Origin of the sequence: Starkeya nomas (assembly GCF_902703545.1) — a bacterium.
Taxonomy (GTDB): Bacteria; Pseudomonadota; Alphaproteobacteria; order Rhizobiales; family Xanthobacteraceae; genus Ancylobacter; species Ancylobacter moscoviensis.
In genome coordinates, this window is sequence record NZ_CACSAS010000001.1 from 1,993,681 (window position 1) to 2,044,637 (window position 50,957).

At 68.6% G+C, this 50,957-nt stretch carries 65 protein-coding genes and 1 tRNA gene (1 of these 66 running past the window's edge); 36 read left to right on the plus strand and 30 right to left on the minus strand.

Annotated elements, in window-relative coordinates; translation table 11 throughout:
- The first annotated feature begins 27 nt into the window (after nt 1-27).
- The gene (gene hemF, locus STARVERO_RS09575; protein ID WP_144342247.1) at nt 28-921 is read left to right on the plus strand and encodes an oxygen-dependent coproporphyrinogen oxidase; all 894 of its coding nucleotides are present in this window, start codon (nt 28-30) and stop codon (nt 919-921) included.
- A 30-nt stretch (nt 922-951) separates the two neighbouring features.
- Here the strand turns inward: hemF and STARVERO_RS09580 are convergent, their stop codons facing one another.
- Genes STARVERO_RS09580 through STARVERO_RS09595 form a run of 4 tightly spaced genes read right to left on the minus strand, consistent with a single transcriptional unit; the run spans nt 952 to nt 3,669 of the window.
- On the minus strand, nt 952-2,163 hold the full coding sequence (locus tag STARVERO_RS09580; RefSeq protein WP_159598670.1) for a CCA tRNA nucleotidyltransferase: 1,212 nt from the start codon (nt 2,161-2,163) through the stop codon (nt 952-954).
- Nucleotides 2,160-2,420 carry a DUF6111 family protein gene (locus tag STARVERO_RS09585; protein WP_144342245.1) on the minus strand — a complete coding sequence of 87 codons (261 nt, stop codon included), beginning with the start codon at nt 2,418-2,420 and terminating at the stop codon, nt 2,160-2,162. The genes STARVERO_RS09580 and STARVERO_RS09585 overlap by 4 nt, the downstream gene beginning before the upstream one ends.
- Nucleotides 2,420-3,085, minus strand: a complete 666-nt coding sequence (locus tag STARVERO_RS09590; RefSeq protein WP_159598671.1) for a CoA pyrophosphatase — start codon at nt 3,083-3,085, stop codon at nt 2,420-2,422. The genes STARVERO_RS09585 and STARVERO_RS09590 overlap by 1 nt, the downstream gene beginning before the upstream one ends.
- Nucleotides 3,082-3,669 carry a DUF1285 domain-containing protein gene (locus STARVERO_RS09595; RefSeq protein WP_159598672.1) on the minus strand — a complete coding sequence of 196 codons (588 nt, stop codon included), beginning with the start codon at nt 3,667-3,669 and terminating at the stop codon, nt 3,082-3,084. The genes STARVERO_RS09590 and STARVERO_RS09595 overlap by 4 nt, the downstream gene beginning before the upstream one ends.
- Before the next feature lie 255 nt (nt 3,670-3,924).
- On the opposite strand from STARVERO_RS09595, the gene STARVERO_RS09600 reads away from it, so the two are divergent.
- The 4 genes from STARVERO_RS09600 (at nt 3,925) to STARVERO_RS09615 (ending at nt 10,940) form a co-directional block, all read left to right on the plus strand.
- Nucleotides 3,925-4,935, plus strand: coding sequence for an AAA family ATPase (locus STARVERO_RS09600; protein ID WP_144342242.1), 1,011 nt, complete (start codon nt 3,925-3,927; stop codon nt 4,933-4,935).
- A gap of 109 nt (nt 4,936-5,044) precedes the next feature.
- Entirely contained in the window at nt 5,045-5,992 is a 948-nt protein-coding gene (locus STARVERO_RS09605) for a DUF58 domain-containing protein (protein WP_144342241.1), read from the plus strand.
- Nucleotides 5,989-8,871, plus strand: coding sequence for a DUF4159 domain-containing protein (locus STARVERO_RS09610; RefSeq protein WP_144342240.1), 2,883 nt, complete (start codon nt 5,989-5,991; stop codon nt 8,869-8,871). Before STARVERO_RS09605 ends, STARVERO_RS09610 begins: the two co-directional genes overlap by 4 nt.
- Nucleotides 8,868-10,940 (plus strand): hypothetical protein, encoded by a 2,073-nt coding sequence (locus STARVERO_RS09615; protein ID WP_159598673.1) that lies wholly within the window; start codon nt 8,868-8,870, stop codon nt 10,938-10,940. Before STARVERO_RS09610 ends, STARVERO_RS09615 begins: the two co-directional genes overlap by 4 nt.
- A 41-nt stretch (nt 10,941-10,981) precedes the next feature.
- Here STARVERO_RS09615 and STARVERO_RS09620 read toward each other — a convergent pair whose 3' ends face one another.
- Complete coding sequence (locus tag STARVERO_RS09620) at nt 10,982-11,653, minus strand: GntR family transcriptional regulator (protein ID WP_144342238.1); 672 nt, start codon at nt 11,651-11,653, stop codon at nt 10,982-10,984.
- Nucleotides 11,654-11,789: 136 nt separating this feature from the next.
- On the opposite strand from STARVERO_RS09620, the gene STARVERO_RS09625 reads away from it, so the two are divergent.
- The 8 genes from STARVERO_RS09625 to STARVERO_RS09660 all read left to right on the plus strand — a co-directional run bounded on the left by STARVERO_RS09625 (nt 11,790) and on the right by STARVERO_RS09660 (nt 19,788).
- Nucleotides 11,790-12,197: a cobalamin B12-binding domain-containing protein gene (locus tag STARVERO_RS09625; protein ID WP_159598674.1), complete on the plus strand. Its 408-nt coding sequence runs from the start codon at nt 11,790-11,792 to the stop codon at nt 12,195-12,197.
- A gap of 15 nt (nt 12,198-12,212) precedes the next feature.
- Entirely contained in the window at nt 12,213-13,643 is a 1,431-nt protein-coding gene (locus STARVERO_RS09630; RefSeq protein WP_159598675.1) for a phenylacetate--CoA ligase family protein, read from the plus strand.
- On the plus strand, nt 13,640-14,662 hold the full coding sequence (gene meaB / locus STARVERO_RS09635; protein WP_159598676.1) for a methylmalonyl Co-A mutase-associated GTPase MeaB: 1,023 nt from the start codon (nt 13,640-13,642) through the stop codon (nt 14,660-14,662). The genes STARVERO_RS09630 and meaB overlap by 4 nt, the downstream gene beginning before the upstream one ends.
- Nucleotides 14,613-16,319, plus strand: a complete 1,707-nt coding sequence (locus tag STARVERO_RS09640) for a methylmalonyl-CoA mutase family protein (protein WP_200837755.1) — start codon at nt 14,613-14,615, stop codon at nt 16,317-16,319. The genes meaB and STARVERO_RS09640 overlap by 50 nt, the downstream gene beginning before the upstream one ends.
- Before the next feature lie 8 nt (nt 16,320-16,327).
- Nucleotides 16,328-17,434: a gamma carbonic anhydrase family protein gene (locus tag STARVERO_RS09645; protein ID WP_159598677.1), complete on the plus strand. Its 1,107-nt coding sequence runs from the start codon at nt 16,328-16,330 to the stop codon at nt 17,432-17,434.
- A complete protein-coding gene (locus STARVERO_RS09650; protein ID WP_159598678.1) occupies nt 17,394-18,008 on the plus strand; it encodes a cob(I)yrinic acid a,c-diamide adenosyltransferase in 615 nt (204 codons plus the stop codon). Before STARVERO_RS09645 ends, STARVERO_RS09650 begins: the two co-directional genes overlap by 41 nt.
- A gap of 195 nt (nt 18,009-18,203) precedes the next feature.
- Nucleotides 18,204-19,202 (plus strand): alpha/beta fold hydrolase, encoded by a 999-nt coding sequence (locus STARVERO_RS09655; protein ID WP_159598679.1) that lies wholly within the window; start codon nt 18,204-18,206, stop codon nt 19,200-19,202.
- 61 nt (nt 19,203-19,263) lie between these two features.
- Nucleotides 19,264-19,788 carry a dihydrofolate reductase family protein gene (locus tag STARVERO_RS09660; RefSeq protein WP_159598680.1) on the plus strand — a complete coding sequence of 175 codons (525 nt, stop codon included), beginning with the start codon at nt 19,264-19,266 and terminating at the stop codon, nt 19,786-19,788.
- A gap of 17 nt (nt 19,789-19,805) precedes the next feature.
- On the opposite strand, the gene STARVERO_RS09665 is transcribed toward STARVERO_RS09660, so the two are convergent.
- Nucleotides 19,806-20,342, minus strand: a complete 537-nt coding sequence (locus tag STARVERO_RS09665) for a GNAT family N-acetyltransferase (protein WP_144342230.1) — start codon at nt 20,340-20,342, stop codon at nt 19,806-19,808.
- Between the two features lie 297 nt (nt 20,343-20,639).
- Here STARVERO_RS09665 and STARVERO_RS09670 point away from each other — a divergent pair, with 297 nt between their 5' ends.
- From STARVERO_RS09670 to STARVERO_RS09685, 4 genes are all read left to right on the plus strand, one after another.
- The gene (locus tag STARVERO_RS09670; RefSeq protein WP_159598681.1) at nt 20,640-21,176 is read left to right on the plus strand and encodes a GNAT family N-acetyltransferase; all 537 of its coding nucleotides are present in this window, start codon (nt 20,640-20,642) and stop codon (nt 21,174-21,176) included.
- Nucleotides 21,177-21,303: 127 nt separating this feature from the next.
- Nucleotides 21,304-22,320 (plus strand): glutathione S-transferase family protein, encoded by a 1,017-nt coding sequence (locus STARVERO_RS09675; protein ID WP_159598682.1) that lies wholly within the window; start codon nt 21,304-21,306, stop codon nt 22,318-22,320.
- Between the two features lie 5 nt (nt 22,321-22,325).
- Nucleotides 22,326-23,420, plus strand: a complete 1,095-nt coding sequence (locus STARVERO_RS09680) for a DUF262 domain-containing protein (RefSeq protein WP_159598683.1) — start codon at nt 22,326-22,328, stop codon at nt 23,418-23,420.
- A complete protein-coding gene (locus STARVERO_RS09685; RefSeq protein WP_159598684.1) occupies nt 23,417-24,055 on the plus strand; it encodes an MAE_28990/MAE_18760 family HEPN-like nuclease in 639 nt (212 codons plus the stop codon). Before STARVERO_RS09680 ends, STARVERO_RS09685 begins: the two co-directional genes overlap by 4 nt.
- Before the next feature lie 3 nt (nt 24,056-24,058).
- Here STARVERO_RS09685 and STARVERO_RS09690 read toward each other — a convergent pair whose 3' ends face one another.
- Nucleotides 24,059-24,742 carry a class I SAM-dependent methyltransferase gene (locus tag STARVERO_RS09690; RefSeq protein WP_159598685.1) on the minus strand — a complete coding sequence of 228 codons (684 nt, stop codon included), beginning with the start codon at nt 24,740-24,742 and terminating at the stop codon, nt 24,059-24,061.
- A 58-nt stretch (nt 24,743-24,800) separates the two neighbouring features.
- A complete protein-coding gene (gene mnmA / locus STARVERO_RS09695; protein WP_159598686.1) occupies nt 24,801-25,988 on the minus strand; it encodes a tRNA 2-thiouridine(34) synthase MnmA in 1,188 nt (395 codons plus the stop codon).
- A gap of 334 nt (nt 25,989-26,322) precedes the next feature.
- Here mnmA and sciP point away from each other — a divergent pair, with 334 nt between their 5' ends.
- Nucleotides 26,323-26,598, plus strand: a complete 276-nt coding sequence (gene sciP / locus STARVERO_RS09700; protein WP_144342224.1) for a CtrA inhibitor SciP — start codon at nt 26,323-26,325, stop codon at nt 26,596-26,598.
- Between the two features lie 80 nt (nt 26,599-26,678).
- Here sciP and phnN read toward each other — a convergent pair whose 3' ends face one another.
- The 10 genes from phnN to phnG all read right to left on the minus strand — a co-directional run bounded on the left by phnN (nt 26,679) and on the right by phnG (nt 33,954).
- Nucleotides 26,679-27,251, minus strand: coding sequence for a phosphonate metabolism protein/1,5-bisphosphokinase (PRPP-forming) PhnN (phnN, locus tag STARVERO_RS09705; RefSeq protein ID WP_244616706.1), 573 nt, complete (start codon nt 27,249-27,251; stop codon nt 26,679-26,681).
- The gene (locus tag STARVERO_RS09710; protein WP_159598687.1) at nt 27,248-28,387 is read right to left on the minus strand and encodes an alpha-D-ribose 1-methylphosphonate 5-triphosphate diphosphatase; all 1,140 of its coding nucleotides are present in this window, start codon (nt 28,385-28,387) and stop codon (nt 27,248-27,250) included. Before STARVERO_RS09710 ends, phnN begins: the two co-directional genes overlap by 4 nt.
- A 146-nt stretch (nt 28,388-28,533) precedes the next feature.
- Nucleotides 28,534-29,247: a phosphonate C-P lyase system protein PhnL gene (gene phnL, locus STARVERO_RS09715; RefSeq protein ID WP_159598688.1), complete on the minus strand. Its 714-nt coding sequence runs from the start codon at nt 29,245-29,247 to the stop codon at nt 28,534-28,536.
- 20 nt (nt 29,248-29,267) lie between these two features.
- Nucleotides 29,268-29,423, minus strand: a complete 156-nt coding sequence (locus tag STARVERO_RS09720) for a hypothetical protein (protein ID WP_159598689.1) — start codon at nt 29,421-29,423, stop codon at nt 29,268-29,270.
- A gap of 11 nt (nt 29,424-29,434) precedes the next feature.
- On the minus strand, nt 29,435-30,229 hold the full coding sequence (gene phnK / locus STARVERO_RS09725) for a phosphonate C-P lyase system protein PhnK (protein ID WP_159598690.1): 795 nt from the start codon (nt 30,227-30,229) through the stop codon (nt 29,435-29,437).
- Nucleotides 30,226-30,756: a GNAT family N-acetyltransferase gene (locus STARVERO_RS09730; protein ID WP_159598691.1), complete on the minus strand. Its 531-nt coding sequence runs from the start codon at nt 30,754-30,756 to the stop codon at nt 30,226-30,228. The genes phnK and STARVERO_RS09730 overlap by 4 nt, the downstream gene beginning before the upstream one ends.
- Nucleotides 30,753-31,742 carry an alpha-D-ribose 1-methylphosphonate 5-phosphate C-P-lyase PhnJ gene (locus tag STARVERO_RS09735; protein ID WP_244616889.1) on the minus strand — a complete coding sequence of 330 codons (990 nt, stop codon included), beginning with the start codon at nt 31,740-31,742 and terminating at the stop codon, nt 30,753-30,755. Before STARVERO_RS09735 ends, STARVERO_RS09730 begins: the two co-directional genes overlap by 4 nt.
- Nucleotides 31,743-31,747: 5 nt before the next feature.
- Nucleotides 31,748-32,866, minus strand: a complete 1,119-nt coding sequence (locus tag STARVERO_RS09740; protein WP_159598692.1) for a carbon-phosphorus lyase complex subunit — start codon at nt 32,864-32,866, stop codon at nt 31,748-31,750.
- A gap of 4 nt (nt 32,867-32,870) precedes the next feature.
- Nucleotides 32,871-33,476: a phosphonate C-P lyase system protein PhnH gene (phnH, locus tag STARVERO_RS09745; protein ID WP_159598693.1), complete on the minus strand. Its 606-nt coding sequence runs from the start codon at nt 33,474-33,476 to the stop codon at nt 32,871-32,873.
- A gap of 1 nt (nt 33,477) precedes the next feature.
- A complete protein-coding gene (phnG, locus tag STARVERO_RS09750; protein ID WP_159598694.1) occupies nt 33,478-33,954 on the minus strand; it encodes a phosphonate C-P lyase system protein PhnG in 477 nt (158 codons plus the stop codon).
- 105 nt (nt 33,955-34,059) lie between these two features.
- On the opposite strand from phnG, the gene phnF reads away from it, so the two are divergent.
- Nucleotides 34,060-34,854, plus strand: a complete 795-nt coding sequence (gene phnF / locus STARVERO_RS09755; protein ID WP_159598695.1) for a phosphonate metabolism transcriptional regulator PhnF — start codon at nt 34,060-34,062, stop codon at nt 34,852-34,854.
- An 11-nt stretch (nt 34,855-34,865) separates the two neighbouring features.
- Nucleotides 34,866-35,474 (plus strand): pyridoxamine 5'-phosphate oxidase family protein, encoded by a 609-nt coding sequence (locus STARVERO_RS09760; protein WP_159598696.1) that lies wholly within the window; start codon nt 34,866-34,868, stop codon nt 35,472-35,474.
- A 227-nt stretch (nt 35,475-35,701) separates the two neighbouring features.
- Here STARVERO_RS09760 and STARVERO_RS09765 read toward each other — a convergent pair whose 3' ends face one another.
- A complete protein-coding gene (locus STARVERO_RS09765; RefSeq protein WP_186291876.1) occupies nt 35,702-35,995 on the minus strand; it encodes a hypothetical protein in 294 nt (97 codons plus the stop codon).
- A 145-nt stretch (nt 35,996-36,140) separates the two neighbouring features.
- On the minus strand, nt 36,141-37,235 hold the full coding sequence (locus STARVERO_RS09770; protein ID WP_159598697.1) for an alpha-hydroxy acid oxidase: 1,095 nt from the start codon (nt 37,233-37,235) through the stop codon (nt 36,141-36,143).
- Between the two features lie 178 nt (nt 37,236-37,413).
- On the opposite strand from STARVERO_RS09770, the gene STARVERO_RS09775 reads away from it, so the two are divergent.
- Nucleotides 37,414-38,016 carry a hypothetical protein gene (locus STARVERO_RS09775; RefSeq protein WP_159598698.1) on the plus strand — a complete coding sequence of 201 codons (603 nt, stop codon included), beginning with the start codon at nt 37,414-37,416 and terminating at the stop codon, nt 38,014-38,016.
- Between the two features lie 25 nt (nt 38,017-38,041).
- Here the strand turns inward: STARVERO_RS09775 and STARVERO_RS09780 are convergent, their stop codons facing one another.
- Complete coding sequence (locus STARVERO_RS09780) at nt 38,042-38,971, minus strand: metallophosphoesterase family protein (protein ID WP_144342212.1); 930 nt, start codon at nt 38,969-38,971, stop codon at nt 38,042-38,044.
- 30 nt (nt 38,972-39,001) lie between these two features.
- Here STARVERO_RS09780 and STARVERO_RS09785 point away from each other — a divergent pair, with 30 nt between their 5' ends.
- Both STARVERO_RS09785 and STARVERO_RS09790 read left to right on the plus strand, forming a co-directional pair.
- A complete protein-coding gene (locus tag STARVERO_RS09785; RefSeq protein WP_244616708.1) occupies nt 39,002-39,508 on the plus strand; it encodes an NUDIX domain-containing protein in 507 nt (168 codons plus the stop codon).
- Nucleotides 39,509-39,618: 110 nt separating this feature from the next.
- Nucleotides 39,619-39,695 (plus strand) — tRNA-Met (locus STARVERO_RS09790).
- Nucleotides 39,696-39,858: 163 nt separating this feature from the next.
- On the opposite strand, the gene STARVERO_RS09795 is transcribed toward STARVERO_RS09790, so the two are convergent.
- Genes STARVERO_RS09795 through STARVERO_RS09830 form a run of 8 tightly spaced genes read right to left on the minus strand, consistent with a single transcriptional unit; the run spans nt 39,859 to nt 43,629 of the window.
- On the minus strand, nt 39,859-41,250 hold the full coding sequence (locus tag STARVERO_RS09795; RefSeq protein ID WP_159598699.1) for a site-specific integrase: 1,392 nt from the start codon (nt 41,248-41,250) through the stop codon (nt 39,859-39,861).
- Nucleotides 41,250-41,486 carry a hypothetical protein gene (locus tag STARVERO_RS09800; protein ID WP_159598700.1) on the minus strand — a complete coding sequence of 79 codons (237 nt, stop codon included), beginning with the start codon at nt 41,484-41,486 and terminating at the stop codon, nt 41,250-41,252. Before STARVERO_RS09800 ends, STARVERO_RS09795 begins: the two co-directional genes overlap by 1 nt.
- Nucleotides 41,483-41,941, minus strand: a complete 459-nt coding sequence (locus tag STARVERO_RS09805) for a hypothetical protein (RefSeq protein ID WP_159598701.1) — start codon at nt 41,939-41,941, stop codon at nt 41,483-41,485. The genes STARVERO_RS09800 and STARVERO_RS09805 overlap by 4 nt, the downstream gene beginning before the upstream one ends.
- Entirely contained in the window at nt 41,938-42,240 is a 303-nt protein-coding gene (locus STARVERO_RS09810; RefSeq protein ID WP_159598702.1) for a hypothetical protein, read from the minus strand. Before STARVERO_RS09810 ends, STARVERO_RS09805 begins: the two co-directional genes overlap by 4 nt.
- Nucleotides 42,237-42,473 (minus strand): ribbon-helix-helix domain-containing protein, encoded by a 237-nt coding sequence (locus STARVERO_RS09815; protein ID WP_159598703.1) that lies wholly within the window; start codon nt 42,471-42,473, stop codon nt 42,237-42,239. Before STARVERO_RS09815 ends, STARVERO_RS09810 begins: the two co-directional genes overlap by 4 nt.
- Nucleotides 42,470-42,898, minus strand: a complete 429-nt coding sequence (locus STARVERO_RS09820; protein ID WP_159598704.1) for a helix-turn-helix domain-containing protein — start codon at nt 42,896-42,898, stop codon at nt 42,470-42,472. Before STARVERO_RS09820 ends, STARVERO_RS09815 begins: the two co-directional genes overlap by 4 nt.
- Complete coding sequence (locus STARVERO_RS09825) at nt 42,891-43,196, minus strand: hypothetical protein (RefSeq protein ID WP_159598705.1); 306 nt, start codon at nt 43,194-43,196, stop codon at nt 42,891-42,893. Before STARVERO_RS09825 ends, STARVERO_RS09820 begins: the two co-directional genes overlap by 8 nt.
- The gene (locus tag STARVERO_RS09830; protein ID WP_159598706.1) at nt 43,189-43,629 is read right to left on the minus strand and encodes a hypothetical protein; all 441 of its coding nucleotides are present in this window, start codon (nt 43,627-43,629) and stop codon (nt 43,189-43,191) included. Before STARVERO_RS09830 ends, STARVERO_RS09825 begins: the two co-directional genes overlap by 8 nt.
- A 185-nt stretch (nt 43,630-43,814) precedes the next feature.
- Between STARVERO_RS09830 and STARVERO_RS09835 the strand changes: the two genes are divergently transcribed.
- On the plus strand, nt 43,815-44,177 hold the full coding sequence (locus STARVERO_RS09835; protein ID WP_159598707.1) for a hypothetical protein: 363 nt from the start codon (nt 43,815-43,817) through the stop codon (nt 44,175-44,177).
- A 3-nt stretch (nt 44,178-44,180) separates the two neighbouring features.
- On the opposite strand, the gene STARVERO_RS09840 is transcribed toward STARVERO_RS09835, so the two are convergent.
- On the minus strand, nt 44,181-44,726 hold the full coding sequence (locus STARVERO_RS09840) for a LexA family transcriptional regulator (protein ID WP_159598708.1): 546 nt from the start codon (nt 44,724-44,726) through the stop codon (nt 44,181-44,183).
- A 236-nt stretch (nt 44,727-44,962) separates the two neighbouring features.
- Between STARVERO_RS09840 and STARVERO_RS09845 the strand changes: the two genes are divergently transcribed.
- The 12 genes from STARVERO_RS09845 to STARVERO_RS09900 form a co-directional block, all read left to right on the plus strand.
- Nucleotides 44,963-45,205, plus strand: a complete 243-nt coding sequence (locus tag STARVERO_RS09845; protein WP_159598709.1) for a hypothetical protein — start codon at nt 44,963-44,965, stop codon at nt 45,203-45,205.
- Nucleotides 45,202-45,786 (plus strand): hypothetical protein, encoded by a 585-nt coding sequence (locus tag STARVERO_RS09850; protein ID WP_159598710.1) that lies wholly within the window; start codon nt 45,202-45,204, stop codon nt 45,784-45,786. The genes STARVERO_RS09845 and STARVERO_RS09850 overlap by 4 nt, the downstream gene beginning before the upstream one ends.
- Nucleotides 45,783-46,067, plus strand: coding sequence for a hypothetical protein (locus tag STARVERO_RS09855; protein WP_159598711.1), 285 nt, complete (start codon nt 45,783-45,785; stop codon nt 46,065-46,067). Before STARVERO_RS09850 ends, STARVERO_RS09855 begins: the two co-directional genes overlap by 4 nt.
- On the plus strand, nt 46,060-46,503 hold the full coding sequence (locus tag STARVERO_RS09860) for a hypothetical protein (RefSeq protein ID WP_159598712.1): 444 nt from the start codon (nt 46,060-46,062) through the stop codon (nt 46,501-46,503). The genes STARVERO_RS09855 and STARVERO_RS09860 overlap by 8 nt, the downstream gene beginning before the upstream one ends.
- Before the next feature lie 14 nt (nt 46,504-46,517).
- On the plus strand, nt 46,518-46,796 hold the full coding sequence (locus tag STARVERO_RS09865; RefSeq protein ID WP_159598713.1) for a DUF2312 domain-containing protein: 279 nt from the start codon (nt 46,518-46,520) through the stop codon (nt 46,794-46,796).
- Between the two features lie 4 nt (nt 46,797-46,800).
- On the plus strand, nt 46,801-47,583 hold the full coding sequence (locus tag STARVERO_RS09870) for a ParB/RepB/Spo0J family partition protein (RefSeq protein ID WP_159598714.1): 783 nt from the start codon (nt 46,801-46,803) through the stop codon (nt 47,581-47,583).
- A 77-nt stretch (nt 47,584-47,660) separates the two neighbouring features.
- Nucleotides 47,661-47,993, plus strand: coding sequence for a hypothetical protein (locus STARVERO_RS09875; RefSeq protein ID WP_159598715.1), 333 nt, complete (start codon nt 47,661-47,663; stop codon nt 47,991-47,993).
- A complete protein-coding gene (locus tag STARVERO_RS09880; protein ID WP_159598716.1) occupies nt 47,990-48,292 on the plus strand; it encodes a hypothetical protein in 303 nt (100 codons plus the stop codon). The genes STARVERO_RS09875 and STARVERO_RS09880 overlap by 4 nt, the downstream gene beginning before the upstream one ends.
- Nucleotides 48,289-48,702, plus strand: a complete 414-nt coding sequence (locus STARVERO_RS09885; RefSeq protein WP_200837757.1) for a hypothetical protein — start codon at nt 48,289-48,291, stop codon at nt 48,700-48,702. Before STARVERO_RS09880 ends, STARVERO_RS09885 begins: the two co-directional genes overlap by 4 nt.
- Nucleotides 48,699-48,866: a hypothetical protein gene (locus STARVERO_RS09890; RefSeq protein WP_159598717.1), complete on the plus strand. Its 168-nt coding sequence runs from the start codon at nt 48,699-48,701 to the stop codon at nt 48,864-48,866. The genes STARVERO_RS09885 and STARVERO_RS09890 overlap by 4 nt, the downstream gene beginning before the upstream one ends.
- Entirely contained in the window at nt 48,863-50,002 is a 1,140-nt protein-coding gene (locus STARVERO_RS09895) for a DUF7146 domain-containing protein (RefSeq protein WP_159598718.1), read from the plus strand. Before STARVERO_RS09890 ends, STARVERO_RS09895 begins: the two co-directional genes overlap by 4 nt.
- Before the next feature lie 2 nt (nt 50,003-50,004).
- Nucleotides 50,005-50,957, plus strand: partial view of a hypothetical protein gene (locus STARVERO_RS09900; RefSeq protein ID WP_159598719.1) — the 5' portion only. 16 nt of this gene lie beyond the right edge of the window; the window shows 953 of its 969 coding nt (coding positions 1-953); its start codon is at nt 50,005-50,007; the stop codon falls past the right edge of the window.

Here is a 50,957-nt window from a genome sequence, read left to right on the forward strand (position 1 = left end):
TCGGCAACGCAGGATCGAGAACCCGCCATGACGACCGCTCTCCCCGCCGACATCGAAGCCCGCAAGGCCGCCGCGCGCGGCTGGTTCGAGGAACTGCGCGACCGCATCTGCGCCGCGTTCGAGGCGCTGGAGCGCGAGGCGCCGGCGTCTCTCTATCCCGGCGAGCCCGGCCGTTTCGTGCGCACGCCGTGGCAGCGCACCGACCACACCGGCGGCCCGGGCGGCGGCGGCATCATGTCGATCATGCACGGGAGGCTGTTCGAGAAGGTCGGCGTCCACTGCTCGACGGTCCATGGCGAGTTCGCCCCGGAATTCCGCAAGCAGATTCCCGGCGCCGAGGAAGACCCGCGCTTCCATGCCACCGGCATCTCGCTCATCGCCCACATGACCAACCCGCATGTGCCGGCCGTGCACATGAACACGCGCTTCGTCGTCACCACCAAGGCCTGGTTCGGCGGCGGCGCGGACCTGACCCCGGTGCTGGAAGCCCGCCGCACGCAGGACGACCCCGACGCCGTCGCCTTCCACGCCGCCATGCGCGGCGCCTGCGAAGGCCGCCTTCAGGTCGACTATGCCCGCTACAAGGCGTGGTGCGACGAGTATTTCTACCTTCCCCACCGCAAGGAACCGCGCGGCATCGGCGGCATCTTCTACGACTGGCTGGATTCGGGCGACCGCGACGCCGACTTCCACTTCACGAAGGCAGTCGGCCTCGCCTTCCTCGACATCTATCCGCGCCTCGTGCGCGCCAATCTCGACAAGCCCTGGACCGACGCCGAGCGTGAGGAACAGCTCATCCGCCGCGGCCGTTATGTCGAGTTCAACCTGCTCTACGACCGCGGCACCCTGTTCGGGCTGAAGACGGGAGGGAACGTCGATTCCATCCTCTCCTCCATGCCGCCCGTGGTGAAGTGGCCGTAGAGGAGGCCGCGCATCCGACGGCGGCAGGCGCTAGCCCATGGCCTCGCCGATGATGGCCTGCAACGCGCCGGGCTCCATCGGAAACCCCGCGTCGATCCACGCTTCCTCGGCCCGCTTCAGGGCGGCGCCGAGCGCGGGGCCCGGCGTCCGCCCGCGCGCGATGAAATCCGCCGCCTTCAGCGGGAAGACCGGCAGCGGCCAACCGGCGGCAAGGATGGCGAGGTCGCGCCAGCCCGCATCGTCGAGCGCGGCGCCGGAGCGGGCGAAGGCGATCAGCGCGCGGTCCTGAAACGCCTCGCGCCCCATGCGGTAGAGAAACGCCTTCTGCCCCTTCTCGCACATGGCCGGCGCCGGCGCGGGGCCGGCCAGCGCGGCAAGCCGCTCCGCCTCGGCATTGGACAGCCGCAGCCCCTCGCGCAGCGCGTCGGCGTCCTCCTCGCCGCGCACCGCCAGCGCGCCGAGCCGGCGCACCGCGTCCGGCGCCATGCCGAGCGCCGTCTCGACCTCGGTGAGACGGGAGAAGGTCGCCACGTCCCCCGGCCGCCCGAGCACCGGCGCGAGCAGGCCGGCGGCGTCCATCTGCGCCAGCGTCTCCGCCGCGCGCGGGGCGACGATGAGCTTCATCATTTCCGCCCGCACCCGCTCGCGCGAGAGCCGGCCGAGCCCGTCCCGGTTGCGCACCGCTGCCGCCAGCGCCGCCGCGTCGAGCGGCCCCTGGCCGTAGGCGGCATGGAAGCGGAACAGCCGCAGGATGCGCAGATAATCCTCGCGGATGCGCACGTCGGGATCGCCGATGAAGCGCACCCGCCCCGCCTTGGCGTCGGCCGCCCCGTCCACGAGGTCGACAAGCTCGCCGGCGCGGGTGAGGTAGAGCGCGTTCATGGTGAAGTCGCGCCGCCCGGCGTCGTGCGCCCAGCTCCGGCCGAAGACCACGCGCGCCCGGCGCCCGTCGGTCTCCACATCCTCGCGCAGCGTCGTCACCTCGTAGGGTTCGCCCTCCGCGATCACCGTCACCGTGCCGTGCTCGATGCCGGTCGGCACCGGCTTCAGCCCCGCCGCCACGGCCCGGCGCGTCACCTCTTCCGGCAGAGCGGTGGTGGCGATGTCGACGTCGGAGCGCACCCCGCGCCCGGTCAGCCAGTCGCGCACCGCGCCACCGACGATCCGCGCCTCCTCGCCGTCGTGGTCGAGCGCGTCGAGCACGCGGGCGAGCCCCGGCCGCCCCTCCAGAAGCGGGTTCATTCGATATGCCCCGGCACCAGCACCCCGTCCTGCCAGCTCGGCGGCACATAGCGGCCGGTGGTCGGCCCGCGCCCCGTCGCCTCGATGAAATAGAGGCTCGCCGCCACCAGCAGCACCGCCACTACGGCGCAACCGATCAGCGCCCGCAGCGACCAGCCGGCGAGGAAGGAATCCACCTTGCGGCCATAGCGCAGATACAGCGCGAAGGCGGCGAAGGGCAGCAGGAACAGCGCGATCTCGGCGAGGATGCGGGCCATCAGGCGTACACCCGCTCATAGAGGCTGCGCAGGATGCCGGCGGTGATGCCCCAGATACGGCGCTTCTCATAGGTCATGGCGTGGAAGGTGCGCATCAGCCCCAGCCATTCCCGGCTCTCCTGCCGGTGGTTATCCGGGCTCATGAGGAAGTCGAGCGGCACCTCGAAGGCCTCGTCCACCTCGCCGGGATTGAGGGTGAGGCCGAATTCCGGCTTCACGATGCCGACGACCGGCACGATGCGGTAGCCGGTGCGCGAGAGATAGGCGTCGAGATAGCCGACGGGCGAGACCAGCTCGCGCGCCAGCCCCACCTCCTCCTCCGCCTCGCGCAGCGCCGCGTCCAGCGGGCCGGCATCGGTCGGATCGATCTTGCCGCCGGGAAAGGCGATCTGCCCCGCATGGCTCGGCAGATGCGGGGAGCGCAGCGTGAGCAGCACGCTCGGCCGCTCGCGCGCCACCACCGGCACCAGCACCGCCGCGCCGCGCACCGGCATCGCGTCGACCATCGCGCGGAATTCCGGCGTCAGCTCATGGTCGCCGCGCGGCGCCTCACCGGTCAGGTCCGGCTCGTGAAGCAGCCGGGTTCGCGCCCGGGCGAGGAAATCGTCGAGCGTGAGAGGCATGGCCGATTCGGGAGAAGGGGCGGGTTGCGGCACGGCGGTCATCGGCTCTCTTTCACGGTCTCGGCGGCGGCGAGCGGAAAGAATGCCCCGCCCGAAGCGACGCCGAACACGGCGCGCCCCTCGACCTCCCTTTCCTCGGCCCGCTCGGCGAGGTCGAGGAATACCGCGCGGGTCAGCCGCGCCCACAGGCCGCGACGCACATATATATAGGGACGCGGCTCGCCGTCCGCCCGCGTCTCGATGCGCAGCGGATGCTCGGCGTCCAGCGGCACGAGATCGTCGAGATTGGTGCGGAAGACAAGGCGCGGCCCACCCTCCCCCTCCTCCGCCGCCATGTCGACGGCGAGGAAAGGCGCATCCTCCACTCGGATGCCCAGCTTCTCCACCGGCGTGACCAGCACGTAGCGCTCGCCCTCGCGCGTGAGCACCGAGGCGAACAGGCGCACCAGCGCCGGCCGGGGGATCGGGCGGCCCTCGTGGTGCCACACGCCCTCGCGGTCGATGGCGATGTCGATTTCGCCACAATCGGGCGGATTCCAGCGCTCGATCGGCGGCAGCGCCCGTTTCACACCGTTTCCGACCGCGCGCATCAATTCGTCAAATCGGCCGGAAGTCTCTGAATTCATGACAAAATCCGTGTCACACATACGCAATCGCGCAGTCGTGATCCCCCGCCCGATAGTCGACGCGGTTCCAAGATAGCGTAAGCTCGCCCTTACGAAAGCCTGCGTCGGCCCTCCCGGTCCAGCCTCAGACGGTACGGGAGTGCGTGCATTGCAACGATCGATATCGCAGCGCACCATAGCCGGCAGGGATCACGACGACGGGGCGTTGAATACGGGTCGCCCGCCTACGGAACTCGGGGATTGCAGGAGAACGGCATGACGTCTGCCACCGGCGAGAATTTCGAATCCCTCGACGACATGATCATCCGCTCGGCGGAATCGACCGCGGCCAATGTGCGTGCCGCCCGCGCCGGCATCGGCGCGGTGATCTTCGGCCAGGAGGCCGTGGTCGAGCGCACCCTGATCACCATCCTCTCTGGCGGCCATGGCCTGCTGGTCGGCGTGCCCGGCCTCGCCAAGACCAAGCTGGTGGAAACGCTCGGCGTGGTGCTCGGCCTCGACGCCCGCCGCGTGCAGTTCACCCCGGACCTGATGCCCTCCGACATCCTCGGCGCCGAGGTGCTGGAGGAGAGCGCGGGTGGGCGCCGTTCCTTCCGCTTCATTCCCGGCCCGGTCTTCGCCCAGCTTCTCATGGCGGACGAGATCAACCGCGCCTCCCCGCGCACCCAGTCGGCGCTGCTGCAATCCATGCAGGAAGGCCATGTGACAGTCGCCGGCGTGCGCCACGACCTGCCCAAGCCCTTCCATGTGCTGGCCACACAGAACCCACTGGAACAGGAAGGCACCTATCCGCTGCCCGAAGCCCAGCTCGACCGCTTCATCATGGAAATCGACGTCGACTATCCCGACCGCGACGCCGAGCGGAAGATCCTGTTCGACACCACCAGCGCCGAGGAGACCAAGCCTCGCGCGGTGATGACCGCCGAGGAGCTCACCGCCGCCCAGCGGCTGGTGCGCCGCCTTCCCGTCGGCGAATCCGTGGTCGAGGCCATCCTCAACCTCGTGCGCTCGGCCCGTCCGGGCCCGGACGCCGGCGAACTCGGCAAGTTCATCGCCTGGGGTCCCGGCCCGCGCGCCTCGCAGTCCCTGATGCTCGCCGTGCGTGCCCGCGCGCTGCTCGACGGACGCTATGCGCCCTCGATCGACGACGTGGTGGCGCTGGCCGAGCCGATCCTCAAGCACCGCATGGCGCTCACCTTCGCGGCCCGCGCGGATGGCGAGACCGTGCCCGGCATCATCGCCAAGCTGGCCAAGCGTATCGGCTGATCCCATATCAGCCCGGCCTTCATTCCAGCCGTGTGGCTGGAGGATTGCATTGCCTTCTGGGACGGCCCGGAGCCGGCACAGCGGGACGACGTGACGAGGACCTGATCGGGTGGAGTTCGACGCCGATACAGCCGTGCGAAGCGCAGCGCAGGACGCGGCGGGCCTGGTGGCCGCCATGCCCCGTCTCGTGCTGGAGGCGCGCCGGATCGCGGCCAGCGTCTATCACGGCCTGCACGGGCGCCGCCGCGCCGGCACCGGCGAGAACTTCTGGCAGTACCGGCGCTTCATGGACGGCGAGCCTTCCGCCCGCGTCGACTGGCGCCGCTCGGCCCGCGACGACCATCTCTATGTGCGCGAGCGGGAATGGGAAGCCGCCCACACGGTGTGGATCTGGCCGGACCTGTCCTCCTCCATGGTCTTCGCCTCGCCGCTCGTCTGGGAAACCAAGCGTGACCGCGCCCTCATCGTCGCCTTCGCCCTCGCGGAGCTGCTGGTGCGCGGCGGCGAGCGCGTCGGCATTCCCGGGGTCATGCGCCCGTCCGCCTCGCGCCGCATCGTCGAGAAGATGGCCGAGGCGCTGGTCCACGCGCCCAGCCTGCCGTCGAGCCTGCCCCCGGCCTTCTCGCCCTCGCCCCTCGCCGAGGTGGTGCTGCTGAGCGATCTGTGGAGCCCGACGCGCGAGATCGTCGCCAGCCTCGCCGGCCTTTCCGCCTCCGGCGCGCACGGCCATGTCGTGCAGATCTGCGATCCGGCGGAGGAGACCTTCCCCTTCTCCGGTCGCGTCGAATTCCGCGAGCCCGAGAGCGGCACCACGCTGACCATCGGCCGCGCCGAGACGGTGCGCGAGGAATACGTCGCCCGCGTCGCCACCCACCGCGCCACCATCCGCCGCGAGGCCGAGCGCCGTACCTGGAGCTTCCTCATCCACCGCACCGACCGTCCCGCCAGTGAGCTGCTGCTGGCCCTGCATGCCCGCATGAGCGGCGGCCACGGCGCCGTGCCGCCGAACGAGGGCACGCACGAGACGGGACGCGATGAATCGGGGCACGCCGCATGACGGGTTTCCTCGGCCTGCCCCTCGCCTTCACCACGCCGCTGCTGCTGGCCGCCCTCGCCGGCCTGCCGCTGCTGTGGTTCCTGCTGCGGCTGGTGCCGCCGCGCCCGCGCCGCGTCTCCTTCGCCCCCACGCGCCTCCTCCTCGACATCCCGCCCAAGGAGGAGACCCCGGCGCGCACGCCCTGGTGGCTCACCGCGCTGCGCCTGCTGCTCGCCGCGATCATCATCTTCGCCGCCGCCGGCCCGATCTGGAACCCGCCGGTCGCCGGCCCGGCCTCCTCCGGCCCGGTCGTGCTGCTCATCGATTCCGGCTGGCCGGCCGCCGCCACCTGGTCGGCCCGCCGTGCCAGCGCCGAGGGCGTGGTGGCCGATGCCGATCTCGAAGGGCGCGGCATCATCCTCGTTCCCACCGGCGAGCCGCCGCTGGAGCCGCGCGTGATGGCGCCGAACGAGGCGCGCGAGCGCCTGCGCACCCTCGCGCCGGTGCCGCACATGCCGGACCGGGCCCCGGCACTCGCCAGCCTGCGCAAGGCGCTGGCCGCCGCACCGGAAGCCTCCGTCGTCTATCTCTCGGACGGCGTGGCCTTGGAGGGCGTCGCCGGCGTGCCAGCCGACATCGCGAGCGCGGTCGGCGACCGTCCGCTCACCACATTGGTCTCCGGCGTCGCCGAACCGCTGGCGCTCACCGCCGCCGACAACGCCGTCGATGCGCTCACGGTGAAGGTGGTGCGGGCCGACCGCGACACGCTCGCCCGCTCCGGCACGGTGCGCGCGCTCGACCTGCGCGGCCTGCCTCTCGGCGATGCGCCCTTCGGCTTCGAGCCCGGCGCGAAGGAGACCGAAGCCCGCTTCGACCTGCCGGTGGAGATCCGCAACGAGGTCGCCCGCCTCGAAATCGTCGACGAGGAATCCGCCGGCGCCGTCCAGCTGCTCGACAAGCGCTGGCGCCGGCGCACGGTCGGCGTCGTCTCCGGCGCCACGGCGGACCAGCGCCAGCCGCTGCTCGCCCCGTCCTATTATCTCACCCGCGCGCTCGGCCCCTTCGCCGACATCCGCACCGCGGACGGTGCCGGCACCAGCGAGGCGGTGGACCGCTTCATCGAGCAGAAGCTCCCCGTCATCATCCTCTCCGACATCGGCACGCTGCCGCCGGAGACGCATGAACGCCTCACCCGCTGGATCGAGGGCGGCGGCGTTCTCATCCGCTTCGCCGGCCCGCGCCTCGCCAATGGTTCGGACGACCTCGTGCCGGTCACGCTGCGACGGGGCGGGCGCGTGCTCGGCGGTTCGCTCTCCTGGGAGCAGCCGCAGTCGCTGGGCGGCTTCTCGGCCGAAGGGCCGTTCCGCGACGTGGCCGTGCCGAACGACGTCACCGTCGAGCGGCAGGTCCTCGCCGAGCCGGACGGCCTACTCGCCTCGCGCACCTGGGCGACGCTGTCGGACGGCACGCCCCTCGTCACCGGGGAGCGGCGCGGCGCCGGCACGCTGGTGCTGTTCCACGTCACCGCCGACACCTCCTGGTCGAACCTGCCGATCTCCGGCGCCTTCGTCGACATGCTGCGCCGGGTGGTGGCGCTCGGCGGCGCCAGCGCGGCCGAGATCGCCGCCGACCAGAGCGGCGCGAACGCGACCACCGGCGAGACCGTCGCCCCGAGCCGCCTGCTGGACGGCTTCGGCGCCTTCCGCCCCACCATGCCCACCGCCAAGGCGATCCCGGTCGGCTTCAACGGCCGGGCCAGCGCCGACCATCCGCCGGGCTTCTACGGCCCGCCGGAAGGGCTGGTGGCGGTCAACGCCCTGTTGCCGCGCGACCGGCTCGCCGCGCTCGACTTGTCCGGCCTCGGCCGCGTCGAGCCCTATCGCGACGTCACGCCGCGCGACCTGCGCGCCCCGCTGCTGCTGGCGCTGCTCGCCCTGCTGCTCGTCGATGCCATGATCGTGTTCCTGCTCGCCGGCGGCTTCTCCCGCCTCACCGCCCGCCGCGCCGCGAGCGCGTCCGCCCTGCTGCTGGCCGTCGGCCTCGCCGCGGCGCTGCCGCTCGACCGGGCCGGCGCGCAGACGGCGGCCCCGGCCACGCCACCCGCGAGCGCCGCCGCCCCGGCCGACAAGCCGATGACGCAGGCGCAGACCGACTTTGCCATCCAGGCCACCAACGCCACCCGCCTCGCCTATGTCGTCACCGGCGACGCCGAGACCGACGCCGTCAGCCGCGCCGGGCTGAAGGGGCTGACCTCCTTCCTCGGCGAACGCACCGCGCTGGAGGCCGGCGAGCCGATGGGCGTCGACATCGCCCGCGACGAGCTCTCCTTCTTCCCGCTCATCTACTGGCCCATCGTGCCCGGCGCCGCCCGGCCGAGCCAGGAGACGCTGGCGCGCATCGATGCCTTCATGAAGCAGGGCGGCACCATCATCTTCGACACGCGCGACGCTGAGACCACGATGCCCGGCTCGAACGGCGCCGGCACGCCCGCCAACGACACGCTGCGCACCATCCTCTCCGGCCTCGACGTCCCCGAGCTGGAGCCGGTGCCGCGCGATCACGTGCTCACCAAGGCGTTCTACCTGCTGCGCGACTTCCCCGGCCGCTTCAACGGCGGAACCACCTGGGTGGAGGCCCTGCCGGCCGCCGCGGAGGGCGAGGAGCGCCCGGCCCGCGCCGGCGACGGCGTCTCGCCCGTGGTCATCACCTCCAACGACCTCGCCGGCGCCTGGGCACTCGACGATGACGGCCAGCCCATGCTGCCCGTCTCCGGCGGCGGCCAGCGCCAGCGCGAGCTCGCTTTCCGCGCCGGCGCCAATCTCGTGATGTACGTCCTCACCGGCAACTACAAGGCCGATCAGGTGCACGTGCCCGCGCTGCTCGAGAGGCTCGGACAATGAATCTCGGCTTGGCCTTCGATCCGCTCATCCCGCTGCCCTGGCTCATCGCCGCCGCCGTTCTGGCCGGTGCCGTGGCGCTGCTCGTCCTCGTCTCGCGCACCCGCGGCTCGCTGCTGCGCGCGCTCGCCATCGCGCTCGCCGTGCTGGCGCTCGCCAATCCCTCGCTGACGCAGGAAGAGCGCGAACCGCTCTCCACGGTCGTCGCCGTCGTCGTCGACCGGAGCGCCAGCCAGGAATTCGGCGACCGCACGCAGATGACCGAAGCCGCCCGCGCCGAGCTGGAGACCCGCCTCGCCCGCCTGAAGGAGCAGGGCGCCGAAATCCGCTTCATCGATGCCGGCGGCGGTGCCGGCGAGGTGGACGGCACGCGCCTGTTCACCGCGCTCTCGGCGGGTCTCGCGGATGTGCCGCCCGAGCGCGTGGCCGGCGCCATCTTCCTCACCGACGGGCGCGTGCACGACATTCCCGCCACCATCGCCGCGCTCGGCTTCCGCGCGCCGGTGCACGCCATCGTCTCCGGCCATGAGGGCGAGCGCGACCGCCGCGTGGCGCTCACCTCCACGCCGCGCTTCGGCATCGTCGGCCAGCGCCAGACGGTCGGCTACCGCGTCGAGGACGAGGGCGCCCCGGCCGGCGCGCGCGTCTCCGTCACCGTGCGGCGCGACGGTGAGGTCGTGGCGAGCCCCATCGTCACCGCCGGCCAGCCGGCCACCGTCGAGGTCGAGATCACCCATGCGGGGGCCAACATCGTCGAGATCGAGGCCGCCGGCCTCGACGGCGAGCTGACCCCGGTCAACAACCGCGCCGCGGTCTCCATCGACGGCGTGCGCGACAAGCTGCGCGTGCTGCTGGTCTCCGGCGAGCCGCATGTGGGCGAGCGCACCTGGCGCAACCTGCTGAAGTCCGACGCCAATGTGGACCTCGTGCATTTCACCATCCTGCGCCCGCCGGAGAAGCAGGACGGCACGCCGATCAACGAGCTGTCGCTCATCGCCTTCCCGACGCGCGAGCTGTTTCAGCAGAAGATCAAGGACTTCGACCTGATCATCTTCGACCGCTACGCCCAGCAGGGCGTGCTGCCGATGATCTATTTCGACAACATCGTGCGCTACGTCGAGGAAGGCGGCGCGCTGCTGGTCGCCGCCGGCACCGACTACATCTCCGACGGCTCGGTCTATTACACGCCGCTCGATTCCATCCTGCCGGCCGCGCCCACCGGCCAGATGACGGAGACGCCCTACCGAGCGCATCTCACCGAGGCCGGCCAACGCCATCCCGTCACCCGCGCCCTCCCCGGCTCGCAGAGCGATCCCCCGGCCTGGTCGCGCTTCTTCCGCGTCATCGACACCCAGAACCCGCGCGGCACCAGCGTGATGGACGGGCCGGACGGCAAGCCCGTGGTGCTGCTCGACCGCGTCGGCGAGGGCCGCGTCGCGCTGCTGCTGTCCGATCATTTCTGGCTCTGGGCGCGCGGCTTCGAAGGTGGCGGCCCGCATATCGACCTGCTGCGCCGCCTGTCGCACTGGCTGATGAAGGAGCCCGACCTCGAGGAGGAACGCCTGCGCATGAGCGCCCATGGCGGCGACCTCGTGGTCGAGCGCCAGACCATGGGCGATTCCGCCCCGCCCGTGACCGTCACCACCCCCACCGGCGCCACCCGTCAGGTGACGCTGGAATCGGCCGCGCCCGGCCTGTTCCGCGCCACCTTCCCGGCCGACACGCTCGGCCTCTGGCGCGCCACCGACGGCACCCATACGGCTCTCGTCAATGTCGGCCCGCTCAATCCGCGCGAATTCTCCGAGGTCACGTCGACCACGCAGGCGCTGCGCCCGACGGTCGAGGCGACGGGCGGCGGCGTCTGGCGCATGGCGGACCTTTCCGGCGGTGTCCCGCGCGTCGTCGCGGTGCGCTCGGGCGAACGCTTCGCCGGCGATGACTGGATGGGCCTTGCCATGCGCGACGTCTCGGTGGTGCGCGGCCTCGGCCTGTTCCCCCTCTTCGCGGGGCTGTCGGGCCTGCTTATCCTGCTCGCCGGCGTCGCCGCCGCCTGGGCACGCGAAGGCCGGTAGGCCGCCGCGCCGGCACAGGGAAGACCACGGGCCCTCCCCTTTCACTCGGTGGAAGCGCTCGGGGTCTCGGCCGGCTTTTCAACCCGCTCATAGGCCTCGATCAGGTGCCGGCGCATCAGCTCGGCCGCGCCTTCGGCATCGCCGCGGATCATGGCTTCCAAGATCCGCCCGTGCTCCTGCCAGACGCTGATCGACATTCCCGGATAGCGCAGCACCTGCCCCATGGCCCGGCGCAGATGGCGCCAGTGCAGGCGCATCGTCTCGCCGACGATGGGATTGCCGGACAGGTCGTAGATGAAGGAATGGAAGTCCATGTCGGCCTGCAGGCCGGCGCGGGCATCCCCGGCCACGACCATGTTGCGGCCATGCTCGATCAGTGAGCGGCCGCGCAGGATCGCCTGCTTGGTCAGCCGTGGCGTCGCCAGCCGGACGGCGAGAGGCTCCACGGCCGAGCGAAACTGATAGATCGCCTCGAAGAACGCAGCGTCGACTGGCGTCACGATCAGGCCGCGCCGGCCCGACTGGGCGAGGAACCCCTGCGCCTTGAGCACGACCAGCGCATGCGTCACCGGCTGCCGGGAGACCTTCAGGCGCGCCGCGATGTCTTCCTGCGTCAGCCGCTCGCCGGGCTTGAACGTCCCGTCGCTGAGGGCGTCGAGGATCACCTCATAGGCTTGATCGACCAGGCTTTTCGGCGCTTCCAGGGACTCCAAGCCCGCATCCTCCGCAAGAATCGTGTTGCCACGCAGCAATATGGCGACCGCTTGACAGGGCCACAAGCCATCTGCACTCTGCGTTCGGAGTTCTGAATTCAGAGTTCGATAAGAAACTCGACAAGGGAGGACTGAGGTGACGCAGCCCATCCGTGTGCTTCTCGCGAAGGTTGGCCTCGATGGCCATGATCGCGGCGTGAAGGTGGTGGCCCGAACCCTGCGCGACGCGGGCATGGACGTCATCTATTCCGGCCTGCACCGCACGCCCGAGGAGGTCGTGACCGCCGCGATCCAGGAAGATGTGGACGTGCTCGGCGTAAGCCTGCTCTCCGGCGTCCAGCTCACCGTCTTCCCGAAGATCTTCCAGCTGCTCGCCAGCAAGGGCGCCGAGGACATGATCGTCGTCGCCGGCGGCGTGATGCCGGACGAGGATGTCGTCGAGATCAAGAGGATGGGAGTGCGGGAGGTCCTGCTGCAGGACACGCCGCCGGACGAGATCGTGCAGACGCTGACCCGTCTCGTCGCCGAGCGCGGCGAGCGGTGAGAGGGAGGGCACGCCATGGAATCCTGGTCCTTCCCGCCCTCCTACGACGCCTCCTATCTCCCCCCGGCCGACAGCCGCTACTGGTTCCGGCAGCGCGAGACCATGCCGCCCGGTGATCGCGAGAAGGCGATACTGGAGCGGCTGCGCATCGTCTGCCGCTATGCCTATGACCACTCGCCCTTCTACCGCCGCCGCTGGAACGAGGCCGGTTTCCATCCCGACCAGCTGCGCTCGCTGGAGGATTTCGAGGACCGGGTCCCGGTCGTCACCAAGAAGGAGCTGAGGGAATCGCAGGCGATGTCGCCGCCCTTCGGCGACTATCTCTGCATCCCCGACGCCGAGGTCTTCCACATCCACGGGACCAGCGGCACCACCGGACGCCCCACCGCCTTCGCCATCGGCCGCAACGATTGGATCGCCATCGCCAATGCCCATGCCCGCATCATGTGGGCGATGGGCATGCGGCCGGGCGACATGATCTGCATCGCCGCGATCCTCAGCCTCTACATGGGAAGCTGGGGCGCTCTGTCGGGCGCCGAACGCCTCGGGGCCAAGGCGTTCCCGTTCGGCGCCGGCGCTCCGGGAATGACCATACGCTGCGCGCAATGGCTCGACACCATGAAGCCGGCGGGCTTCTACGGCACGCCCACCTACGCGCTGCATCTCGCCCAGGCCGCCCGCGACGAGGGCCTCAACCCGCGGGAGTTCGGCCTCAAATACATGTTCTTCTCCGGCGAGCCGGGGGCATCCATCCCCGGCGTGCGCGACCGCATCGCCGATCTCTTCGGCGCCAGGGTGTTCGACTGCGGCTCGATGGCCGAAATGACCCCGTGGATGAACGTCGCCGGCTCGGCCGAGACCGAGGGCATGCTCTGCTGGCAGGACATCGTCTACACCGAGGTCTGCGATCCCGCGACGATGCGGCGCGTCCCCTACGGTCAGCGCGGCACGCCCGTCTACACCCATCTGGAGCGGACCTCGCAGCCGATGATCCGCCTCGCCTCCGGCGACCTGACGCTCTGGCAGGACGGGCCGAACCCATGCGGGCGCACCTATCCGCGCCTCCCGCACGGGATCTTCGGCCGGATCGACGACATGTTCACTATCCGCGGCGAGAACGTCTATCCCAGCGAGATCGACGCCGCACTCAACCAGACGCCCGGCTATGGCGGCGAGCACCAGATCGTCATCACCCGCGAAGCCGCGATGGACGAGCTGCTGCTGCGGGTCGAGGCGGATGAGGGCACCTTCGCCAGCGGCGAGCTGGAGCGCTTCCGCGCCGACGTCAGCCACCGCATCCAGAAGCTGCTTGGGCTTCGCACAAGGGCCGAGATCGTCGCCAAGGGCACCCTGCCGCGCACCGATTTCAAGGCGCGCCGCGTCACCGACGACCGCTCCGTCTTCCGCGAGATGTACGCCCAGATCGAGGCGGAGAGCGGCGCATGAGCCGCTATGTCCCCTCGAGCGAGCTGGTGGAGCGCGCCGCGCGCGGCGAGGTGCCGGCCATCGGCCGCCTGATATCGCGCGCCGAAGCCGGCATGCCGGAAGCGCGGGGGGCGCTGGCCACGATCTACCGGCGCGCCGGCCGCGCTCATGTCATCGGCCTGACCGGCGTTCCCGGCAGTGGCAAGTCCACCCTCGTCGCTGCGCTCACCGCGCGCCTGCGCACGCAGGGCCTGAAGGTCGGCATCGTCGCGGTCGACCCGTCGAGCCCCTATTCGGGCGGCGCCATCCTCGGCGACCGCATCCGCATGTCGGACCTCGTCAACGACCCCGGCGTCTACATCCGCAGCATGGCGACGCGCGGGGCGATGGGCGGGCTGGCGCGGGCGACGCTCGACGCCGTCGACATCCTCGATCTCGGCGGCTTCGACACCATCATCATCGAGACCGTCGGCGTTGGCCAGGACGAGGTCGAGATCGCCAAGGCGTCCCACACCACCGTCGTCGTCTCGGCGCCGGGGCTGGGCGACGAGATCCAGGCCATCAAGGCCGGCATGCTGGAAATCGCCGACATCCACGTCGTGTCGAAATGCGACCGCAGCGACGCCAACCGTACGCTGGTCGACATCAAGCAGATGCTGACGCTCGGCGCGGCGACGTCGGCGAAGCCGGAATGGCAGACGCCGGTCGTCGGCGTCAGCTCCTATACGGGCGACGGCTTCGACGCACTCACCCGCGCCATCGACAGGCACCGGGACGTGGCGTTCGGCACGGCGAGCGGCAGCCGGCGGCAATTGGCGATCGCCCGCTTCCGGCTGGAGAAGACGGCGGAAAACCTGCTCGTCGAGCGCTTCGCCAGGGCCGCCGTGACCCGCGCACCGGCGCTGGCGGAACGCCTCCGGCGCCGCGACGCCGACCCCTACTCGCTAGCCAATGAACTGCTTGCCGCGTCGTTTGAACGAGGATCGGCCCATGAACGAGACCATCACCGCCCGCCCCATTTCGCAGAAGACCATTGGTGAGCTTCGCGCCGAGGAACGGGACTGGGAGGCGAACGAGGTCGCGCAGTTCCTGCGCAAGCAGGCGGAGCGTCGGAGCGACTTCTTCACGCTCGGCGACATCCCGGTCAAGCGCGCCTATACCGCCGCCGACCTCGCCGATACGCCGGTCGAGGATATCGGCCTGCCCGGCCGCTACCCGTTCACCCGTGGCCCCTATCCCACCATGTACCGCTCGCGGACCTGGACCATGCGCCAGATCGCCGGCTTCGGCACCGGCGAGGACACCAACAAGCGCTTCAAATACCTGATCGCGCAGGGCCAGACGGGCATCTCGACCGATTTCGATATGCCGACCCTGATGGGCTACGATTCCGACCATCCGATGAGCGAGGGCGAGGTCGGCCGCGAAGGCGTGGCGATCGACACGCTGGCCGACATGGAGGCGCTGTTCGACGGCATCGATCTGGAGAAGATCTCCGTCTCCATGACGATCAATCCGTCGGCCTGGATCCTGCTCGCCATGTACATCGTGCTCGCCGAGAAGCGCGGCTACGACCTCAACAAGCTCTCGGGGACGATCCAGGCCGATATCCTCAAGGAGTACATGGCGCAGAAGGAATACGTCTTCCCCATCGCGCCGTCGGTGCGGATCGTCCGCGACTGCATCACCTACTGCGCCCGGAACATGAAGCGGTACAACCCGATCAACATCTCGGGCTACCACATCTCGGAGGCCGGCTCCTCGCCGCTGCACGAGGCCGCCTTCACCCTCGCCAACCTGATCGTCTACGTCGAGGAAGTGCTCAAGACCGGCATGCAGGTGGATGAGTTCGCCCCCCGGCTCGCCTTCTTCTTCGTCTGCCAGGCGGACTTCTTCGAGGAGATCGCCAAGTTCCGCGCCCTGCGGCGCTGCTACGCCAAGATCATGAAGGAGCGTTTCGGGGCGCAGAACCCGGAATCCATGCGCCTGCGCTTCCATTGCCAGACCGCGGCGGCCTCGCTGACCAAGCCGCAATACATGGTCAATGTCGTGCGCACCGCCATGCAGGCGCTCGCCGCCGCGCTGGGCGGCACCCAGTCGCTGCACACCAACGGCTATGACGAGGCCTTCGCGATCCCCACCGAGGACGCGATGCGCATGGCGCTGCGCACCCAGCAGGTGATCGCCGAGGAGACCAACGTCACGCAGGTCGTCGATCCGCTGGGCGGCTCCTATTACGTGGAGTCGCTGACCACCGAATATGAGAAGCGGATCTTCGACATTCTCGATGAGGTCGAGGAGCGCGGCGGCACGCTCAAGCTCATCCAGGAGGGCTGGTTCCAGCGCCACATCGCCGACTTCGCCTATGAGACCGCCCTGCGCAAGCAGTCCGGCGAGAAGCCCGTCATCGGCGTCAACTGCTTCGTCGACGACACGCCCGATCCCGTCATTCACACTCATCCCTACGACCAGACGACGGCGACCCGCCAGATCGCCCGGACACAGCGCGTGCGCAGCGAGCGCGATCCGGTGAAGTTCGACCTGCTGCTGCAGCAGCTCGTCGAGACGGCCCGGGACCCGTCGCAGAACATCATGCCGATCACGATCGAGCTGGTCCGCGCCGGGGCGACGATGGGAGACATCATCGAGACGCTGAAGGGCGTGTGGGGCACCTATCGCGAAACGCCGGTGTTCTGAGCGGCACCATGGCGAGCGAACTCCTCCTGCGGGCCGCCCCCTTCATCCTTCCCTTCGGGGAAATCTGGCCGCGCTTCGCCGCTGAGCCCCGCCTGTGCGGTGCTGACGCGAGCGTTCTCGGCCGGGTGACTCTCGGCGCGCGGGCCATGCTCGGCGCCGGGACGGTCATTCGCGCCGACGGGCATTTCGTGCGGATCGGCGACGATTTTCACCTCGGGAAGGTGTCGACCGTCCATATCGCCCACGAGGTCTATCCCGCGATCATCGGCGACAGGGTGGCCGTGGGGCGCGATGCCGTCATCCACGCCTGCACGGTCGGCAATGACTGCGTGATCGAGGACAAGGTGGTGGTTCTCGACGGCTCCGTGGTGGAGGACGGCGTCCTCATCGAGGCCGGCTCCATCGTCTTCCCGCGCTCGACGCTGAAGAGCGGCTTCGCCTATGCCGGAAGCCCGGCCAAGCCGGTCCGCGAACTGGCGCCGGGCGAGCTGGAACAGCGGGCGCGGCTCCTTCGCGAAGCCGCGGCCGCCTCTCCGTTCACGGCCGCGGCCGGAGAAGCAGGCGAGGCCGGAAACCTCCATCCCCACGCCTTCGTCGCGCAGACGGCCCGCCTCGCCGGCGCGGTCGAACTCGGCGCCGGTTCCGGCGTCTTCTTCGGCTGCCGGCTCGATGCCGCCGGGACGGCGATCTCCATCGGCGCCAACACCAACGTTCAGGACAACACCCGCATCGACGCCGCCGAAGGCACCGTCGTCATCGGCCCGGACACCACCATCGGCCATAACGTCAACATTCGGGCGGGCCGCATCGGCGCGCGCGCCCTGATCGGCATCGGCGCTGATCTCGCGGCCGGTACCGTCGTCGACGACGACGTGCTGCTGGCCGCCGGCTCTGCGACCACCCCGCAACAGCAGCTCGAAGGCGGCTGGCTCTGGGGCGGGCACCCGGCGCGTCCGCTCTCGCGGCTCGACGATACGAGGCGCGCCGCCATGCAGGACATCGTCCATCAATACCGCGCCTATGGGGCGGCCTATCGCGCCGCGCAGGATCGCCCGACACAACAGGGAGGGTCGAATGGGACATCGCCTATCGCGGATCGTCACCCGCACCGGTGATCAGGGCCAGACCGGCCTCGGTTCCGGCTTGAGGGTCGACAAGGACAGCCCGCCGATCGAGACGCTGGGCGCCATCGACGAGCTGAACAGCTGGATCGGCGTCCTGGTCGCGCTGTCGAGCTCGCCGGCCACGCGGGAGGTCTTCACGCTGGTGCAGCACGATCTCTTCGATCTCGGCGCGCAGATCAGCGTGCCCGGTACCCCGCTCCTGTCGCGCGCGCACCTCTCGCGCATCGAGGCGGCCTTCGAACAGGCGAATGCCGGACTGGGCATGCTGGAGGAATTCATACTCCCCGGCGGGGCGCCTTCATCCGCCTTCGCCCATGTTGCCCGCACCGTATGCCGGCGGGCCGAGCGGCGGCTGTTCAGCCTCGCGCAGATCGAGCACAGCGTGCCGGAACTGTACGAGGCCGGCGGCGCGGCGTCGCCGCCCGAGAATTTCGGCCTGTCCTATCTCAATCGGCTGTCCGACCTGCTGTTCATCGTCGCGCGTCTCGAAAACCGCGCGGATGGCCGCCCCGACGTTCTGTGGGAGCGCGGAAAGAGCCTGAACAGCGGGGGGGTCGCGGCTTGAGCCGCCACGCCTCTTTGGAGGCGAACTCGTTCCACGCCCGCGACCGGGGCCGGGATCGGGGAAAAGCCCCCGCTCTCCCGTCCTTGTGACCCCCTGCGTGCCCGGCCTGCCCTAGTTTCGAACCGGCCCCGATCTGGCGGGGCCCGCGCGGCGTTGCCGCGTGCCGCCTTGCTTCGAAACTGGAGATCCGAGCCGGTGAATCCTGTCCGTCTGTGCCTGTCTGCCGCCCTTCTCTGCTTCGGCACCGCCGCCCTTGCCGACACACAACAGACCTACGGCCCCGAGCTTCAGGGCTTCGACTATCCTCACCCGGTGAAGCGCTTCGACTTCACCTCGCAGGGCAAGCCGGTGTCCATGGCCTATATGGACGTCGCCCCCGCCGGCACGGCGAACGGGCGCACCGTCGTGCTGCTGCACGGCAAGAATTTCTGCGGCGCCACCTGGCAGGGCACCATCGACGTGCTCACCAAGGCCGGCTTCCGCGTCGTCGTCCCCGACCAGATCGGCTTCTGCGCCTCGACCAAGCCGGAGGGCTACCAGTTCAGCTTCCACCAGCTCGCCGACAACACCCGCAAGCTGCTCGCCTCGCTGGGCATCGAGAAGACGACCGTCATGGGCCATTCCATGGGCGGCATGCTGGCGGCGCGCTACGCCCTCTCCTTCCCGGCGGCGACCGAGAAGCTGGTGATGGCCAACCCGCTGGGGCTGGAGGACTGGAAGGCCAAGGGCGTGCCCTACGCCACCATCGACCAGCTCTATCAGGGCGAGCTCAAGACAAGCTTCGACTCCATCAAGGGCTACCAGCTCAAATTCTACTACAACGGCCAGTGGAAGCCGGAATATGACCGCTGGGTCGCCATGCAGGCCGGCCTCTATGGCGGGCCGGGCAAGGAGATCGTCGCCTGGAACCAGGCCCAGACCTCCGACATGGTCTTCACCCAGCCGGTCGTCTACGAGTTCGGCGACATCGCCGTGCCGACGCTGCTGGTCGTCGGCATGACCGACAAGACCGCGCCCGGCGCCAACCGGGCCGCGCCCGAGGTCGCCAGGACGCTCGGCAACTATGCCGAACTCGGCAAGGCCACGGCGAAGGCCATCCCCGGCGCCCGGCTGATCGAATTCCCCGGCCTCGGCCACTCGCCGCAGGTCGAGGCGCCGGAGACGTTCCACAAGGCGCTGCTGGAAGCGCTCTGAGCTGGAAGGCGGATCCCTCGCCAGTCATGCTCGCCCCTCCTCGAATCGACGGGAGCCCCTCATGAGCACGATCCGCGGCTTCATCGCCGCCAGCCTCGACAGCTACATCGCCGACCGGGACGGCGGTATCGGCTGGCTCACCCCGTTCGACGACGTCGATTACGACTATGCCGGCTTCATCGCCGGCATCGGCACGGTGGTGATGGGGCGCGGGACCTTCGATGCCGTCGCTGGCTTCGAGGGCGGCTGGCCCTATGCCGGCAAGCGCGGCATCGTCGTCACCTCCACGCCGCTCCCCGATGCACCGCCCGGCGTCGAGGCGTGGCATGCCGGCGTTCCCGCGCTGATCGCGCATCTGCGCGCGCAGGACGGCGGGAATGCCTGGGTGGTCGGCGGCGGTGGGCTGCAGGCGGCCTTCATCGCCGCCGACGCGCTCGACCGGCTCGATCTCTTCGTCATTCCGGTGCTGCTCGGCAGCGGCGTGCCGCTCTTCCCGCCGGAGGCCACCCCGTCGCGCCGGCTGGCGCTCGAGGGAACGGAAAGCTACGCCAACGGCATGGTGCGGCTGCGCTATGCGCTGAGCTGACGGCCGGACGGTCGCGTTTACGCCGCCGGCGCCTGCTGGAAGGCCGCCTTGCGCACCGCGCCGCGCACCGCCTCCATCGGCGTGCCGTCCAGCGCGCAGACCAGCACGCGGGCCGGGTCCACCGGCCCCGGCAGGCTCACCTGCCCGTGCGGCACGCGGTGGAAGCCCAGGCGCCCGTAATAGGGCTCGTCGCCGACCAGCAACACCAGCCGCGCCGCGCCCTCGGCGGACATCGCCGCCTTCGCCGCGTCGAGGCAGCGCTCCACCAGCCGCCGGCCGATGCCGTGCGAGCGGAAGGGCGGCTCCACCGTCAGCGGGCCGAGCAGCAGCGCCGGCAATTCGCCGATCTCGATCGGCGTGAGCCGCACCGAGCCCACCAGCATCGTGCCGATATAGGCGGTGAAGGACAGGTCGCGCCGGTGCGGGTTGTTCTCGCGCAGCCGGTAGGCCGTGCGCGCGAAGCGGCCCGGCCCGAAGGTGCGCGCCACCAGCCGCTCGATCGCGGCGTCGTCGGAAGGGTTCTCAGGCAGCAGGGAAATGGAAAGCTCGGTCATGCTGGCTCTCGGCACTCAGACATCGGCACGCTGCCGCGCCGAGCGTCCGCGCCTCACGGCCGCCGGCAGGCAGAGACGGACAGGCACGCACGCGCGCTGGCGCGGCGGGCTGGCTCCTCTCGTCGTCGCTGGGCCGGCATCCGGTTCATCTGGCTTTCCCTAGATCGGACGCGCCCGATAGCACAGCCGGCGGGCGAGGTCGAGCACGCATTTGCCGGCGGATCCGCATGGCACGTTGCCGGGCAACGGCGCGCCGGCTAGACAGGGCGAGACACTTCGCCTCCTGCCGGGTCCACCATGACCGCCCTCACGCTCCGCCCGCTTCTCCCCCATCCCGCCCATGTCGACGCCCTCGCCGCGCTGCTCGTCGAGACGGTGGCCGGCGGCGGCTCGGTCGGCTTCATGGATCCGCTGGCACCGGACGAAGCCGCCGCCTTCTGGCGCGCCGCGCTGGAGGCAGCCGCGCGCGGCGGGCGCGTCGTGCTCGGCGCCTTTACGCGGGATGAACGCGCGCAGGACGAACTCGTCGGCACCGTCAGCCTGCTGCTCGATCTGCCGCCCAACCAGCCGCACCGGGCCGAGATCGCCAAGATGATGACCCGCCCCTCCCATCGCGGCCGGGGCGTCGCCACCGCCCTGCTGCGCGAGGCCGAGCGCCTTGCCGCCGCACGCGGGCGCACGCTGCTGGTGCTCGACACCGCCGTCGATGGCGGCGCCTCCGGCCTCTACGAGAAGCTCGGCTATGTCCGGGCCGGCGAGATCCCCGATTTCGCGCTCAAGCCGCAGGGCGGGCTCACCGGCACGCGGCTCTACTGGAAGCGCCTCCCCGCCTGAGCGTCCCGCCCGCGCCCGCCGGCGCGGCATCGGCGCAAGACCATGCTGCCGGCCGCGCAAGCGATGCCCGCTGGCGCCCGCGCCGTTCCGCCCTACTCTGGAAACAGCAACGGAACGGGAGGCACCCATGGGATTGCTCGTCGAAGGCAAGTGGGTCGACAAATGGTACGATACCCAGAGCACGGGCGGCCGCTTCGTGCGCACCGTCACCCGCTTCCGCAACTGGATCACGCCGGACGGCGCCCCCGGCCCCACCGGTGAAGGCGGCTTTCCGGCGGAAGCGGGCCGCTACCACCTCTACGTCTCCTATGCCTGCCCCTGGGCGCACCGCACGCTCATCTTCCGCCAGCTGAAGAAGCTGGCGGACATCATCTCCGTCTCGGTGGTCGATCCCTTCATGGGCGCCGAGGGCTGGGTCTTTGCCGACCACGCCGCGCGCCGCACCGAGGGCGCGACGAGCGATTCCGTGCTGGGCATGAAGCGGCTCTACGAGGTCTATCTCACCGCCGATCCCGCCTATTCCGGCCGCGTCACCGTGCCCGTGCTGTGGGACCGGCGGCGCGCCACCATCGTCAGCAACGAGTCGGCGGAGATCATCCGCATGTTCAACTCAGGCTTCGGCGCCTTCACCGACGACCGCCACGACTACTACCCCCCGGCCCTCGCCGCCGAGATCGACGCGCTCAACGCGCGCATCTACGACACGGTGAACAACGGCGTCTACAAGGCCGGCTTCGCCACCTCGCAGGAGGCCTATGAGGAGGCCGTCACCGCCCTGTTCGCGATGCTGGGCGAGCTGGAAGCCCGGCTCGCCGGTCGCTCTTGGCTGATGGGCGAGACGCTGACCGAGGCGGATGTGCGCCTGTTCACCACGCTGATCCGCTTCGACGCGGTGTATGTCGGCCACTTCAAGTGCAACATCCGCCGCATCGCCGATTACCCGAACCTGTCGCGCTTCCTGAAAGCCCTCTACCACCTGCCCGGCGTCGCGCAGACGGTGAACCTGACCCACATCAAGCGGCACTATTACGAGAGCCACAAAACCATCAACCCGACCGGCATCGTGCCGGTGGGGCCGGAGGTGTGGCGGGATACCTCGAAGAGTGCTATTGTTAAGTTAGCTCGGCACCATATAAAGATTTAAATTAAATGCTTAAAGATGAAATTGATTCGGCAAAGCTTAAAGTCATAACCGATACGGTTCAAATGACTATAGGTGAAATTTCTAACATGTATGCAAACGCTGAATTGAATATTTTACCTGATTTTCAGAGGTTATTTCGATGGACAGATGATCGAAAATCGAATTTCGTTGAGTCTATTTTTATAGGAATACCGATACCTCCTGTTTTTGTATTTGAAACTGAAAACGGAACATGGGAATTGGTTGATGGACTACAGCGAGTTTCCACGATTCTGGAATTTATGGGACAGCTTCGCGACCCAGATACCGACCGAAAGAAGAGATCAAAACTAATATCGACGAAATATCTCGCCTCCCTAGATAATGTATGCTGGGAGTCAGAAAATTCTAGTGAAAAAAGCCTGGATAAGTCTCTTCAATTATTCTTTCGTCGAGCTAGAATTGATTTTCAAATACTTAAGCACCCCTCCGACCCAAAGACAAAATACGACCTTTTTCAACGGCTAAATCGCGGCGGGGCCTACGCTACCGAACAAGAAGTTCGGACCTGTTCAATGGTCCTTGCCGACTCGGCATTTACGCAGCGGATGCGACACTTTGCCGAGCAGAGCAAATTTCGGAGCATGTTCCGGATCAGCGAAGATCAAAGGAAATCACAGAAAGACATAGAATATATAGTTCGACTTGTAGTGCATACATTTACTGATTTTGGAAAAGGAATGGACGTTCAAGACTTTTTAAATCACGGAATTTTAGATACGATATACAAGAATAATCATAATAATATATTGGACGTAATTCAATGGACGGTAGATGAACTTCACAGAGCGCTTGGAGACGACGCCCTCATCCCGCCAGAAGACCGCGCTCAAGGTATCGCAGCGCGCTTCTCATTGCGCGCACTGGAAGGTATAGTGGTAGGAATCGCAAGAAATAAGACTACAATTTCTAGAAAAGAAGATATTTCAGCATACATCAAATCAAGAATTGAAGAATTTTGGAAGCAGCCTGAGGTTGTCGACATGAGTGCGGCCGGATTACGAGGAACAGTACGCATTCAGAAAAGCATTCCTTTTGGCGAGCGTTGGTTTTCTCAATGAGTATCGTCGTTGATTGCTATCTAGACGAGCTAGATAACGCAAGATCAAATAGAGCTAGAGAATTATCTGAAATTAAGAGAGTTTTTTCTCTTAGCTCCCAATCGGACCCCCTCGGAGTCAGTTCAAAAGCCGTTGTAGTGCTGAGCTACGCAGCGTGGGAAGGGTTTTATAACGAATGCATCGACGTCTATTATAAATTCTTAAAAGAAAATAATATAAAAGTCATAGATATTGGCTTCAAAATGCTCCTTGGAGCACTCACAGCGGAGTTTGAATCACTACGATCTCGCAACCATTCTGGAGTCTCTAAGCGCAGCTTTATTGAAAAGCTACAAGAAAAAATGAGCTGTACATTTGAAAATTTCGATTTATCGATAATACGGTCTCGATCAAACCTAAATTATGATAAAATAAAGGAGAATTATGAAATAATGGGCTTTTCTTTAGAGGCCTTGAATCCTTATCGGATAAAACTAGATAGAGAAATAGTTGGTTGGCGACATGGGGTAGCTCACGGAGCACCACCAAAACTGATGGCAGTTGACACAGAAAACCATATTGAACTTGTTAATGAACTACTTCTTATAGTATCTGATCACTTTCAAGAAGCGATCATTGGCTTTCAGCGCACCTAATACTCACCCTGCCAGCTTCACACCTTCTGCCGCCCCAGCCACTTCCGCCTCGCTGCGCTTGCGGAAGCGCACCATGGTGTACATGCCCAGCGCCACGTCGCGCTTGATCGGCATGTCGACCGTGCCGTTCTTCAGCGCCCAGTTGTGCAGCCGCGCGAACTGGAATTCCGGCCGCCAGCCGAGCTTGCGGGCGCGGCGGGCGAACCATTTCTCGAAGGCCGCACGCGGGCCGTCCTCGGCGCCGAGATGGTTGACGAGGATGATCTCGCCACCCGGCTTCAGCACCCGGGCCATCTCATCCAGCGTTTCTTCCGGATGCGGCACCACGGTGATCACGAACTGCGCCATCACCACGTCGAAGGAATTGTCGGCGAAGCCCATATGGGCGCCGTCCATCAGGCACAGGCCCTCGACATGGTCGAGCTTTTCCTTCTCCACCCGCTCGCGCGCCTTCTGAAGCATGGGCTCGGAGATGTCGACGCCGACGAGGCGGTTGGTGCGCTTGTAGTTCGGCAGGGCGAAGCCGGTGCCGACGCCGAATTCGAGGATGCGACCGCCGATCCGCTCCGCCGCCTGCAGCGCCGCCTTGCGGCCCGGCTCGAAGACCGCGCCGAACACCACGTCGTAGATCGGCGCCCAGCGGGCATAGGCTTCCTCGACGGTGCTGCGGTCGAGATCGGTCGTCATCGTGTTCCCCACCCTTCTTGTCCCATTCAACCCTTGCGGGCTCGCCGGCACGTCCGACTCACGCCGAACGAGCCATCATCGTCACCTCAGGTGTCACTGCGGTGAAGGGCTGCGGCGCGCGGCGGATCACCCCGCCGCCCAGCAGCCGCGCCCCCGCGCCGCCATCCTCGTAGAAGACGCAGGCCTGCCCCGGCGCCACGCCTTCCTCCGCATTGTGCAGGTGCACCTCGATCCCGCCATCGGCCGCGCGCACCAGATGGCCGGGCGTCGGCGCGCGGGCCGAGCGCACCTTCACGTGGATCTCGCGCTCCGCGGCGGCCGCCGCCTCCAGCGGCTCGTCGCCCAGCCAGTTCACCTCGTCGACGCGGATGGCGGAAACGCCCAGCGCCGAGCGCGGCCCCACCAGCACGCGGCGGCGGGCGGCGTCGATGCCGACGACGTAGAGCGGCTCGGAGGCAGCGATGCCGAGGCCCTTCCTCTGGCCGATGGTGTAGCGCATCACCCCGGCGTGCCGGCCCAGCACGCGCCCGTCGAGATGCACGATCTCGCCCGGCTCGGCCGCCTCGGGGCGCAGCTTCTCGACGATGGCGGTGTAGTGCCCGTTCGGCACGAAGCAGATATCCTGGCTGTCCGGCTTGTCGGCCACCTTCAGCCCGAAGCTCTCCGCCAGCGCCCGCACCTCCGGCTTGGTGGTCTCGCCGAGCGGGAAGCGGAGCATGTCGATCTGCCCCTGCGTAGTGGCGTAGAGGAAGTAGCTCTGGTCCCGGCTTTCGTCGAGCGGACGGAACAGCCCGCGCCGCCCGCCTTCCAGCGCGCGGCTGGTGACGTAGTGCCCGGTGGCGAGGATGTCGGCGCCGAGGTCGCGCGCGGTCTCCAGCAGGTCGCGGAACTTGACCGTACGGTTGCAGTCCACGCAGGGGATCGGCGTCTCGCCGGCCGCATAGGCGTCGGCGAAGCGCTCGATCACCGCGTGGCGGAAGCGGCTCTCATAGTCGAGCACGTAATGGGGAATGCCGAGCTTCTCGGCCACGGTACGCGCGTCGTAGATGTCCTGCCCGGCGCAGCAGGCGCCGGGGCGATGGTGCATCGCCTCGCCATGATCGTAGAGCTGCAGCGTCACGCCGACCACATCGTAGCCCGCCTGCGCGTAGAGCGCCGCCACCACCGAGGAATCCACGCCGCCCGACATCGCGACGACCACGCGCGTCTGGCTCGGGGAACGGGATGTATCGTCGAGGCGGATCATGACCTGGCAACGGGACGCGAAAAACGGGAGCGCCTCGCGCAAAGCGGCGGGGCGTCAACCTATATAGGCCACGACGGCGCCGGTATGAACCCTGCCGCCTTTCGAAACGGCCGGGCAAGGCGCTTTTCTGACAATCGGCGGCGGTAACCACGCCCGCGCGGGCCCCCGGCCGTCCCGCCTGCCCTCGCGGGGCCAACCGTAAACAAAGTCCTGCGCAAATATTAACGAAGCAGCAGGACCTTGATGCTCACCAGAGCGTGATTCGCTTAGGGAAATATTTAAAGCTGATCAGCTACGTTTCTGTCATTGGTCGTGTGTATTGAGTGAGCGTAACATGACAGAACCCTATCGCCCGAGGGTGAAATATGTAATCGGGCCGGACGGAAGTCCGCTGACCATTGCCGATCTGCCCCCGCCCAACACCCGGCGGTGGGTCATCCGACGCAAGGCGGAAGTCGTCGCCGCCGTCCGGGGCGGTCTCCTCAGCCTGGAGGAGGCCTGCAAGCGCTATACTTTGACCACTGAAGAGTTTCTGTCGTGGCAGGCGTCCATCGACCGCCACGGACTTGCCGGCCTGCGCACCACGCGCATCCAGCAGTACCGGCAGTAAACCGGAATTCCATCTGAGCGCCGATCATGGCCGGGCCCCGTCCCGGCCATTTTCGTTTCCGGGCGCCGCTTTCCGCCGCCTCACAGGCCGCGCAGATAGGCCGCCAGCTTCTCGCCGGCGACCTCCGCCGGCCCGTCATTGACGATGGTGAGGTCCGGCGGCGCGTCGAGCGCCGGCTCGCGGGCGAGACGCGCGCGCACCGCCTCGCCGCTCTCGCGCCCGCGCGCCGCGATCCGCTCCGCCAGCACGTCGAGCGGCGCCGTCACATGCACCACCTTCACCCGCGCGAAGCGGGCCCGCGCCGCCGGCACCGCCGCGCGCGAGCCGTTGGCGACGACGATGCGGCCGGCGGCGACATCCTCCGCCACCTCCGCTCCCAGCGCGTAACCGAGGCCGTTCGCCCGCCAGTGCAGCGGAAAGCTGCCCAGCGCCATCTCCCGGGCGAACGCATCCTCGTCGAGCGCGATGTGGTTCTCGGTGGCATCGGCCGGTCGGGTGATGCGCCGGCGCGCGAAGCGTATGTCCTCGCGCCCTTTCAGATGCCCGCGCGCATAGGCGATCAGCGTGTCCTTGCCGGCGCCGGAAGGCCCAACCACCAGCACCAGCAGCCCCGGGCCCAGCGGCGCGGGATCGACGGGGTTCGCCGCGCTCACGCGATCCGCTCCCCGCCGCGCCACACGGCGCGCGCCACCGGCGCCGGGCCGGAGGCAGCCACGCGGATGAAGTCTGCCCGCAGCCCCGGCGCCAGCCGCCCGCGATCGGCGAGCCCGGCGGCATCCGCCGGGTTCGCGCTCACCATGGCGACCGCCTGCGGCAGGGTGATGCCGTCCACCAGCCCCGGCAGCGCGAAGGCGGCGAGCAGCAGACTGCCCGGCACATAGTCCGAGGACAGGATGTCGAGCACGCCCCGCCGCGCCAGGCTCTCGGCCGCCACATTGCCGGTATGCGAGCCGCCGCGCACGATGTTCGGCGCGCCCATCAGCACGCGGATGCCGGCGGCGTGCGAGCCGTCCGCCGCAAGGTCGGTGGTGGGGAACTCGGCAATCGCCACCCCGTCCTCGATCGCGTCGGCGACATGCGCGACGGTGGCGTCGTCATGGCTCGCCAGCACGATGCCGCGCCCGCGCGCCAGTTCCACCAGCCGCGCCCGGTTGGTGCGGGCGAAGTTCGCATGGGCGTTCTGGCGGTCGGCGACGATGACGTCCATCTCGTCGTCGGTCAGCCCGCTCTTCTTCTTGTAGTAGCTGCGGAATTTCTCCTCGGTGAGGAACTGGCGCTGGCCCGGCGTGTGGTCCATCAGCGAGATGAGGCGCACATCAGCGCTCTCCATCAGCGCCTGCGCATCCTCCACCACGCCGTCCGCCGCCACCTCGCAGCGCAGGTGCACCCGGTGTTCGGCGCGCAGCAGCCCGGCTTCGGCCGCCTGCCGGATGGTCGATGCCAGCAGCGGCGCATCGCCGTCCATGCCCACCGCCCGCTTGTCCGGCCAGACGCGCAGCGAATCGTACACCGTGGTGATGCCGGAGGCGGCGACCTGCGCGTCATAGGCCGTCACCGCCGCGAAAGCGTTCCACAGCACGCGCGGACGCGGGTAGAGATGCCCCTCCACATGGTCGGTGTGCAGCTCGACGAAGCCGGGCAGCACATGGTCGCCGCCGAGATCCTGCGCCGAACGCGGCGCCGATCCCTCGCCGATCTCGGCGATGAGGCCGTCGCGGACCACGAGATGGCCTTCGCGCACCTCGTCCTCCAGCACCAGCCGCGCATTGGCGAACACCGTCTCCGTCATCTGTCCCTCACCAACCACCCCACCCGGACTTCGTCATGGCCGGGTTTGGCCCGGCCATCCACGCCTTCCTTGTCTCCACGCCGCCCGCAAGTCGTGAATCCCCGGGCGAAGCCGGGGATGACGTACGGCAAGCTCACGCCCCAGTTTCACGCCGCCTGCGCGAAATCCGTTACGTCGATCACCCGGTCGCATACCGCCTCGCGCACTTCCGTGTCGTGGAAGATGCCGAGAATGGCGACGCCCGCGCGCTTCTTCTCCTCGATGAGCCCGACCACCACCTGCCGGTTCGCCGCGTCGAGCGAGGCCGTCGGCTCGTCCATCAGCAGCAGCGGGCGATGGGCGATCAGCCCGCGCGCGATGTTCACGCGCTGCTGTTCACCTCCGGAAAAGGTAGCCGGCGGCAGGCTCCACAGCCGCTCCGGCAGGTTCAGCCGCGCCAGCAGCTCGCCCGCCCGCGCCGTCGCCTCCTCGCACGGCACCCCGTCGCCGATCAGCGGCTCGGCCACCACGTCGAGCGCCCCGACGCGCGGGATCACCCGCAGGAACTGGCTGACATAGCCCATCGTGTCCTCGCGCAGCCGGATCAGCCGGCGCGGCGAGGTACGCGCGACATCCACCGTCTCGGCGCCGTCGCGCACGAGAATGGCGCCGGCGTCGACCCGATAGTTGCCGTAGACCATCTTCAGCAGCGAGCTCTTGCCCGCCCCCGAAGGCCCGCCCAGCGCCACGCACTCGCCGGCGAATAGCTCGAAGCCCGCGCCGTTCACCACCGGCAGCCGCGCCCCTTCGCGCAGATGCAGCACGAAGGTCTTGGCGACCCCGGAGACAGAGAGGATGGGGCCGAGGAGAGATCGGTTCATCGGTTCGCTCGTGAGCTCATTCATGACGGGACGCCTTCCGCCAATGCGACGTCATGGCCGGGCTTGGCCCGGCCATCCATGCCCTGGACCGGGCGCATCGGCGGGACCGCGTGGATCCCCGGGTCAAGCCCGGGGATGACGGCGTTCTCGTTGGCAACATGCCGCGTGGAGATCATGTCCTCTCCCCTCACGCCGCCAGAACCGAGGACACCAGCAGCTGCGTATAGGGCTCGCGCGGATCGTCGAGCACCTGGTCGGTCAGCCCGGTCTCGATCACCCGTCCCTGCCGCATCACCACCATGCGGTGGGAGAGCAGCCGCGCCACCGCGAGGTCATGGGTAACGATGATCACCGCCAGCCCCAGCTCCGACACCAGCCCCCGGATGAGGTCCAGCAGCCGCGCCTGCACCGAGACGTCGAGCCCTCCCGTCGGCTCGTCCATGAACACGAGGCGCGGGCGCGTCACGAGGTTGCGGGCGATCTGCAGCCGCTGGCGCATGCCGCCGGAGAAGGCACGCGGGTCGTCATCGATGCGGTCGCTGGCGATCTCCACCCGGCCGAGCCAGTCTATGGCCTCGTCGCGGATATTGCCGTAGTGGCGCCAGCCCACCGCCATCAGCCGCTCGCCGACATTGCCGCCGGCCGAGACCGCCATGCGCAGCCCGTCCGCCGGGTTCTGCCGCACGAAGCCCCAGTCGGTGCGCATCAGCAGCCGCCGTTCCGCCGGGCCGAGCGTGGCGAGGTCGGCCAGTCGCTCGTCGCGCATGCGGTAGGAAACGCGACCCGCCGTGGGAGCGAGCTCGGTCGAGAGCAGGCCGAGCAGGGTCGACTTGCCCGAGCCGCTCTCGCCCACCACCGCCAGCACCTCGCCGGGATAGACCTCCAGCGAGACGTCGCGGCAGCCGATGCGGGCGCCGTAATTCTTGCCGAGCCCCTCGGCGACGAGCAGCGGGGCATCGTCGGTCGCAGTCGGGTTGGTCATGATACGCGCTCCGTCACATCCGTTCCGCCGGGTCCGCCGTCATGGCCCGGCATGACGTCGATCAGGGGGGAGCCGCCTCCCTCTCCCAGCTCCGTGTAGAAGCTGAAGCCGTGCCGCTCGAAGCCGAGGCTTTCATAGAAGGCGTGCGCCCGCTCGCGCGACATCCGCGTCGACAGGGCCGCCTTGTAGCAGCCCTTCGCGCGGGCGAGGTCGAGCGCCCGGCCCATCATGGCGCGGCCGATGCCCCGCCCCTGCGCCGCACCGGCGACCGCCACCGCCTCGATCACCGCCGAGCGCGAGCCCCGGTGCGCGAGGTTCTCCACGACGAGCAACGTATAGGTGCCGAGCACCTCGCCATCCACCTCCGCGACATGAAGCGTGTAGTCGGGATAGCGGGCCATGCGATCGAACACCGCCCGCGCCTCGGCGAGGTCGAGTGCGTCGTCGGGATCAAGCTCGCGATAAAGCTGCAGCACCGCCGGCAGGTCGGCCGGCCCGGCGGGGCGCACGACGAGATCGGCGCTCATGGCCGAACCTCCCCGCCGGAGGCCCCCTCACCCGCTGCTTCGGAGCGATCTCTCCCCGGCGGGGAGAGGTGAAGAGCCCCGCCTTCTGCCCCCTCTCCCCGAGGGGGAGAGGGTTGGGGTGAGGGGGAAGCGCCGGACATCTCGCCCCGGTGCCCCTCTTCCTGCCGTGTGTTGCAGTAGTCGGTGTCCGAGCACACGAACATCCGCCCGCCCTTGTCGTCGAGGATTACCTCGTCGAGATAGACGCCCGTCGCCGCGCAGAGCGCACAGGGCTTGGCGAAGCGCTGGACGCGGAAGGGATGGTCCTCGAAGTCCAGCGAGCGAACCTTGGTGTGCGGCGGAATGGCATAGATGCGCTTCTCGCGCCCGGCGCCGAAGAGCTGCAGCGCAGGGCAGTCGTCCATCTTCGGGTTGTCGAATTTCGGGATCGGCGAGGGGTCCATCACATAGCGCCCCGCGACCTCGACCGGATAGGCGTAGGTGGTGGCGATATGCCCGTGCCGGGCGATGTCCTCGTAGAGCTTCACATGCATGAGCCCGTATTCGGCCAGCGCGTGGAGCTGGCGCGTCTCGGTCTCGCGTGGCTCGAGGAAGCGCAGCGGCTCGGGGATCGGCACCTGATAGACGAGAATCTGGTCTTCCCTGAGCGGCGTCTCGGGAACGCGGTGGCGGGTCTGGATCACCGTCGCCTCGCGCGTCGAGGTCGTCGTTGCCACCCGCGCCGTCTTCTCGAAGAAGCCGCGGATCGCCACCGCGTTGGTGGTGTCGTCGGCCCCCTGGTCGATCACCTTGAGCACGTCGTCGCGGCCGAGCACGGCGGCGGTCACCTGCACGCCGCCGGTGCCCCAGCCATAGGGCATCGGCATCTCGCGCGCGGCGAACGGCACCTGATAGCCGGGAACGGCGATCGCCTTGAGGATCGCCCGGCGGATCATCCGCTTCGTCTGCTCGTCGAGATAGGCGAAGTTGTAGGTAATGGCAGGCATCGCGCTCATTCCGCGGCCTCCTTCATTTCCGTCTCATGTTCCGACCGCATGCGGCGCACGAGGTCCAGCTCGGCCTGGAAGTCGACGTAGTGCGGCAGCTTCAGATGCTCGACGAAGCCCGTCGCCTGCACGTTGTCGCAGTGGGAGAGCACGAATTCCTCGTCCTGCGCCGGAGCCCCGGGCTCCTCGCCCAGCTCCTGCCAGCGCAACGCCCGCTCCACCAGCGCCATCGACATCGCCTTACGCTCGCACTGGCCGAAGACGAGGCCGTAGCCGCGTGTGAACTGCGGCGGCACCTCGGCGGAGCCCTTGAACTGGTTGACCATCTGGCATTCGGTGACCTGCACCGTGCCCAGATTCACCTCGAAGCCGAGTTCCGGCGCCTCGAACATCACCTCGACATCGCCGAAGCGGATTTCGCCGACGAAGGGGTGCGAGCGCGCATAGCCGCGCTGGGTGGAATAGCCGAGCGCCAGCAGGTAGCCCTCGTCGCCCCGCGCCAGCGCCTGCAGCCGCGTCGCGCGGTCCACGGGAAAGCTCACCGGCGCGCGGGTGATGTCGAAGGGCTCGCCCCCGTCGTCGGCGGGCGAGGCCTCGATCAGCCCCTCCTGCCCGAGCAGGTCGGTGACGCGCGGCATGATCTCCGCATCGCTACGCGCAACGCTACTCGCGGCGCCCTCTGCAACCCCGCTGCTACTCTCCGTGCTACGGATTTCGCTACTGCCCAGAGAGGTATCTAATAACCGGTGCGTATAGTCGAAGGTGGGCCCGAGAAGCTGCCCGCCGGGCAGGTCCTTGTAGGTCGCCGACACCCGCCGGCGCACCAGCATGCGGGCCGTGTCGAGCGGCTGTGCGCTGCCGAAGCGCGGCAGCGTGGTGCGGAAGGCGCGGATGAGGAAGATCGCCTCAATCAGGTCGCCGCGCGCCTGCTTCACCGCCAGCGCCGCCAGCTCGACGTCGTAGAGCGAGCCCTCGGCCATCACCCGATCCACCGCCAGCGTCAATTGCGCGGCGATCTGGTCGAGCCCGATGGATGGCAGATTCTCGTTTCCGCGCCGGCGTTTGGCCAGCAGCGCGTGCGCGTTTCGGATGGCCTTCTCGCCGCCCTTGGCCGCCACATACATCGGCTCAGCCCTCCTTCACCGTCACGGAACGCGGCAGCCCCGCTACCCCACCGGCACCCGCCAGCAGGAGGTCGACACCAAGCGGAAAAAGCCCCCGGTTGGCCGCCATGCGGGGGACGAAATCCGCCGGCAGCGGCGCCGCGCCGAAGGCCGCCCGCCCCTCGATGCCCGGTCCTTCCAGCGTGAGCCCGTCGCCGAACGCCTCCACCTGCACGATCAGCGTCGCGGAAGCGTCGGGATAATCCGGCGCCCCCTGCGCAAAGACCCTGAAATCCGGCATTTCCCGGGGATCGGTGACAAGCGCGAAGCGCGCTTCGCGGGGATCCTCGACGATCGCCGCGCCGGTATGGAAGCGCAGGAACGCCGCCACCGCCGGCACGCCGGCAAGCCGCGCGTCCAGCCAGAGCGGCGTCTCGTAATCGCACAGCGCCAGAACCAGCGCCGCCGCCTCGCGGGAAAGCGGCGCCGGCGGCTCCAGCGCCGCGCTCACCGCCTCCACCCGCCCCGGCCGGGCCAGCGCCCACATGGCGGCACGGAACGTCGCCTGCCCGTCGAAGACCGGATCGTCGAACCCCTTCGCCGGAACGGTTTCTGCGCGTTGTGCGGACATCTCAGTCCTCCCCACGCACGAGAGTGAAGAAGTCGACCTTGGTCGCCGCCGTCTCGGCCCGCACAGCGTCAGCTTTTGCCGACAGTCGCTCGCGCACCGGCGCCAGCGCGTCTTCCACCGCGGCCCGCCGGCCGGCGTCCTGCCACAGCGCGTCGAGGATCGCGGCGGCGCGCGCCGCGCGGACATCGCGGCCGAGCCGGTAGGCGAAGCCGGCCGCCCCGCCCTCCAGCCGCACCGCGGCGCGGGCGACCGTCGCCTCGCCGAGATTGAACGGCGCGCCGTCGCCGCCGGTTCGCCCCCGCAGCATGACCAGCCCGACCTCCGGCGGCTTCAGATCGGACGCCGACGGCACCGGCGCGAGACGCGCCAGCATGGCGTCCAGCTCGCCCGTTTCCGCCCGTGCCAGCAGCGCCATGGCACCTTGCCGGGCGGCACGCGAAGCGTTGCCGTCACTGGTTTTCTGTTCGGGAAACTGCATCTGGGGATCCGTGCCTGCCGCGCCGTGAAGGGCGTTTACTTTTCGGCGGATTTGTATATTGATCTATACAAACAGGCAAGCGCAGTTTTGCACCGCGGTGGAAATATGAGCGAGACCGACGACAGCGCCGTGACGCATCAGCCCTTCCCGGCCGACCTGCCCGGCGACGATCCCGGCGAGGATGTCGCGCGCGGCACCGGCGTCGCCCTCTGGAAGCAGATCGTCGAACGCCTCGAGGCCGACATCGTGGAAGGCCGCCTCGCGCCCGGCACGCGCCTGCCCACGGAAATGGAGCTGTCGGAACGCTTCGGCGTGAACCGCCACACGCTGCGCCGCGCGCTCGCCATGCTCACCGACAAGCGGCTCATCGAGGCCACGCCGGGGCGCGGCACCTTCGTGAAGGAACCGCCCATCCGCTACCCGATCGGCGCGCGCACGCGCTTTTCCGAGATCGTCTCGCGGGAGGGGCGCGCCCCCAGCGGCCGGCTCATCGGCTCGCGCATCGAGCCGGCGACGGCGGAGATCGCCGAAGCGCTGCGCCTCGCACCGGGCGACGAGGTGCTGCGGGTCGACATGATCCGCGAGGCGGACGGCGTGCCGATCACCATCGGCTCGCACTGGTACGAGGCCGGGCGCTGCCGCGACCTCGACCTTCTGGTCGCCGCCACCGGCTCGGTGACGCGCGCGCTGGAAACGCTCGGCCTCGGCGATTACCGCCGGCTGGAGACGCGCATCACCGCCCGCCTCGCCGACGAGGAGGAACGCCGCCTTCTCAGCCTGCCCGCAGGCCGCACCGTGATGGTGATCGACGCCATAAACGGAGATGCGCAGCGCCGGCCGATCCAGTATTCACGGGCGCGCTTCTCCGCCGACCGCGTGCAGCTCGTGGTCAAGACCTGAGAGGACGCCCCATGACCCGCATCACTCGCCCCGAAGAGCTTCGCGCCCTCTATGCCGAGATGCGCGAGCGCAGCCGTCGCAAGGTGCTGCCGGCGCTCGACATTCATTGCCGCAGCTTCATCGGCCTCTCGCCGCTGGTGATGATGTCGAGCTTCGGCGCCGACGGGCGGGCGGACGTCACGCCGCGCGGCGACGCGCCCGGCTTCGTTCAGGTCGAGGATGCGGGCGCGCTGCTGCTGCCCGACCGGCCGGGAAACAACCGCCTGGACACGCTGACCAATCTGCTCGCCAATCCGGCGATCGGGCTGCTTTTCCTCATTCCCGGCGTCGACGAGACGCTGCGGATCAACGGTCGGGCGGAAATCCGCGACGACGCCGACCTCCTCGCCCGCTTCGAGATCGACGGGCGCCGGCCCGCCACCGTGCTGCGGATCGAGATCGAGGAGGCCTACATGCACTGCGCCAAGGCGCTGATGCGTTCGCGCGCCTGGGACCCGGAGCGCTTCCTGCCGCGCGAGCGGCTGCCCAGCATGGGCGAGATCCTGCGCGACCAACTCGGCCTCGCGACGGCGGAAACACAGGCGGAAATGCTGGAGCGCTACCGCGCCACGCTCTACTGATCGCCCGGCCACCGGCCGCATCGGCCAGAGATACATTGACCAGGATGCCCGGGCCGGAGCCCAGCCAACACAGCCCGTCCTCATCCGCCTCGCCCTGCGAAGGAGCAAGGCTCAGATGACATCAGGCAGACGCAAGCAAAAACGCGGCGGCCGAGACGACCACCGTCTCATATTCTCGTGGCTCCCGGACGGGACGGGCGCTCCGCCCGTCCCGTCCGGAAAGCGAATTACTTCGCCAGCAACTTGTTCTTGATGAGACCGACGACGATCTGCACGATCGCGCCGGCGACACCGCCGCCCACCAGCTGACCCGCCAGCGCGGCGATGTCGAGGCCGCCCGCGGCGTCGCCGCCGGCCGCACCCAGAAGACCGCCGAGCAGCTGCCCGCCCACGCCACCACCGATGGCGCCGGCGATCAGGTTGCCGATGTTGCCGAGGTCGGAATCCTTGACGACCTTGCCGCCGGCCGTGCCGCCGATGGCACCGCCAATGATCTCGGCGATAAGACTTTCGATAGCCATACTACGTAGCCCCTTCCCCAAACAGGACGCGTAGATTAGCACAAACAGAGCCAAGTAAATACGGCCTACAGCCGTTTATAATCATTTTCAGAAACAGCGACCGTTTCTGCTAACAGTTCGGCGCACGACCTGGGGGCCCGCGCGGTCAGCCCCGCCAGATGACGTCCGGCCCGATATCCGCCAGCGTGCGGCAGCCGGTCAGCACCATCGCCACCTCGAATTCGCAGCGCAGCAGGTGCAGCACATGGGCGACGCCCGCCGGGCCCGCGACGGCGAGCGCGTAGAGATAGGGCCGCCCCACCAGCACCGCCGAGGCGCCGAACGCCAGCGCCTTCAACACGTCCGTGCCGCGCCGGATGCCGCCATCCATCAGGATCGGCACGCGGCCCGCCACCTGCTGCGCCACCGACGGCAGCACCTCGATGCTGGCGGGCAACGTGTCCAGCACCCGGCCGCCATGGTTGGAGACGACGATGCCGTCGATGCCATGGGTAATGGCGCGCTCGGCGTCCTCCGGCGTCATGATGCCCTTCAGAAGGATCGGCAGCCGCGTGATCGAGCGCAGCCAGGCGATGTCCGCCCAGCGCGCGGCAACGTCGAGATAGCCACGGAACATCAGGCTTTCGCCCAGCGCCGCCTCGGCGACGTAGTTGGTGTGGAGGCCGCGCATATTGGCGTGTTCGGAAAGCTTGGGCGGCCGGTAGCCGGCCCGCTGCTCGCGGTTGCGCAGGCTGTAGACCGGCGCGTCGACCGTCACCACCAGCGCGCCGTAGCCGGCCTCCTCGGCCCGCCGCACCAGATCGGCCGTGAAGCCCCGGTCGTGCTGGATATAGAGCTGGAACCACAGCGGCGTACGGGCGGCGCGGGCGATCTCCTCCAGCGTGAAATCCGATTCCGTGCTGACGATCATCCCCGCCTTGGCGCCGCCCGCCCCTACCACCGTGGCGATCTCACCCTCCGGCACGGCGAGCCCGTGATGCGCCGCCGGGGCCAGCAGGATCGGGTGCTCGAAGGGCTGGCCGAACAAGGTCAGGCCGGTGCCGCCATCCGTGAAGTCGCCGAGCACGCGTGGCCTGAGCTTCAGCCGCTCGAAGGCCTCGCGATTCCAGCGCACGCTGATCTCGTCCGCCACGCCGCCGGCGTAATAGGCATAGGCCTCCGGGGTCAGCCGCTCGCGGGCCAGCGGCTCATAGTCGTCCGGTGCGACCACGCCCGGCGGAATCTCGAAGCTTCGCGTCATACGGTCCTCAAATCCCGGCGCGTGGAATCCAGCCTGCCGGCGCTTCCCTTCCCGTTCATAATCCCTTCCGCGAGCACGTGCAGCATTGCGCGGCACGAACGGCCCATTAACCGCATCGGTCTATGATGCGCAGGAAGGCGTGTGCGCCGCAGGCGGCAGTAAACGGGGATCCCGGCGAATGGACGAGAGCGAGCGCTTGCGCGGCGATACGCCCGGCCTGTCGCTGCGGGAAGCCATCCGCGCCGCGCGGGTGGAGGCGGCGGAGCGCTCCGGCGTCATCGTCGAGCTGCGCGACGCCAGCCTCACCCGGCTGTCCATGCTCAACGAGCTGCTGGACCCGATCTTCGCGGAGGTGCCGCTGGAGCATGCCGAGCTCTTCGACCGGGGTCTGATGCCCGGCGAGACACCGCGCCTGTTCGTCGACATGGTGGCCCATGTGACACTCGCTCGCGACCATCGCACCTACCGCTTCCTACAAGACACCCGCTCCGGGCGGCGTGTGCTGGCGGAAAGCGCGAATCCTTATGACATCGTCGACGCGGTGACGCGCTATGTCGCCCGGCGCCTGATCGCCCGCGAGCAGGCGATGGTGGCGGTCAACGTGCCGCCGGAAACGACGGCCGAGCCGCATCCCGCGCCGCACCACCCCGTGCCCGAACCGGCGCCGGCTGCGACCGGCGGCTGGCGCCGCGCGGTCCTGCCTTTCGTGCTGGGGATCATCATCGGCGCCCTGGCGGTGCTGGCACTGGCGGTGCTGCACCCGGAATTCAGCCTGCGCTGAACGTCCCACGTCCGCGCTGAATGGATCAGCCGGCGCTGACGGGCTCCGTCAGCACCCGCACGCTGCGCGTCGCCACGGTCGGATCGCCGCGCTGGAAGCCGCGCGCCTCCATGGTGCAGCGCCAAGGGAAAGGCGCCCCCGGCACCCGCTCGATCCGGTAGAGGTGATACCCGCCCGGCCAATGCCGGTCGTCCGGCCCGGCGGCGAAGGACGGCGCCTCCACCACCGGGATCAGCGCGGAATGCGGCCCGGGAAGCATCTCCACCATCTGCACATGGTCGTGGCCGCAGATGACGAGCTCGGCGCCATGGCGCGCCAGCACCTCCCGCACCGCCTCCTCGTCGATCAGCCGCTTGTGCCCGGCACGCACGCCGCAGGGCGGGTGATGGATCATCACCACGCGGAACAGCCCCTCCTCCGCGAGGCCGTCCAGCACATGGGCCAGCCGCTCGCGCTGCGCCCGCCCGACCTTGCCGGTCGCCATGAAGGGCCGGGTGGGAATGGCCGTCGAGACGCCGACCAACGCCACGCCCTCGCGCCGGCGCACGAAGGGAAAGGCGCTCTCAGCGGTGACGTCGCCGTTCACCCCGTCGCCGCGCATATAGTCGCCCCAGTTGAGCAGCGAATGATGAGCGGTGGAGCGCACATAGGCGTCGTGATTGCCCGGCACCACGGTCACGTCCGCCCCGCCGCCGAGCGACTTCAGAAAGTTCAGACCGGTGAGATATTCGGCCGCGAGGCCGACATTCACCAGATCGCCGGTGACCGCGATGTGGTTCGGCGCCTGCGCCTTGATGTCAGCCACCAGCAGGTCGATGGTGGCGATGTTGAATCGGTGCTGGCGCCCGCGCCGCCAGTTGAGCACGCCAAGCGCGCGCTTCCCGGCAAGCTCGGCGAAGCGCGCGCGGGGAAGCGGTCCCAGATGGGCGTCGGTGAGATGGGCGAGGACAAACACAAGGACTTCCTTACCAGCCCGCGACAGCGGATGGAACGCTCTCCCAGCGGCACCGCCGCCACTCCCCCGCCCATGCCGATGTCCCGGCGTCTGCTCACGCGCCTTCTGCATCGCTGGGGCCGGCTGACCCGCGGCGTCACGCTCGGCGTGCGGGGCGTGGTGATCGACGAGGGCGGCGCCATCCTGCTGCTGCGCCATACCTATGTGCCGGGCTGGCACCTGCCGGGCGGCGGCGTCGAGCCGGGCGAAACCGCCGAAACGGCGCTCATCCGCGAGCTTCAGGAAGAAGCGGCGGTGACGCCCCTCGCCCCGCCGCGCCTGCACGGGCTGCTGCTCAACCGGCATCTCGCCGCGCGCGATCACGTTGTCGTCTATGTGATCGAGCGTTTCGAGCAAGGGATCGCCGCCGTCCCGAATCGCGAGATCGCCGAGATCGGCTTCTTCGCGCCGCACGCCCTGCCCGACGACACCTCGCCGGCAACGCGCCGACGCATCGCCGAGGTCCTCGACGGCACAGCCCCGGCGGCACATTGGTAGGGATTGGCGGGATATCCGCGGGCGATGCCGGCTTTCCCGCCTTGACACCATCCGGCCCCCTTCCTTATATCGCGCCACTCTGCGTGCTGGCCTCGTTGCCGGCGCGTCGTGGCGGGGTAGCTCAGCTGGTTAGAGCACGGGAATCATAATCCTGGGGTCGGGGGTTCAAGTCCCTCTCCCGCTACCATTCGAACCCGAGACGTTTCAACGGGTTAGCAGAGATCACCAGAAGAACGGGCCGAGAACATGCGACCTACCGTGCGACATTCGCCGGGGGTCGCACGGTCGCACGTGCGACTTTTGTTCTCCGCCCCGTGAGGAAGCGTGCGACGGACACGTGATTTTGTCCGTCACAGCACGCTCCCCCGGCTCTCCATCCATGCCAGCATCTTGCCGATCGCGGCATCCGCCATTTCGGGATGCAGGGCGAGGTAGTGCTTCAGCACGTTATGGATCGAGGCCAGCGAGTGGCCGGTGATGGCGGCGATCTGCAGCTCGTTGCAGCCGGCGCGCGCCAACCAGGTGACGGCGGTGTCGCGCAGGTCCTGGTCGCGCTTGGTCGCTACCGAGGGGCACGGCGGCAGCCGCCATCTCTCCGAGCCCGTGGGCTTCTCCGGCCCGAGCTCGACGGTGCCGTCAGAATTGTGGACGAGGCCGCGCGCGGCGACCTCGCGCACCCGCATGAAGACGTGCTTGTACCAGTCGCGGAGGAAGGGCCGGCCGGCGGTCTCGTCCACGATGACGAGGCGTCGGGCCCGCGCGTCCGCGACCGCCTGCGCCTCGCCCTTGTCGGGCCGGCCGGCGATGGGGAGCGCGAAGCGCCGGCGCTCGGCGGCATCGAGCCGGGCGGCGAGGTGCGGCGTCGCCGGAATGGCGACGATGGCGTTGGTCTTGGACTGGCGGAACACGAGCCGGCCTTCATCGTCCGTGCCCGCGCGCTCATAGGCGAGGCGATCGTTCTGGCGCTGGCCGGTGAACAGGCCGAAATAGACGCTGTCGCCGATCTCCGGCCGCGCCCAGGCGTCGGCCGCGGCGACCAGGGCGGCCACCTCGTGGTCCTCCCATACGACCAGGCGCGGCGCCAGCATCGGCTTCTCCAGCCCGATCCACGGGTTGAGCATGATGCCGCCGCGCCCGCGCGCCTTGGCCCACTTCCACATGGAGGAGAGTACCGCGACCGCCGATCGCGCGGCGGCGAGGCCCCGTTCTTCCCACATGCGATCGAAGATGGCTTGCGCGAGCTGCGGGGTGATCGCCGGCGGCGGCTCCTGGCCGAGCTCGGGATCGTATTTCCAGAGCGAGGCGAGCTTGCCCTTGTAGTCGGCGGCCGTGACCTCGGACAGCCCGGGCTCGACGCGCTTGCCCTTCACCGTGCCGCCCTTGAACTTGGGGCTTTCGAACCATTCGTCCGCGAGGCCCTGAATGGTCTGGTGCCGCTCCCGCCGGCGGGCCGGCAGACGGCCGGTTTCCGCCCTGGCCTTGCGCCGGCCGGCGACCTCGTCCGCGCGCGCCTGCGCCCAGTCCGCCGCCTCCGGCACCGTGAACCAGGCACCCGTGGGGTGCCTCAGATCCTCGCCCTTGTATCCCAGCTTGCGCAGCTTGGGCCCCGGATTGAACCGGGGCCGGCCGTCGCGCCAGCTCACATTGGGAATGCGAACGATCACCTTCGCCATCCCTGCCCCCTTCGCCGACTGCACGGCGGTGGAGTCTACCCGCTTGCGGGCGCGCGTCGAGCGGGTCATCAGAGGGTTTCCTCCTGCTTCGCGAGGGCGGCTTCGAGCACCTTCAATCGCGACGCAGCGACGAGGTTGCCGAGCTGGATCGCCGCCTCGGCGCCGATGGCGGCGAAGCGCACGCGCTCCCCGTCATCGGCCGCGCCGGCGAGAACATACGCGCTGGCCGCATGGGCGCCGGCGTCATCGAGATCCCGGGCGACCGCAATCCGGGCGATCTTCATGGCGGTCTTGCTGGGGGTCATGCCGCCCTCCCTTCGCCGGCGCTGACGAAGTCGACACCCGCCTGCGTCAGCTGCAGGGTCTCGCCCGGCTTTCCCGTCTGGCAGCCGGCGACAAGGCCGAGCTTCCACAGGCGCTCGATAGTGCTGTCGCGATACCACGGGCCGGCATGGTCTCGCCGGAGCCAATGGCCGCGCCGCGAGCGGACCAGCCCGGGCGAGAACGCATGCTGCAGCACGGTCCGGTCATTGTCAGTGACGGTGTCGATCTTCCTGATGCAATAGTTGAGCTCAAGCTCGCGACCGCTCATCTTGGAGATAAAGGCCGGCCGACGGCCAACCTTGACCGTCTCGAGCCGCACACGCTGCCCACACCACACGCTGGCCTGAAACGGCCCGCAGCGGACGACAAGGCCGTCATCGTCGATGCACCACCATGTGCAGTCCTGCCCGCGGTCCTCAAAATGAAGCACCTTCATGCCAGCCTCCTCCGGTCGAGCTCGCGATAGGCGGCATTGATCCAGTTGGTGAGCAGGCCGCTGCTACCGTGGGTGCAGGTCGTGGCGACGCCCGCCATGGAAAGACGCTGCTCGCCACGGGGCCTCGTCAGACGAGCACCGTGGTTCTTCACCAGCTCCTCGACGGCCGCATCGGCAGCGCGGAAATACGCGGCGAGGGTCGAGCTGTTGCGGGTGACGACGTCCGGCAGCCCGGCCTTCTTCGCCTTCACGAGCTGGATGAGGTCCAGCAGCTCGCTATCCGAGATGCGCTTCTTCATGCCGCCCTCCTCTCGGCGTGCCCGGCACGGTAGTGATCGAGCACGTAGAGGCGCAGCGCCGAGGAGAGGTTGGTGTGCTCGCGATTGGCGTCGACGAGGCCGACCAGCTCGCCGATCGTCAGGCCGCGCCGGGCGGCGCTTTCCTTGAGGCCGATCCAGAAGGGCTCCTCGAGGGAAATGCTGGTCTTGTGCCCGGCGATGTTCACCGAGCGCTTGAGGATGAGGCTTCTCATGCCGCCCTCCCCTGCTCGAGCTCGGCATGCAGGGCGGCGAGCAGCTGCATCATCTGCCCGGCGGTAGCACGCGCCGGCGGCCGCAGCGCGTCCCAGGTGGCGGCGAGCTCGGCGAAGTCGCGATCGTTCGCCAGGCGGGAGACGATGCCGGCTTCGGCCGAGCTGCCGCCAGCGGCGACGTCGTCATAGAACCAGCCGATGGAGCGGCCGGTGGCGCGGGCGAGGCGGGCGAGCTTGGCCGGGCAGATCCGGTTCGTGCCCTTCTCGTATTTCTGCACCTGCTGAAAAGAGACGTCGATCAGCTGGGCAACGCGCTGCTGCGACAGGCCCGTGAGCTCGCGGGCGAGCCGCACGCGATGGGCGATGAGGCGTGTCATCGCCTCGTCCGTCAGCTCGATCGTGGTGAGGGGAAGGTTTTCAAGCATGGGGTGCTCCGTAGCGGGCGGCCAGCCGCGAGCGGGCGGCGGCGACGTTTTCGGGTGAGAAGGCGGGATCGATGGCGCCGGCGTCGTTCGCCGGCAGCGGGCTCGCCTGGGCGCGGCGGGGATCGCGCAGCCAGGCCTCGACCTGGTGGCGCGACCAGAGCTTAGGCTTGCGCCCCGGCAGCGGCGGCGGGAAGCCTTCGTCCTCCGCCAGCTTCCGGACATGGCGCGCCGTGGTTGGCGCCGTGCGCCGGAAGACCTCGGCGAGGTCGTCCAGCGTCATGGTGAGGGGATCAGCCATTGGTCTTGGCCCCGCCGCGGTGCGTCACCTCGATGGGGCCGCTTTCGTGGATCGTGAAATTGACCACAGGGGCCTCGTCCGCGAGGTATGAGCGGATCATGCCCTGGCTGTAATCGGCGGCGGCGCTCATCATCGCCTGCACCATGAAGATGAGCGCGCGTTCCTGCTGCTCCTGCGGCACCATGTGCAGGAACTGCACGGCCGCCAACGTCATCTGGTACCCGGCCAGGCGGCCGACGGCGTCCATGATGTCCTCAGGCTCGGTGCGCCGCAGCGTTTCGCCGGTGAGCGCGTTCTGAAAGACCTCGCCATACCGGAGAGCGAGGCGACCGAAGGCACCCCTGGCCCCACTGAGGCCGGCCTGTTCCTCGAGTATGACCCGCTGCTTCGCCAGCGCCTCCGCCAGCGCTGGATCAATGTCCTTGATTTCCATCGTCGTGCATCCCTGCCCGGCCCGCGAACGGCGCCCGCGAAGCAACCGGACGTGGATACGCTACATGTGCACGATTGCACGTGCAAGAGAGCACATGACGATGTGCATTTGGTTTCACGTGGAACCAGAAATCAGGTGCAAAAGATCAGGCACGGCAAGGAGCAACCACGAGATATGGTAGCCCGATGCGTGAACTGCTGACGCTATTGCTGGCCCATGTGTATTTCGCCTTGCTGGAATGGGGTCCCATCATCGCGGCATTCGCAATCGCCCTCTTGCGAGCGCATCGCTTTGAGCAACATGAAAAGTACGTCCGCGCCGCCCGAGCTGCGTATTTGCCCGCTCCGCGTACGCATGATGAGGCAATGGCCGACAAAGCCGAAGTCGAGCGGCTACTCAATCGGCGACGTCATCGCGGGGTGACGTTTGCCCTGTTTGTCGTCGTGCTAAGCGGCGGCTACGCCCTGTCAGGCTTTATTCGCTACAATGCGCACAACATCGTTCGCGAAGCCCACAAGATCAGCGAAGCGTATGAGGCGCGGGACTAGTAGTTAGCGCGAGCGGGTGCGCACCATGTCGGTGACCACGCCCATCACCACGACGCGCTCGCCGTCCACAAGGAGCGGCTTCTGCAGCTCCGCGTCGAGCGTCGCGGCCGTCAGCACCAGCTTCTCGTAGACCCGCATGACGGTCTCGGCATTGCCGGAGAAGTCGTAGACCTGGGCGCAGACGATGTCGCCCTCGCGCGGATCCGCGTTCATGTCGACGATGAGCACGTCGCCCGGCAGATAGCCGCGGAGTTCGAGGGCTCGCGTGCGCATGCGGAACGGCGCCGCGCCCGCCCGATTGCCGATGAGCGCCTTCACAGCGCCGCGCGGATCGGTATCGTCGTTCATGGCGAAGGGTTCGGCATCGCGCTGCAGGCCGGCGCGCCGCACCGGCAGCTCAGCCGGGTTGATGCCTCCGGGCGGTTCAACGCCCATGGCCTCGGCGATCTGCTGCACGGTGAGGGTGTTCAGCGTGCCGGAATAGTCCGGCCGGTCGAACCGCGTGAGCGTAGTGTGGGAAACCTGAGCCTCTGACGCGATCTGCGTCAATGACTTGCCGGTGTCGCGGACGATCTGCCGGAGCCACGCCCTTTGCGTGTCCCGAACTTCCGCCCGTGCTGTCGATTTCGGCCTCGCCATCTGCCCATACACGTTCGTTCGCGCACCAATGCGCGTCCGAATGTGCATATCTTGTGTGTGCGGCGCACCGAGATACATAGCACTTGACACCGAGCAGCAAATCACGGCTGCCTGTGCAAACTTGCACGGAATAGGTGTCCAAGTCCATGCGCAATCCCGAAGATCTCGATGCCCGGGCCCGCGAGCTGCGCCTCAGCGTGCGCACGATCGCAGAGGAAACGGGCCTCGATGAGCATACGGTCGGTCGTGCGCTCGGCCGTGCCAGCCGCGGCCGCGAGGTGCTGACGTCCACCCAGCGCAAGGTGGCGCTGACGATCGAGAAGCACGAGCGCGAACAGCTCGCCCGCCTCCGCAATCTCCATCCCGAAACCAGCGAGGCGGCCGAATGAGCTGGGCCGGCGCGATAGCCGCGACGCAAATTGCGGTGCAATCGTCAACTGATCCCTACGGCTTGCGTGCGATCGACGCGCGGCGCCGAGATATGGGGGTTTCACTCGAGGCCCTGCTCGCTGCCGCGCGGATCTCCGCCCGCACCTGGGACTATCTTCGAGCAGGCCGCACCCGGCCCCAGCCCCGCACCCTGATCAAGCTCTCCCGAGCGCTCGACCGTCTTGCCACAGGAGAGCCAACTGCACCGCCGCCCCCGATGGTCGCCGCCTTCTGGCGGGCGGCGGTGCTTTTTCTTTGCGCCGAGCTCGGCGCCGACGCGCAGATCGCGCTGGCGCCCGACGAGGGCTCGTCCCGCCCCATGGATCCGGCCTGGATGAAGGCCGCCCGGGCGCGACAGCTCGCCTTCTACCTCACCCATGTCGAGTTGCAGGTTTCGCTCACCGCGCTGGCGGAGGCCTGCAGGACGTCCAAACAGCGCGTCCACAAGGCCGCCCGCACCGTGGAAGACCTGCGCGACGATCCCTCGATCGACGCGCTGCTCACCCGCGCCGCCGCGGCCGTGACTGGAAAAGACCCATGAAGCACTGGATGCCTTCCAAGCCCGAAAGGCCGGCCGGCTACGGCTATCTGCGCCTGTCGATCGGCGGCGCCGTGGCCCTGTATGCCGCCGGCGCGATGACCTCCATCGCGGTGAGCGCCGCGATGCTGAACCGCCCGCTGTTCACGTTCGGCGGCGTGCTGCTGACCGGCTCGCTGCTGATCGTGGCGCTGCTCGATGCCGTGGCGAGCTGCCCTTCGGGCATCTATGTCCGCCATGGCCTGCTGTTCCGCCGCGAGATGCGCGGAGGCCGCCATGGATGAGCCGGTCATCAGCTTCTATGTGCTCGCGGAGATCGAGCGCGTCGACGTGGACAAGGCGGCGCCCCGCTACCTCATGATGTCGGAGTGCCACAATCACGTCGCCATGGCGCGGCGCGAGGGCGACCGGCTGATCCAGGTGGCCGGGCCGTACAGCCTCGAGCTGATCGACCGGCTGGCGCAGAACGTGCTGGCCGGTAACAGCCGGGCGAGCACCTGGCCGGAGGCGCTCAACGCGCTGGCGCTGTTCGTCTCCGCCTTCGTTTCCCTCTACCGGCGCGACGCCTTGCGCTCCGCCGCCGAGACCTCCGGCGCTGATACCGCCCCCATCGCCCCGGCGCCGGAGCCGGCACCGCCCGCGTGCGACTGCACACCCGACGCGCGGGCGGTGCCACCCACTCACGAGAGCCTTTTCACCTGCACGCCGTGCGGCGGCTGAGCGGAGGAACCCGCATGTCCGACATTCCGAACGACCAGCCTCTCTCCGATGCCGCCGCCGGCTTCGCGAAGGAACAGCTCAAGTCCTTCATCGAGCGTATCGAACGCCTCGAGGAGGAGAAAAAGACCATCGCCGACGACATCAAGGACGTCTTCTCCGAAGCCAAGGGCGTCGGCTTCGACGTGAAGGCGCTGCGCGAGCTGCTGCGGATCCGCCGGCAGGACGCCGACCAGCGGGCCGAGCAGGAGGCAATCCTCGACCTCTACCTGCAAGCCCTGGGCATGGTGGGGTGATGCCATGCGCACCATAGATCCCGCTCCCTACCAGAAGGCCTTCTGGGCCGACTTCGCCGGTGCCGATCGAGACCTCGGCGCGGCGCCGATGCTGCAGTGGATCAAGATCGAGCAGTTGCGCGTCGATCCCAGCTACCAGCGCGATATCACGGCCGAGGGCCGGCGCTCCCTGTTCTCGATCGCGCGCGGCTTCGACTGGTGCAAGTTCGCGCCGGTCATCGTCGCGCCGATCGAGGGCGGGCTTTACGCCGTCATCGACGGCCAGCACCGGGCCACGGCCGCGGCGCTGCGCAAGATCGAGAGCGTGCCCTGCGAGGTGGTGATCGCCGATCGGGCCGAGCAGGCCTCCGCCTTCGCCGCCATCAACGGGCAGGTGACGAAAGTCTCCTCGATGTCGATGTATCACGCCCGGGTTTCGGCCGGCGAAAAGGCCGCGGTCGAATGCGACGAGGTGTGCCGCGCCGCCGAGGTGACGGTGCTGCGCTATCCGGTGCAGGCCACGCTGATGAAGCGGGGCGAGACGATCGCGCCGAACGTGATCCTCGCCGCCATCGCCCGGCACGGCCGCGACGCGGTCATCACCGCGCTCTCCTGCGTCACCCAGACCAGCGACGGCAATCCCGGCATGCTGGGCAAGCCGGTGATCGAGGCGCTGTGCACGGTGCTCGGCACCGTGCCGGCATGGCGCGACGCCGGCGGCGGGCTGCTCGATGCCTTCGACGACTTCGACTTCAAGCACGAGCTCACCGAGGCGCGGGTGACCCACCATAGGGGGGGCAGCCGCTGAACGGCGTGCTTTCCGCGCGCATCACCCAGTTCCTGCAGCAGCGCCTGCCGCTGCCGGCACAAGCGGCGGAGTGAACCATGGGTGAGGCGAAGCGCAGGAAGCTCTCCCGCGATGCCCGGCCGGAGGAGATCTTTCCCGGCGGGCACGGCCCGGCGCAATCCGATGTGGTCGGCGTCATGAAGGCGACGCTCGACACGCTGCGGGAGATGCTGCCCGGCTACCAGTTCACGCTGTTCGTCGCCGAGACGGACGAGACGGGCGCGGCCGCCGGCCGGGACCCGCGCTTCAACTACATGTCGACCGCCGAGCGGGCCGACATGGTGAAGGTGCTCGCCGCCTTCTGCCTGAAGAACAGGGACATGCTGGCGATCGACGAGGCGATCCAGCGCAAGCCGGAGGGCTCGGCATGACGTCACGCCGCGGGTTTCTTTCCTTGCTCGGTGCCACCATCGCCGCCCCGGCGCTGGTGAAGGCCACCACGGGCGATCTGCACCGGATCGAGCAGATGATCTCGCCGGACGGGCGGCTGATCATCCGCAACCTCCAGCTTCGGCAGATCGTCATCCAGGACTGTCTGGTCCAGACGTTCGATGGCGCGCCAGGCGTGATCGTGGAGCGCTGCATGGTAGTGGCGGGCGACGCCGCCGCGCTGCATTTCCCTAACGTTCCGGCCATTTCCCTCCAACACAAGCCGGAGGGCTCGGCATGAGCTACGAAGCGTGGGGCGAGCCGGAGGACAGCCCCTTCGACGCCGCGATCGAGGCCGGGTGGATCGACCCGACCGACCTTTCCAAGGCCGTCATCGACGTGATGAACGAGCGCGACCGCCAGTGGAACAAGGAAGGCTTTACGCCCGAGCATGATGACAGCCACACCGAGGCGGAATTGGCTCTCGCTGCGGGCAGCTATTGCGAAAGCGCGGCCCGGCCGAACCTTCTGCGCCGCGTCGCCGGCGCCGCGTTCACCGTGCCGCGCCTCTGGCCGCGCGGCTGGTCTCTCGACTGGTGGAAGCCGAAGAACCCGCGCGCGGATCTCGTCCGCGCGGCGGCGCTGATCATCGCGGAGATCGAGCGCATCGATCGCGCCGAGGACCGCGCTAAGGCGGGAGGTGAGGCATGACCACTCCCCTCGAGATGCTTTTCGGTGTCTGGCTCGGCTGGGCGGCTTTCGACGTGGTGAGGTTCGCTACGCGTCCCTCCCAGAGATCGCAGACCATCGACAACTTCCAGACCGTGACGTGGTTCACGATCGTCGTCGCCCTCGCTTTTTGGGTGCACCGATGACCCGCCAGCACCAGGCCACGGCGGAACTGAAGGCGCTCGCCCAGGATCATCTGCGCGACATCATCGCCCAGCTCGCCCCGGGCGGGCGCTACCAGGGCGGCTCGCGCGCGCATTATCTGGTCTCCAACCCCATGCGGCGCGACCGCTCGCCCTCGCTCTGCATCTGGACCGGCGGTACCGCCGCCGGCGGCTTCAAGGATTTCGGCGATCCGGACGAGGTGAAGGGCGATATCTTCGGCCTCGTCTCCTACCTCAACGGCAAGCCGATCAGCGATTTCGCCTTCGCCGCCGGCTGGCTGCGGGACATGCTCGGCATCGAGCACATGACCGCCGAGGACCGGCGCGCCGCGGCCGAGAGCCGTGCCCAGCGCAAACGGGAGAACGCGGAAGCCGAGGAGCGCCGTCGGCGCCACGGCGAGCAGCGGGCGCACCAGGTGTGGATGTCCGGCAGGCTGGTAATGCCGGGCTCGCCGGCCTGGCGCTACCTCGAGGTGCGCGGGATCCGGCTCGACCAGGTGCGGCACTATTCCGGCGACCTGCGCTACCTGCCGGCGGCGGAATACTGGATGGCGGCCGAATGGGGCGAGCGCATCGAAGGCGGCCGGCGCCAGCGCTACAAGGTGCGGCCCGGGCCCCGCTTCCCCGCCATCGTGACCCCGCTGCGCAACGCCGGCGGCCATCTGCGCTCGCTGCACTACACCTTCCTGGCGCCGGATGGCTCCGGCAAGGCCGATGTGGAGAAGCCCAAGCTGATCTGGCCCGAGCAGCTGGGCCTGTCCATGTGGATCGCGCATGGACCTTCGGGGCTCAATCCCTGCGATGCCGATGCCACGGATGGCGTCTCCGGCCCGCTCTGCCTGACGGAAGGGCTGGAAGACGGGCTTTCGGCGGCGCTCGCCGTGCCCGAGCTGCGCGTATGGGGGGCGGTATCGCTCGGCAATCTGGCGCAGCAGCCGGTCGATCGGCCGTGCGTCTCCGAGATCTATGTCGCCGCCCAGAACGACTGGGGCAAGGCGGAAGCCTTGAAGACGCTGGAGCGCGCCGAGCTGGCGCTCGCCCGCAGCGGCAAGCCCCTCGCCCGCCTGCCGGCGCCGACCGGCAAGGACCTGAACGACACCCTCACAGGAAAGGACTGAGCATGACCAGGAAGGACACGTCCGCGAAGGGCGAGACGCCCGTCATTGTCGCCGAAGGGCCTGAAACTCAGGCGTCGGCGGAGCTTCAGGCCGAGCTGGCCGCGAAGCAGAAAGCCGCCGACGAAGCGGCCGCGCGTGAGGCCGAAGATGCCAAGCGCAAGGCGGCCGAGGAGCAGGAGGCCGCCGACGAAGCAGCGGAGCAGGAGCGGGCCGACATGGAAGCGATCGGCCGCTCGTTCATGAACACGCTGACCGTCGTCACCAGTGAGCCGGAGTGGAAGGACTGGTCGCCGGCGGAGGATCCCGTCGAGATCGTCACCGACATGCTGGCGATGATCGACGAGCTGAGGGCGCAGGTGTCCCAGGAGCCCGAGCCGCTGCCGGAGGGAACGCGCACGACCCCGCTGGGCTGGGATGAGCTGGCGCCCTATTCGTCCGCCGGCACGGTGATGCTCGCGAGCTGGGTGGTGGAAGGTGCCGTCTCCAGCTTCATCATGAAGACGGAACCCTTCCACCAATTCAGCACGGATAACTGGGGCGCCTTCGCCGGCGCCAGCGACGGCATGTTCGGTGATGTGCTGGCCTATGCGCTCGATCGGCGTCCGGCGCCGGAGGTGCTGTTCAACAAGATGCGCGAGCTCGGCCATGTCACCGGCCAGTGGCACGAGCTGCTGCCGGTCGACCGCGCGGCGATCGAGCTCGCGGCGCGCATCATTCCGGCCGTCGCCGACGTCGTCGAGACGCTGAATGCGGAGATGGTCCACCGCTTCCCGCCGCCGGCGCCCGCGGTCGCCACGCGCCTGGTCGACATCGAGGACACGGTGCTCGAGCGCGTCGCCGGGATCGCCGATGTGGATCCGCAGATGGCGGCCGCGCGGACGAAGGCGGACCGCCTGCGCACCCTGCCCGAGGCGGCCGGCAAGAACATCTCGCAGAACAAGCTCCACTCGATCGG

What these genes read in the sequence shown, in the direction of transcription:
- hemF (WP_144342247.1), top strand. Translation starts at nt 28, where the DNA reads ATGACGACCGCTCTCCCCGCCGACATCGAAGCCCGCAAGGCCGCCGCG.
- STARVERO_RS09580 (WP_159598670.1), bottom strand. Translation starts at nt 2,163, where the DNA reads ATGAACCCGCTTCTGGAGGGGCGGCCGGGGCTCGCCCGCGTGCTCGAC.
- STARVERO_RS09585 (WP_144342245.1), bottom strand. Translation starts at nt 2,420, where the DNA reads ATGGCCCGCATCCTCGCCGAGATCGCGCTGTTCCTGCTGCCCTTCGCC.
- STARVERO_RS09590 (WP_159598671.1), bottom strand. Translation starts at nt 3,085, where the DNA reads ATGACCGCCGTGCCGCAACCCGCCCCTTCTCCCGAATCGGCCATGCCT.
- STARVERO_RS09595 (WP_159598672.1), bottom strand. Translation starts at nt 3,669, where the DNA reads ATGAATTCAGAGACTTCCGGCCGATTTGACGAATTGATGCGCGCGGTC.
- STARVERO_RS09600 (WP_144342242.1), top strand. Translation starts at nt 3,925, where the DNA reads ATGACGTCTGCCACCGGCGAGAATTTCGAATCCCTCGACGACATGATC.
- STARVERO_RS09610 (WP_144342240.1), top strand. Translation starts at nt 5,989, where the DNA reads ATGACGGGTTTCCTCGGCCTGCCCCTCGCCTTCACCACGCCGCTGCTG.
- STARVERO_RS09615 (WP_159598673.1), top strand. Translation starts at nt 8,868, where the DNA reads ATGAATCTCGGCTTGGCCTTCGATCCGCTCATCCCGCTGCCCTGGCTC.
- STARVERO_RS09630 (WP_159598675.1), top strand. Translation starts at nt 12,213, where the DNA reads ATGGAATCCTGGTCCTTCCCGCCCTCCTACGACGCCTCCTATCTCCCC.
- meaB (WP_159598676.1), top strand. Translation starts at nt 13,640, where the DNA reads ATGAGCCGCTATGTCCCCTCGAGCGAGCTGGTGGAGCGCGCCGCGCGC.
- STARVERO_RS09640 (WP_200837755.1), top strand. Translation starts at nt 14,613, where the DNA reads ATGAACGAGACCATCACCGCCCGCCCCATTTCGCAGAAGACCATTGGT.
- STARVERO_RS09645 (WP_159598677.1), top strand. Translation starts at nt 16,328, where the DNA reads ATGGCGAGCGAACTCCTCCTGCGGGCCGCCCCCTTCATCCTTCCCTTC.
- STARVERO_RS09650 (WP_159598678.1), top strand. Translation starts at nt 17,394, where the DNA reads ATGGGACATCGCCTATCGCGGATCGTCACCCGCACCGGTGATCAGGGC.
- STARVERO_RS09660 (WP_159598680.1), top strand. Translation starts at nt 19,264, where the DNA reads ATGAGCACGATCCGCGGCTTCATCGCCGCCAGCCTCGACAGCTACATC.
- STARVERO_RS09665 (WP_144342230.1), bottom strand. Translation starts at nt 20,342, where the DNA reads ATGACCGAGCTTTCCATTTCCCTGCTGCCTGAGAACCCTTCCGACGAC.
- STARVERO_RS09670 (WP_159598681.1), top strand. Translation starts at nt 20,640, where the DNA reads ATGACCGCCCTCACGCTCCGCCCGCTTCTCCCCCATCCCGCCCATGTC.
- STARVERO_RS09675 (WP_159598682.1), top strand. Translation starts at nt 21,304, where the DNA reads ATGGGATTGCTCGTCGAAGGCAAGTGGGTCGACAAATGGTACGATACC.
- STARVERO_RS09680 (WP_159598683.1), top strand. Translation starts at nt 22,326, where the DNA reads ATGCTTAAAGATGAAATTGATTCGGCAAAGCTTAAAGTCATAACCGAT.
- STARVERO_RS09685 (WP_159598684.1), top strand. Translation starts at nt 23,417, where the DNA reads ATGAGTATCGTCGTTGATTGCTATCTAGACGAGCTAGATAACGCAAGA.
- STARVERO_RS09690 (WP_159598685.1), bottom strand. Translation starts at nt 24,742, where the DNA reads ATGACGACCGATCTCGACCGCAGCACCGTCGAGGAAGCCTATGCCCGC.
- mnmA (WP_159598686.1), bottom strand. Translation starts at nt 25,988, where the DNA reads ATGATCCGCCTCGACGATACATCCCGTTCCCCGAGCCAGACGCGCGTG.
- sciP (WP_144342224.1), top strand. Translation starts at nt 26,323, where the DNA reads ATGACAGAACCCTATCGCCCGAGGGTGAAATATGTAATCGGGCCGGAC.
- STARVERO_RS09710 (WP_159598687.1), bottom strand. Translation starts at nt 28,387, where the DNA reads ATGACGGAGACGGTGTTCGCCAATGCGCGGCTGGTGCTGGAGGACGAG.
- phnL (WP_159598688.1), bottom strand. Translation starts at nt 29,247, where the DNA reads ATGAACCGATCTCTCCTCGGCCCCATCCTCTCTGTCTCCGGGGTCGCC.
- STARVERO_RS09720 (WP_159598689.1), bottom strand. Translation starts at nt 29,423, where the DNA reads ATGATCTCCACGCGGCATGTTGCCAACGAGAACGCCGTCATCCCCGGG.
- phnK (WP_159598690.1), bottom strand. Translation starts at nt 30,229, where the DNA reads ATGACCAACCCGACTGCGACCGACGATGCCCCGCTGCTCGTCGCCGAG.
- STARVERO_RS09730 (WP_159598691.1), bottom strand. Translation starts at nt 30,756, where the DNA reads ATGAGCGCCGATCTCGTCGTGCGCCCCGCCGGGCCGGCCGACCTGCCG.
- STARVERO_RS09735 (WP_244616889.1), bottom strand. Translation starts at nt 31,742, where the DNA reads ATGCCTGCCATTACCTACAACTTCGCCTATCTCGACGAGCAGACGAAG.
- STARVERO_RS09740 (WP_159598692.1), bottom strand. Translation starts at nt 32,866, where the DNA reads ATGTATGTGGCGGCCAAGGGCGGCGAGAAGGCCATCCGAAACGCGCAC.
- phnH (WP_159598693.1), bottom strand. Translation starts at nt 33,476, where the DNA reads ATGTCCGCACAACGCGCAGAAACCGTTCCGGCGAAGGGGTTCGACGAT.
- phnG (WP_159598694.1), bottom strand. Translation starts at nt 33,954, where the DNA reads ATGCAGTTTCCCGAACAGAAAACCAGTGACGGCAACGCTTCGCGTGCC.
- phnF (WP_159598695.1), top strand. Translation starts at nt 34,060, where the DNA reads ATGAGCGAGACCGACGACAGCGCCGTGACGCATCAGCCCTTCCCGGCC.
- STARVERO_RS09760 (WP_159598696.1), top strand. Translation starts at nt 34,866, where the DNA reads ATGACCCGCATCACTCGCCCCGAAGAGCTTCGCGCCCTCTATGCCGAG.
- STARVERO_RS09765 (WP_186291876.1), bottom strand. Translation starts at nt 35,995, where the DNA reads ATGGCTATCGAAAGTCTTATCGCCGAGATCATTGGCGGTGCCATCGGC.
- STARVERO_RS09770 (WP_159598697.1), bottom strand. Translation starts at nt 37,235, where the DNA reads ATGACGCGAAGCTTCGAGATTCCGCCGGGCGTGGTCGCACCGGACGAC.
- STARVERO_RS09775 (WP_159598698.1), top strand. Translation starts at nt 37,414, where the DNA reads ATGGACGAGAGCGAGCGCTTGCGCGGCGATACGCCCGGCCTGTCGCTG.
- STARVERO_RS09785 (WP_244616708.1), top strand. Translation starts at nt 39,002, where the DNA reads ATGGAACGCTCTCCCAGCGGCACCGCCGCCACTCCCCCGCCCATGCCG.
- STARVERO_RS09795 (WP_159598699.1), bottom strand. Translation starts at nt 41,250, where the DNA reads ATGACCCGCTCGACGCGCGCCCGCAAGCGGGTAGACTCCACCGCCGTG.
- STARVERO_RS09800 (WP_159598700.1), bottom strand. Translation starts at nt 41,486, where the DNA reads ATGACCCCCAGCAAGACCGCCATGAAGATCGCCCGGATTGCGGTCGCC.
- STARVERO_RS09805 (WP_159598701.1), bottom strand. Translation starts at nt 41,941, where the DNA reads ATGAAGGTGCTTCATTTTGAGGACCGCGGGCAGGACTGCACATGGTGG.
- STARVERO_RS09810 (WP_159598702.1), bottom strand. Translation starts at nt 42,240, where the DNA reads ATGAAGAAGCGCATCTCGGATAGCGAGCTGCTGGACCTCATCCAGCTC.
- STARVERO_RS09815 (WP_159598703.1), bottom strand. Translation starts at nt 42,473, where the DNA reads ATGAGAAGCCTCATCCTCAAGCGCTCGGTGAACATCGCCGGGCACAAG.
- STARVERO_RS09820 (WP_159598704.1), bottom strand. Translation starts at nt 42,898, where the DNA reads ATGCTTGAAAACCTTCCCCTCACCACGATCGAGCTGACGGACGAGGCG.
- STARVERO_RS09825 (WP_159598705.1), bottom strand. Translation starts at nt 43,196, where the DNA reads ATGGCTGATCCCCTCACCATGACGCTGGACGACCTCGCCGAGGTCTTC.
- STARVERO_RS09830 (WP_159598706.1), bottom strand. Translation starts at nt 43,629, where the DNA reads ATGGAAATCAAGGACATTGATCCAGCGCTGGCGGAGGCGCTGGCGAAG.
- STARVERO_RS09835 (WP_159598707.1), top strand. Translation starts at nt 43,815, where the DNA reads ATGCGTGAACTGCTGACGCTATTGCTGGCCCATGTGTATTTCGCCTTG.
- STARVERO_RS09845 (WP_159598709.1), top strand. Translation starts at nt 44,963, where the DNA reads ATGCGCAATCCCGAAGATCTCGATGCCCGGGCCCGCGAGCTGCGCCTC.
- STARVERO_RS09850 (WP_159598710.1), top strand. Translation starts at nt 45,202, where the DNA reads ATGAGCTGGGCCGGCGCGATAGCCGCGACGCAAATTGCGGTGCAATCG.
- STARVERO_RS09855 (WP_159598711.1), top strand. Translation starts at nt 45,783, where the DNA reads ATGAAGCACTGGATGCCTTCCAAGCCCGAAAGGCCGGCCGGCTACGGC.
- STARVERO_RS09860 (WP_159598712.1), top strand. Translation starts at nt 46,060, where the DNA reads ATGGATGAGCCGGTCATCAGCTTCTATGTGCTCGCGGAGATCGAGCGC.
- STARVERO_RS09865 (WP_159598713.1), top strand. Translation starts at nt 46,518, where the DNA reads ATGTCCGACATTCCGAACGACCAGCCTCTCTCCGATGCCGCCGCCGGC.
- STARVERO_RS09870 (WP_159598714.1), top strand. Translation starts at nt 46,801, where the DNA reads ATGCGCACCATAGATCCCGCTCCCTACCAGAAGGCCTTCTGGGCCGAC.
- STARVERO_RS09875 (WP_159598715.1), top strand. Translation starts at nt 47,661, where the DNA reads ATGGGTGAGGCGAAGCGCAGGAAGCTCTCCCGCGATGCCCGGCCGGAG.
- STARVERO_RS09880 (WP_159598716.1), top strand. Translation starts at nt 47,990, where the DNA reads ATGACGTCACGCCGCGGGTTTCTTTCCTTGCTCGGTGCCACCATCGCC.
- STARVERO_RS09885 (WP_200837757.1), top strand. Translation starts at nt 48,289, where the DNA reads ATGAGCTACGAAGCGTGGGGCGAGCCGGAGGACAGCCCCTTCGACGCC.
- STARVERO_RS09890 (WP_159598717.1), top strand. Translation starts at nt 48,699, where the DNA reads ATGACCACTCCCCTCGAGATGCTTTTCGGTGTCTGGCTCGGCTGGGCG.
- STARVERO_RS09895 (WP_159598718.1), top strand. Translation starts at nt 48,863, where the DNA reads ATGACCCGCCAGCACCAGGCCACGGCGGAACTGAAGGCGCTCGCCCAG.